The following is a 57,671-nucleotide window of genomic DNA, read 5'->3' as shown; positions in this document are numbered from 1 at the left end:
GACCACGCCGACCGAAGCCTCAGGCGTAGGCGCGCTGGGTGCCACACTGCTGGCGCTTGGCTATCGCAAACTGACGCTGGCGAAACTGGTGAATGTACTGAAGGCCACGTTTAACACCACCGCCTACATCTTTGCGATCTTCCTTGGCGCAACCGTTTTCTCATACGTCCTGCGCGAACTGGGCGGCGATGCGCTGATCGAGGACATGATCCATGGTACTGGGCTTGGTCCCAACGGCACCGTCTTCATGATCCTCTTCATCGTCTTCTTGTTGGGCTTCGTGCTGGACTGGATCGAAATCACACTCATCGTGCTGCCCTTGATGCGCCCCATCGTAAATGGACTAGGTCTGGATATCGACGGCTTTGGCGTCATTGATGAGCCCGCGCTGGTGTGGTTCGTGATCCTCGTCGCGGTGACCCTGCAAACCTCATTCCTGACACCGCCTGTTGGTTTTGCGCTATTCTACCTAAAAGGGGTCTGCCCGCCCGAGATCAAGCTGACCGATATCTACAAAGGCATCATCCCGTTCGTGATCCTGCAGTTGACCGGTCTGTTCTTCGTCTTCCTTTGGCCTCAACTGGCCACGTGGCTGCCCTCGGTCGCGTATTAAGGAGGGCTGTGGGATGACCGAAGCCGATCTGATCAAGCGTCTTCAGGCCATTTGCGGGCGGCGGCATGTGTTGACCTCGGCCCGCAGCACCCGTCGCTTTCGCCGAGGGTTCAGGTCGGGTGAAGGTGATGCGCTGGCGGTGGCTCAGCCCGCTACGCTGCTGGAGCAATGGCAGGTGCTGCAGGCCTGTGTCGCAGCCGACAAGATCGTCATCATGCAAGCGGCCAATACTGGCTTGACCGAAGGCTCTACCCCCAAAGGCAGCTATGATCGCGATGTGGTTTTGATCAACACGCGGCGGATTGACGACCTGCATCTGATCAATGATGGCAAGCAGGTTATCAGCTTTCCGGGCAGCACCTTGTTTGCACTGGAGAAGCTGCTGGACCCGATCGGGCGGCAGCCGCATTCAGTGATCGGATCGTCTTGCATCGGTGCTTCGGTCGTGGGCGGGGTGTGTAACAACTCGGGTGGTTCGCTGGTCGAACGCGGCCCCTCCTATACCGAGCTGTCTCTGCACGCCCGCATCACGCGGGATGGTGAGCTGGAGTTGGTCAACCACCTGGGTATGAACTTAGGTGACACGCCCGAAGAAATCCTGACCCGACTGCAAAACGGCTATTTCAGCACAACAGATATCGAGACTGACAATCGCAAGGCTTCCGACACCGACTATGCCCGCCGGGTGCGTAACGTGGATGCAGACACGCCGGCCCGGTTCAATGCTGACAAATCCCGTCTGTATGAGGCTGCTGGATGTGCCGGAAAACTGGCTGTTTTTGCTGTCCGGCTGGACACCTATCCAAAGAATGACAGCGAGCGCACCTTCTATATCGGCGCCGAGGACACCAGCGCTCTGACCGAATTGCGCCGCCGCATCTTGTCAGGCTTCAAGACCCTGCCGGTCAGCGCCGAGTATATGCATGAAGAGGTTTTTGACATCTCGGATCGCTACGGCAAGGACACCATGGTGATGATCGACAAACTGGGTACCGACCGTTTGCCCACTTTCTTTGCGCTGAAAGGTGCGGTGGATGCCCGGTTAGAGGGTATTCCGGGCCTGTCGAACTTCACCGACCGTTTCATGCAGTTCACGATGCGGTTCTGGCCGGATATCCTGCCCAAGCGAATGCGCGCGTACCGCGAACGCTATCCCCATCATTTGATCCTGAAAATGCGCGACGGCGGCATTGATGAAGCCCGCGCATTGCTGCGCGATATGGTGGGCGACAACCAACTGGATTTCTTCGAATGCGACCCGCGCGAGGCTAAGATTGCCGGCCTGCACCGCTTTGCCGCTGCCGGGGCCGCGATCCGTTACATGAACGTGCACGCGCATGAGGTCGAGGACATTATCGCGCTGGACATCGCCCTGCGCCGCAATGATGTGAACTGGTTCGAGGAATTGCCCCCCGAGCTGGCGGATCAACTGGTCAGCAAGCTCTATTACGGGCATTTCATGTGCCACGTTCTGCATCAGGATTACATCGTGAAGAAGGGGGCCGATCCGAAGGCGCTGAAATCTGCGATGCTGGAGATTCTGGATCAGCGCGGGGCCGAGTACCCGGCCGAACACAATGTGGGACACCTATATGCGGCCAAGCCGGATCTGGCGGCGTTCTACAAATCGGTCGACCCGACCAACAGCATGAACCCCGGCATCGGGAAAATGTCGCGCAACAAGCACTATAGCTGACGGGCTTTTTGGCCACGAAAGACTCGACTCTGCATCCAAGGAAACCTAAAAAGAACAAATACAGAACATTTGGTTTCCGACATGCTCGATGGCACCCGACGGCGTATCGTTTCACTGTGGTTTCCCCGGCTGGCAAGCGACCGGGCTCTACGCCTGCGTCCGGTCGAGGGGCCATTTGTTCTGACGCTGAAACAGAACAATGCAAACCGGGTATATTGCCTGAATGTGCAGGCCCAACGGCAGGGGCTGGATCGCGGCATGCCCTATTCCGATGCCCGCGCCTTTTGCCCCGATCTGCAAAGCCAACCCGCTGACCCACAGGGGGATCAGCGGTTTCTGCACACCCTGCGCCGCTGGGCCACGCGCTATTGCCCCTGGGTCGGGTTGGAAGGCGAAGACGGGCTGGTTCTGGACATTACCGGATCCGCGCATCTTGCGGGCGGGGAAGAGATGATGCTGACCGATATGCGCAGGCGTCTAGCCCGGGCCGGGCTGGCGGTGCAGATCGGTCTGGCCCCGACACGCGGCGCGGCCTGGGCCCTGGCCCATTATGGCGAGGGGGTGGCGGGCGAGGATACGCTGAAAGCCCTCCGCGCCCTGCCAGTGGCAGCGCTGCGGCTGGATGAGAATACCTCGGTCGCGCTGCAACGGCTGGGCCTGCGCCGGATTGGCGAGCTGGCGCAAACCCCGCGCGCGCCGCTGACACGCCGCTTTGGCCCCGAGGTTCTGATGCGGCTGGATCAGGCTCTGGGGCATCAGCCCGAACAGATCACCCCGCTGGCTGATTCACCCCATTACGGCGTGCGCATGACCCTGCCCGAGCCCGTTGGGCTGCTGTCTGACATGATGGCCGGGGCGGAACGGCTGCTGGACCGGCTCTGCGACAAGCTGAAAGCGCAGGAGATGGGCGCGCGCAAGCTGTGCATGACCTTGCGCCGGGTGGATCAGGATCACCAGCAGGTCGAACTGCGCCTGGCCCGCCCCCTGCGCGATCCCCATCGCATCCTGCCCCTGTTCGAACGTGGATTGGCCGAGGTGGATGCGGGTTTCGGGGTCGATCAGTTCCGGCTGGAGGCCACGCAGGTGGAGCCCCTGCCCGTGCGCCAGATCAGCCGCGCTGCAAGCCGGAACAAAGACCAACTGGACGACCTGATCACCCGCATCGGCACCCGGATCGGGCTAGAGCAGATCCACCGCCTGCTGCCCGCGCAAAGCCACATCCCCGAACGCAGCTTCACCATCTCGCCTGCCGCCTATTCCGATCCCGCAGGCGGGTGGTGCGCCCTGCGCCCCCGGCCCCTACAGCTGTTTCCACCGGAACCCATCGCCGGATCGGGCCCGCACCCGCCACGCCGCTTTCGCTGGCGACGCATGTCGCTGACCACAAGCCGCTCAACCGGGCCCGAACGCATCTGCCCTGAATGGTGGCTGGAGGATGAGAACTGGCGCACGGGCTTGCGCGATTATTGGCAGGTTGAAACCCGGCAGGGGCGGCGATTGTGGCTGTATCACACACCGCAAAATCCGGGATGGTTCGTGCATGGGGAATTCGCATGACCAAACCGAACCCGCCCAGCTCACACGCGCAGGACCCCGGCTATGCCGAACTGGGCGTGACCACCAATTTCACCTTCCTGACCGGAGCCTCACACCCAGAAGAGCTGGTGACCCGCGCGGCAGAGCTGGGCTTGAAAGCCATCGCGATCACTGACCGGAACTCACTGGCCGGGGTGGTCCGGGGCTGGAGCGCGTTGAAAGAGCTGCGGCGCGAGGCAGAAGGCGCGGTTCAAATCCGCTCGCAACACCGGCTCGATTCCTCATCCCGGCAAGAGGTCGGGCATGTGCAGCCGATCGACAAACCGGATGTGCCCGCCCTGCCCAAGCTGATCGTTGGCTGCCGTCTGGTTCTGCGCGACAGCGCGGTGCACTGGCTGGCCCTGCCCCGCGACCGCGCCGCCTATCAGCGGCTGACCCGGCTGCTGACGCTGGGCAAGCGACGGGCCGAGAAAGGCGACTGTCATCTGGATTTGAAAGACATGCTGGCGGCCTGTCAGGGGATGATCCTGATCGCGCTGCCTCAGGCAGGGTTGAAACAGGCCATCCCCGACATTCAGACCGTCCGGCGGCAGTTCCCCAACGCGGTCTTTCTGGGGGCCGTACCGCGTTATGACGGCAGCGACCGGGCCTATCTGGCGGCCTGTGCGCAGGCGGCGCTGCGGGCCTCGGCCCCCATGGTGGCGGTAGGCGATGTGCTGATGCACCGTGGCAACCGCCGCCAACTGGCCGATGTGCTGACCTGCATGCGCGAACACATCACGATTGACCAGATCGGCACCCGCGCCCTGCCCAATGCCGAGCGGCGGCTGAAAGGCTACGCGGATATGGCCCGGCTGTTTCAGGATCACCCCGGCGCACTGCGCCGCACGCTGGAAATCGCCGACCGCTGCAGCTTTGACTTAAGTGAGCTGTCTTACGAATACCCCGACGAGATCGCCAGCACCGAGACCCCGCAGGCGCGGCTGGAACGTCTGGCGCGTGAGGGGCTGAAACGGCGCTATCCGGGTGGCCCACCCGAGCGTGCGCTGCAATTGATGCAGAAAGAGCTGGCGCTCGTTGCCGATCTGGATTTCCCGGCCTACTTCCTGACCGTGCATGACATTGTGCAATTCGCCCGTTCGCAAGGCATTCTGTGTCAGGGGCGCGGCTCAGCCGCCAATTCGATCCTATGTTACCTGCTGGGCATCACCGATGTCAGCCCCGACATGATCGCCATGGTGTTCGAGCGTTTTGTCTCGAAATACCGGGGCGAGCCGCCGGATATCGACGTGGATTTCGAACACGAGCGGCGCGAAGAGGTGATCCAGTGGATTTACGAGAAATATGGCCGCCACCGCGCGGGCCTCTGTGCCACGGTCATCCATTTCCGATCCCGCGCGGCGATCCGCGAGGTGGGCAAGGTAATGGGTCTGTCTCAGGACGTCACCGCAGGCCTGTCCGGCCAGATCTGGGGGATGAGCAATGGCGGCGTTGATGCCGAGAGGCTGCAGGAACTGGGCCTCGACCTCAAGGACCGGCGCCTGATGCAAACCGTCCGCCTGATTGGCGAGATCATCGGTTTCCCGCGCCACCTGTCGCAGCATGTGGGCGGGTTCGTCATCACCAAAGGGCGGCTGGATGAGCTCTGCCCGATCGAAAACGCCGCGATGGAAGACCGCACCGTGATCGAGTGGGATAAGGACGACATCGATGCGCTTGGCATTCTGAAGGTGGATATATTGGGGCTGGGGATGCTCAGTTGCATCCGCAAGGCGTTTGACCTGATGCAGCAACACAACAGCGAAACCCTCAGCATCGCCACCGTCCCGCAAGAGGATACGGCGACCTATGACATGCTGTGCGCCGCCGATGCGGTGGGCGTGTTTCAGGTCGAAAGCCGGGCACAGATGAATTTCCTGCCCCGGATGAGGCCGCGCGAGTTCTACGATCTGGTGATCGAGGTCGCCATCGTCCGCCCCGGCCCCATTCAGGGCGATATGGTGCAGCCCTATATCCGGCGGCGCAACGGGCTGGAAAAACCCGAACCTTTCGGCCCCGCTTTGGAAGAGGTTACACGACGCACGCTGGGCGTGCCGCTGTTTCAGGAACAGGCCCTGCAAATCGCCGTGGTAGGCGCTGGGTTTTCGGCGGAAGAGGCCGACCACCTGCGCCGCTCGCTGGCCTCGTTCCGGCGTATGGGGACCATTGGCACTTATCGTGACAAGTTCATCGCGGGGATGCTGAACAATGGCTATACGCCCGAGGTCGCCGACCGCTGCTTTGGCCAGATCGAAGGCTTTGCCGATTACGGCTTTCCCGAAAGCCATGCGGCGGCTTTTGCCATGCTGGCCTATGTCTCGGCCTGGATGAAATGCCACCACCCGGCGATCTTTGCCTGCGCGCTGCTGAACTCGCAGCCCATGGGGTTTTATGCGCCTGCCCAGATCGTGCGGGACGCGCGCGAGCATGGGGTCGAGATCCGCCCGGTCTGCGTCAATGCCTCGACCTGGGATAACCTACTGGAACGCCGCGCCGATGGGGCGCTGGCCCTGCGGCTGGGCTTTCGCCAGATCAAGGGGTTCAAGCAGGAGGACGCGGATTGGATCGTGGCCGCGCGCGGCAATGGATACCCGGACCCCGAAACGCTGTGGCTGCGCGCAGGGCTGCGCCCGGATGTTCTGACCCGTCTGGCCGAGGCGGATGCGTTCTCCGGCATGGACCTGACCCGGCGCGACGCCCTGTGGCATGTCAAAGCCATCCGCAGCCGAACCGCCCTGCCGCTGTTCAATGACCCAATTGATGGTGAGAACATCAATGAGCCACAGGTCAACCTGCCGGTGATGCATCTGGGCGAGGAAGTGGTCGAAGACTACGTCTCGACCCGCCTAACCCTGCGCTCGCACCCGATGGAGCTGTTGCGCCCGTCCCTGCCCGGCCTTGTGCCGCATGCCACGCTGCAGGACATCCCGCTGGGCCGTTACAGCGTCTGCGGGCTGGTGATCACGCGCCAGCGGCCGGGAACCGCCTCGGGCGTGATCTTTCTGACGCTTGAAGATGAAACCGGCGTCAGCAATGTGGTTGTCTGGCCCAAGGTCTATGAACGCTTTCGCCGCATCGTGATGGGAGGGCGCCTGTTGCAGGTCCGCGGGTATCTGCAGCGCGAGGGGATCGTCGTGCATCTGATCGCGCAAGAGATCACCGATATGTCGCACAAACTGTCCGAGCTTGGGCATCCTCTGGACGAGGCTATCGGAATCACCCAACCGCAAGCGGATGACACCCCGCGCCCCCGGCAGAACGGCCCAAGCGCCCGCCATCCCCGTGAACAGGCCAAACGGCTGTTCCCGAGCCGGGATTTTCACTAAGGCGCTTAGCCCTCGATCACCTTACGGGCCACGCGGAAGCATTCCAGTGCCTGTGGCACGCCGCAATAGATGCCGATGACATGGATGATGGCGCGGATTTCCTCGGTCGTGACGCCGTTGTTGATCGCGCCCCGGCAATGGATTTCCCATTCATGCATTTTGCCCAGCGCGCCGATCATCGACAGGTTCATCATGGACCGCGTCTTAGCATCGATCACATCGTCACCCCAGCCAAAGCCCCAGCACCAGGCAGTCATCGCCTCCTGAAACGGGCGGGTGAAATCGTCGGCCGCGGCCAGATTCTTCTCGACATATTCCGCGCCCAGCGTCGCCTTGCGCTGTTCCAGACCTTTCAGAAACAGGTCTTCGTCAAATGTGCTCATCACTTGGTCCTTTTACTGAGGCTGCCCGTCAACGGCTTCGCGCATCCACTTCTGCAGATGCATAACCGGGTGTTCCGAATTTACACCCCCTTTGGGATCGACGACCAGAGGGCCTGGACGATATCCGCGCGAATGCAGACCGCGCTGCACGGATTCGACCAGCCGGATATCTTCTTCCACCGTGGTGGCCCGATCCTGCGCGGCCAGTTGCCGTATCTTGGGATCATCCACGCCGCCCACCGAATACCAGCCACGCCAGACCACCACGTGATCGGCATCCACGGCGCGCCAGTGATAGGTGTTCAGCACATTCCCCGGATAGACCTGAAACGAGAACATCGGCCAGAGGAACCAGCTGGAATATTCATCGAAATGCGCAAAGCCCGACTGAATATCATAGGTCATGTTCTCAAGGCTTTGGCATTCGGTCGTATGGCGTAGGCACATGCCCTGAGGCTGAATGTCATATGTTTCCGGCCGGACCACTCCGTTCGCAAAGGTCGGATGGTTGAGCGAACAGTGGTAGCATTCCGAGTAATTCTCGACCGAGACTTTCCAGTTGCACAGCTCCGGAATCTCGACCCATTCCAGAGGCTTCAGATCGGCCCAGTTGGGTACCCATTCCTCAAGCTCGGCGCGGGCCTCGGGGAACCATTCATCCATAGATGCTGCGTTGGGGTCGAGGTTTACGAAAACAAAGCCCAGAAACTCTTCGGCGCGTACCTCATTCAGGCACACGGTCGATTTGTCGAACCCTTCAACCGCCTTGAGGTTCGGCCCGGCCCGCAACTCTCCGGTCAACTCATAGGTCCAGGCGTGATAGGGGCAGACCACAACGCGCGTGGTGCCTGTGCCCTCGACCAGCTGATGCGCGCGGTGCTGACAGACATTGTAGAACACGCGGACCTTCGAGTCGCGCCCGCGAATGGCAAACAGGTCCTGCCCGGCAACCTCGAAGGCCACGTAAGCGCCCGGCTCGGCCAGTTCGGATGCATGGCAACCAAACTGCCAGGTACGCGCGAGCAACCCTTCCGTTTCCAACCGAAATATGGCGGGATCAGTATAATACCGGGCTGCAAGAGATTGGATGGGTGCTGTCACGTGTCCTCCGAGTGATAAAGGCCAAGCTGATGGCGACGTTTATGAAAGGTTTCGACCCGCTCGACGATCTCGTCGCTGGCAACGGCGATCACGAAAGACAGCAGCGTTTCCAGCAAGGCAACCGTACTGACCGAGGACGGGAAGAACTGTGGCGTATCCGCCGAGATGACAAAGCCATGGTCGGCGCTGCGTAGAATTGGGCTGGCGGGACTGTCGGACAGGCCCACGACCTTCAGGCCCTGTTCCTTTGCGACATGAACCGCCTCGACCACCTCGTTGCGATAAGGCTTGCAGGTCATGGCGATCAGAACGTCGCGTTCATCGGCCCACGCCAGATCGTCGATCGGATTCGATCCGGGGCGCGGGATTGCGTGGAACTGCACCATCCCGGTCGACGCCAGATAGACAAAGTTCCGCGCATTCGAGTTGTTTACGCCCACGCCCAGCACGAACACATTGCGCGAATTCCAGATGTCTTCGGCGGCGGCTTTCAACTGTTCGGACGAGATATTGGCAAAGGTCTCCTCGACATTGCGCAGGGCGTCCTGAACCATATCCGCATATAACCCGCCCATATTGCCGGACTTGCGAATATCCTGCAGCCAGCGGGCGCGATCCGGGAAATCAGCCTGCCCGCGCCGGATCGCCTCGCGGAAGGGCACGCGGAAATCCTCGTAGCCATCGAACCCGACCTGCCGCGCCATGCGGACGATGGTGTTGGGCTTCACATTCGCGGCCTCGGCGATTTCCCGCACCGTCGAAACCCCCACATCGCGCGGGTTTTCCAGCACATAAGTGGCGGCCTTGCGCGCTTCTGGTGTCAGCTCGGACAGTTCGTCCGCCAACCGCTCAAGAATCGTATTTGATACATTTGTCCCATTCATGATTGACGATGGTACTTTTGTTTGCTTACGATGTCGAGACAAAATCGACTCAGAGGATTGATCCGATGGCATCTGATTTCCCGACCCACGCACGCGTGGTTATCGTGGGTGGCGGAGTGATGGGGGTGGGCCTTGCCTACCATCTTGGGCACGAGGGCTGGGGCACAGACACTGTGCTGCTGGAAAAGGCCGAACTGACCAGCGGCAGCACCTGGCATGCGGCGGGGCAGATCACCCATTCGACCTCTAGCTTCGGCTTAGGCAAATGCGTCGATTACAATATCGGGCTGTACTCCGGGGCCTTGGAGGCCGAGACCGGTCAGGCCGTGACATGGCATGGATGTGGCTCGTTCCGGCTGGCCTATACCGAAGACGAGATGGACTGGCTGCGCCATACTCTGTCTGTGGGTCGTTCCCTGGGTTTCAACATCGAACTGGTTGGCCCGGATCGGATTGCCGAGCTGCATCCGTTCTACAATTTGGATGGTGTGTTGGGCGCGCTGCACACGCCCGATGACGGCCATGTGGACCCGACCAACGTGACCATGGCGATGGCCGCAGGTGCGCGTCAGAAGGGCGTTCGGATCATCCGGCACTGTCAGGCGACCAACATCACGCAGGCCGAGAACGGTGAATGGGTGGTCGAGACGCCCAAGGGCACGATCACCTGCGAACACGTGGTCAACGCGGGCGGCACTTATGCGCGGCAGATGGGCGAATGGTCGGGGCTGCAGCTGCCGATGACGTCGATGACGCACCATTACTTCGTGACCGAACCAGTGCCCGAGTTTGAAGCTCTGGACAAAGAACTGCCAGTGATCCGCGATGACAAGAAGGTCTCGGGCTATATCCGGATGGAGCAAAAGCGCGGGCTGATCGGGATCTACGAGAAAGAGAACCCAAACTCGGTCTGGCATGATCACTGCCCGTGGGACTACGAGAACTGGCTGTTCGATGCCGATTACGACCGGGTAATGCAATGGCTTGAGGAAAGCCTGAACCGGATGCCGATCTTTGCCGAACTGGGCATTCAGCGCGAGGTGCATGGTGCGATCAGCCATCCGCCCGATGGCAACCCGCTGATCGGGCCTGCGCCGGGCGTGCGGAATTACTGGTGCTGCTGCGGCACTCAGATCGGGATCGGCTGGGGGCCGGGCCTAACGCGCGAGCTGGCACGCTGGATGGTGCACGGAGCCGCCGACATCTCGATGCGCGAGTATGATCCCCGCCGCTTTGGCAGCTACGCCACGAAAGACTGGCAGGTGATCAAGGCTGAGGAAGACTATTGCCTGCGCCACGAAATCCCCTTCCCGCATTTCAATCGCCTGGCAGGCCGTCCGATCAAACCGTCACCCCTTCATGAGCTGCTGAAATCAAAGGGTGCGGTGCATGAAGAGGTCTATGGCTTTGAGCGCCCGCGCTGGTTTGCACGGGATGGGGTCGCGCAACAGGATCACTATTCCTTCCGCCGGACTGCTGCGGACGACATGGTCGCGCAAGAAGTCAAAGCCGTGCGCGAACGGGTCGGCATCATGGACGTCACCGCCTTCACCAAGGTCGAGGTTTCAGGCCCTGATGCCTACGCCCTGCTGGATCGGCTGACCGCGAACCGGATGCCGCAGAAAGATGGCTCGATCACCCTGACCCACATGCTGAACCACCGGGGACGGATCGAATTGGAGACGACCATCGTGCGCATGGCGCAGGATCGCTATTACCTCGTATGTGCCGCGTTTTTCGAACAACGCCTGCTGGATCATCTGGCACAGCAGCGCGATGCAGAAGACGTCGTGATCGCCGCACTGTCAGTAGATTGGTCGGCTCTGTCTTTGAACGGGCCAAAGTCGCGTGACGTCCTGAGCGCCTGCACTGATGCCGACCTCAGCAATGCCGGGTTCCGCTGGCTATCTGCCCAGCAAATCAGGATCGCGGGTCATGATGTCTGGGCTTTCCGGATGTCCTATGCAGGTGAACTTGGCTGGGAACTGCACATGCCCAACACCGCCTGTCTGGACGTCTACAACGCGCTCTGGGCCGCTGGCGAAGCGCATGGAATCGCCGACTACGGCAGCTTTGCGATGAATGTGATGCGGATGGAGAAAGGCTTCAAAGGGGCCGGAGAACTGACCAACGAAGTCACTTTGGCCGAAGCCGATGTGCTGCGCTTTGCGAAAACCGACAAAGACTATCTCGGCAAGGATAAGACCCTGAACACAGATTTGCCGTGGATCTGTACCTATCTTGAGATCGAACCGGATGGTGAGATCGACGGACATGGTGGTGAGGCCGTGTTGCTGGACGGGCGTGTTGTTGGCTCGACCGCGTCCGTAGCGTATGGCCACACAGTCGGCAAAATCCTGGCCTTCGCTTATATCAAGCCCGAAGCCGCCGCTGCAGGCACCCAGCTTGAGGTCATCATCCATGGCACACCCCGCGCCGCGCTGGTTTTGTCTGAGCCCGCTTATGACCCGCAAAGCCTGCTCCCCCGCACGGACGCCGCGCTCGAGGCCGCCCAATGACGCATCCCACCACAATGCAGGCCATGGTCACCATGGGCCACGGCGATCTGGATCAGATGGCCTGGCACGAAGACTGGCCGTGCCCGATCCCTGCCTCGGGCGAAGTATTGATCCGGGTCGGAGCCTGCGGGCTGAACAATACCGACGTGAATACGCGCTCTGGCTGGTATTCGAAAACCGTGAGCGACGCCACGACTGGCGGCGCATTTGAAGAAGTCGGCGAGGAGGACCCGACCTGGGGCGGCGCGCCTCTGGTTTTTCCGCGCATTCAAGGCGCAGATGTGTGCGGCCAGATCGTCGCCGTTGGCGAAGGTGCGGACCCACTCAGGATCGGCGAGCGAGTGATCACCGATTGCTGGCTGCGCGATCCGGCAGAGCCAACGAACAAGGACAAGACCGGCTATTTTGGTTCCGAACGGGATGGCGGGTTTGCGCAATACACGACAATCCCCACACAGAATGCCATTGCGATCCAATCCCCTCTGTCAGATGCGGAACTGGCGACATTCTCGTGCTCATATTCCACCGCCGAAGGGATGCTGACCCGCGCAAATGTCTCGGAGAACGACACAGTTCTGGTGCCTGGCGCATCGGGCGGCGTCGGAGGCGCATTGGTCCAGTTGGCAAAGCGACGCGGCGCGCGGGTGATCGCCCTGGCGTCAGAAGCCAAGCATGCCGAAGTCGCGCAGCTTGGACCTGATCGCATCTTGCCGCGCGCCCCGGAAAACCTGCGTGCCGCGCTTGGGCAGGAAAAGATCACCGTCGTTGCCGATGTGGTCGGTGGGCCGTACTGGCCAAAGCTGATCGACGTTTTGGAGCGCGGCGGGCGCTATACCTGCTCGGGCGCGATCGCTGGCCCGATGGTCGAGTTCGATCTGCGTACTTTCTATTTGCGCGATCTGACCTTTACCGGCTCGACCGTGATTGACCCGGAGGTAATGCAAAACCTCGTTCGATACATTGAGGCTGGCGAAGTGAAACCTGCGCTCGCCGCGACTTATCCGCTGAGCGAATTGCACGCGGCTCAGGCTGCCTTTATCGCCAAGAAACACACCGGAAATATCGTGGTGATCCCATGACGATGCATGATGTTCTGGAAGCAGCCCGGCTGTTACATCAATCGCACCCTGATCTGGCAGGGTTTGCCGATTGGCCCACAGATCTGGCATCAACGGAAACGACACCCTCGCCGATTCCGGCAACTCAGCTTGTTCGTAGCTTCGACCTTGCTGGGTCCGAGGCAACACACTGTATGGTCGAAGCCATTGCAGCGACAGCTGAACTGGCAAACTGGAAAGTGACCTATACCGAGGAGGAGGTCGGTGCGGACTTCCTCGCGCGCTATGGGTATTATGAGTTGTTCGGGCCGACCGGGCATTTCCACTCGACCCAATTGCGGGGCTATGTCGCATATTGGGGCGCAGGCCTGAACTATGACTGGCACAGCCATCAGGCCGAGGAACTATACGTGACCCTCGCCGGCGGCGCGCAATTCCGGGTCGAAGGTGACGAGGCTTTTGTCGGCCCCGGCCAGACTCGCCTGCACCAAAGCTGGCAAAGCCATGCGATGACCACCGGCGATCAGCCCATCCTGACCTTCGTGCTGTGGCGCGGCGCGGGTCTGAATGCCCTGCCGCAAATGGATGCATCATGAAGATCACGCGCATCCGCATCTATCAGACCGGGCTGCCTTATGTAGGCGGCGCGTACGTTTGGGGCGCGGGAAATGCGATTGAAACGGCCATAGCCTCGGTCGTGGTCATCGACACCGATGCGGGACTGCAAGGCTGTGGTGAGTTCACGCCTTGCGGTGAGAACTATATGATTGCCCACTCCGAAGGTGTGCCGGCGCTGGCCAAGCTGGTCGCGCCCAAGCTGCTGGGCGAGGATCCACGACAGGTCGGACGGATCGAGCAATTGATGGATCATCTTATCCAAGGTCACGGCTATGCCAAGGCCCCGTTCGATGCGGCCTGCTGGGATATCCTCGGACAGGCTTGCGATCAGCCGATCTGGATGCTGTTGGGCGGCAAGCTAACGGACGGTGCACCGATGTATCGGGTCGCACCACAGAAAGCGGCGGATGAAACCATCGCCGAGATGAACGCCTATCGCGATCAGGGTTATCGCCAGTTCCAGATCAAGGTCGGCGGCGATTGGGCAACTGATATCGACCGGATACGCGCGACAGTGCCGTTGTTAAACGCCGGAGAAAAGGCGATGGCGGATGCCAATCAAGGGTGGCGGGTCGACAATGCGATCCGCGTGGCGCGGGCGACCAGTGATCTGGATTTCATCCTTGAACAGCCTTGCCGGACCTACGAGGAATGCCAGCAGGTGCGCCGCGTCGCCGAACAGCCGATGAAGCTGGATGAATGTCTGACGGGTATGCATATGGCCCAGCGGGTCGTTGCGGATCGCGGGGCTGAAATCTGCTGCCTGAAAATCTCGAATCTCGGCGGGCTCAGCAAGGCGCGGCGCGTGCGCGATTACCTGATCGAAAACCGCATCCCCGTGGTCAGCGAAGACACGTGGGGCGGTGAGATCGCAACCGCCGCCGTGGCGCATTTCGCGGCTTCGACTCCGCCTGAGTATCTGCAGAACACCACGGATCTGATGAACTATAACACGCGCTCGACCGGGATCGGTGGCGCGGTGGCACGGAATGGGAAACTGTTTGCGCCCGATACGCCCGGCATGGGTGTCGTTCCTGACTTAGAAAGCCTCGGCGCGCCAGTAGCAGAGTACGGCTTATGAAGATTACATCCATTTCCGTGTATCAGGTCGATCTTCCGTTGGAGCATCCCTATTGGTTGTCCGCTGGGCGGCTGAAGTTCGAAACACTCGATGCAACGCTGGTGAAAATCGAAACCGATGCCGGGCTGATCGGATGGGGTGAAGGCACACCCTGGGGGCACACTTATGTTCCGGCCCACGGCCCTGGCATTCGTGCCGGTATCGAAACTATGTCTCGGTTCATTCTGGGCCTTGATCCGCGCCGGGTACTGGATGTCGAACGCGCGATGGATCTGGCGCTACCCGGGCATCTCTATGCCAAAAGCCCGATTGATATGGCATGCTGGGACATTGCTGGTCAGGCTTCTGGTTTGCCGATTGCCGATCTGCTGGGCGGAGGCCCTCGCACCCCTCGCCCCATCGCCTCGTCGGTGGGGGCCAAAACGATTGAAGAAACCCGCGCCGTGATCGATCGCTATCGCCAACGCGGTTATATCGCCCATTCGGTCAAGATCGGCGGCGATGTGGCCCGTGACATCGCCCGTATCCGCGACGTCGAAAACCTGCGCAATCCCGAGGACATCATCCTGTATGACGTCAACCGCGGCTGGACCCGGCAGCAAGCCTTGCGGGTGATGAGCGCGGTCGAAGACCTCAACGTGATGATCGAACAGCCCTGCGAAACGCTGGACGATATCGCGGCGATTTCCGGCAAACACGCCTCGCCGGTTTCAGTGGATGAAAGCCTTGTCACCCTGCAGGACGCAACCCGCATCGCGCGCGATGGCATCGCAGAGATCTTCGGCATCAAGCTCAACCGCGTCGGGGGGCTGACCAAAGCCACCCGGATGCGAGACGTCGCGCTGGCACACGGGATCGATATGTTCGTCATGGCTACAGGCGGCACAGTATTGGCCGATGCCGAAGCCCTGCATCTGGCCGCGACCATACCTGACGCGAACTGCCACGCAGTCTGGGCCTGTCAGGACATGATTACCGTCGACATCGCAGGCGGTCGCGGGCCGCGCAATATCAACGGCCACCTTCACTTGCCCGAGGTCCCCGGTCTCGGCGTACACCCGGACGAAGACGCCCTCGGCCCTCCAATCGCAACCTACGAGGCCCCGCGATGATCCGCCCCTTCATCTGGCGCAAAATATCCCGGGGTGTGAATTGGCCACAGGCCAAGAGAGGGGCTGGCCCCTCTGACCACGCCACACTCAAGCCCAAAGGATGGGTTGAATGAAGATCACCAAGATATCCCTCTGGTCCATCGACCTGACCAGCCACGAAACCTACTACATGGCCGACGGCAAAACCTGCGCTACCGTCGAAACCCATGTACTGTGTCTTGAAACAGATACCGGCCTGAAAGGCTGGGGCGAGGTCTGTCCGATACCGCATTACCTGCCTGCCTTTGCCAAAGGTGTGCCCAGTGCAGTGGCCGAGATGGGGCCTGAAATCCTCGGCATGTCTCCCTTTGGCCCGGATGCCCCTATGCGGAAACTGGATGGCTTCCTGCTGGGTCATGCCCACGCCAAATCGATCGTCGACATCGCCTTGTGGGATTTGTTTGGGAAAGCCACGGGGCAACCTGTCTATGCGCTTCTGGGCGGGCGGACGCGCAAGGACATGCCCCTGTATCATTCAATCACCTGCGTCGCGTCGGATGAGATGGTCCGGATCGCCCAAACTGCTTATCAGACCGGAATTCGACAGTTTCAGGTCAAGCTGGGAGTCGAGGGCGACTGGCAGGCCGACGCCGAACGGCTAATCAAGGTACGAGAGGCCGTGGGTCCCGGCCCGCTGGTCTATGGCGACTGGAACTGCGGAGCCTCGCGCCTGCAAGCCACCCGTACCGGGCGCGCCGTGGCGCATCTGGACATCATGCTGGAACAGCCCTGCAAAACGCTTGAGGACTGCGCCGCCGTCCGTCAGGCCACCGGCCTGCCGATGAAAATCGACGAAAACGCGTACGATCTAGCCTCACTGCTGCGGGCGTCGGAACTGGGCTGCATGGACGCAGTTGCGCTTAAACTGTCGAAATTCGGCGGCCTGTCGTCGATGCGCCGCGCGCGTGACCTAACCGTTCATCTGGGGGCCGAGATCTGTGCCGAATGCACGTGGGGTTCCGATATCGTGACCGCCGCTTCGTTGCATTTTGCTGCCTCCACACCACATGGTTCGTTGATGAATACCTGCGATCTATCCTCTTATGTTTCGCCGCGCCTCTGCCCTGATGCGCCAGAACGGGCGGATGGTCGGATCGCGCCGCCTGACGGCCCGGGGCTGGGTGTGACGCCTGACCCGGAACTCCTTGGAACTCCGATTTTGGAAATGGCCTGACACATGTTGAAAACGCATACACAATCCGAATGGATCGCCCGCGCCGAACAGGTTCTGCCTGCCGCAGGGTTTGGCAATTTCGACCCCGGCATCATCATCGCACGCGGCGAAGGCAGCCGGGTCTGGGATGAGGACGGCAGGGAATATGTCGACTATCTGATCGGCTCCGGCCCGATGCTGCTGGGGCACGGCCATCCCGAGGTGATGGAGGCCGTACTGGAACAGCTACCCAAGGGCATGACCTTCTTTGCCAACAACAGCAAAGGCGTAGAGCTGGCCGAGGCCATCGTGAACGCGGTGCCGTGTTGTGAACAGGTCCGCTTTGTCGCTTCGGGGGGTGAGGCGGATATGTACGCGATCCGGCTCGCGCGCGCCTATACAGGCAAGGACAAGATCCTGAAATTCGAAGGCGGATATCACGGCATGAGCGCCGAAGCGCAGATGAGCCTCGCGCCAGCGAAACGGGTCAACTTCCCCCAAGCCGTGCCAGATAGCGCCGGTATCCCGCAAGGCGTTGCTGACCAGATGCTGATTGCGCCTTACAATGACCTCGAGGCCGTGGCCGCTCTGCTGGCGGAACACGGTGACGTGGCCGCGATCATGGTCGAGCCATTGCAGCGGATCATCCCGCCCGAGCCGGGCTATCTGCAGGGGCTGCGCGATCTGTGCGACACGCACGGTGTCTTGCTGATCTTTGACGAGATCGTCACCGGATTCCGCCTCGCCTATGGCGGCGCACAGGAGCATTATGGCGTGACGCCTGATATCTGCACGCTGGGCAAGATCATCGGCGGCGGCTTCCCACTGGCCGCCCTGGGGGCCAGCGCCGAGATCATGCAGCATTTCGACAAGGACAAGGTCGGCGCCGATAAATGGCTGATGCAGCTGGGCACGCTTTCAGGCAACCCGGTCGCCGCAGCAGCGGGGCTGAAAACGATGGAAATTCTAGCGCGTGAGGGTGCTTATGACCGCTTGCGCGACATCGGACGCAAGCTGCAGGCGATGCAATCCGACGCTTTGACCAAAGCCGGAATCCCGCATCGGATTTGTGGCGACGAGACGCTGTTTGACATCTACTTCACCGAACAAACCTGTCGCGATTACCGCAGCGCTGCCCATGACGATCCCGGGCGGAATGCGCGTTACAATGCGGTCCTGCGCGAGAAAGGTGTGTTTAAGTCACCGGGGAAACTATACCCCTCGCTCGCTGTGACGCAGGCTGATCTGGACCTGACAGAAGCAGCCGTGCAGGCGGCGGTCGCGGCGATCCAATCAGACTAGGCTCTGGTTGACCTCGCGCCTTCGCCGTGGGAACGATGCGCCAAGGCTCAGTCAGGCAGGATAGTACGATGAAGATCGAACCCTTTGGCGTCGAAATCTGGATGGACGAATGGGAAACCAGATGCGCCTATAATCTTGCGGAGACCTGTGTCGAAAGCCTGAGCATCGCAGAGCTGTTGCAGCTTGCCGGCCGAAACTCGGATGATCTGTCCGAGCTGCTGGGGATGAAGATGACCTATGGCGCGATACGGGGTTCGGATCGGCTGCGCGATGCGATTTGTGGCCTGTATGAGCGACAGGCGCGCGAGAATATCATCGTCACCCATGGTACGATTGGGGCCAACATGCTGGTCCACAAAGCTCTGGTCGAGCGTGGCGACAAGGTGGTGGCCGTTGTGCCCACCTACCAGCAGCATTACTCGATCCCGGCCAGCATCGGTGCGGAGGTGACGCAAGTCCATCTGCGGGCCGAGAACGCCTATCTGCCCGATCTGGAAGAGCTGCGCGCCACAGTGACCCAAGACACCAAGCTGATCGCCATCAACAACCCCAACAATCCGACCGGCGCGGTGATGGATCGCGCTTTCCTGCTTGAGATTGTCGAGATCGCGCGCGCTGCCGGGGCCTGGCTGCTGTGTGACGAGGTTTATCGCGGCACCGGGCAAGAAGGCTCTGGCATGACCGACGCAGTTGCGGATCTCTACGAGAAAGGAATTTCGACTGCGGGCATGTCCAAGGCATTCTCACTGGCGGGGCTGCGGCTGGGCTGGATCGCCGCCGCACCAGAATTGATCGAGGCGGTATCGATCCATCGGGATTACGATACGATCTCGGTCGGTATGATCGACGACCATTTCGCGACACTCGCGCTGGAACACCACGACAAGGTTCTGGCGCGCAGTCACGCCATCACGCGCGGCAACCTTGCCATGCTGGCGGAATGGGTTGCGAAAGAGCCCCGGATCAGCTGGGTCAAACCCAAAGCCGGGACGACCGCGCTGTTGCACTATGATTTCGACATACCCTCACGCGAATTCTGCGTGAAACTACTGCAGGACACCGGTGTGATGTTCACGCCGGGCTCTGCGCTGGGATTAGAAGGCTGCGTTCGGATCGGTTACGCCAATACGCCCTCGATCCTTCGCGACGGGTTGGAGAAGGTCTCCGATTTCCTAGCAAAACTGGGTTAGCGCCGCATCGACTGACCATTGTGGAACAGATGCACTTTCTCGGGCGCAGCGGTGACCGAGACGCTTTGCCCACGCAGATTGCGCTGAATGCCAGGAAGCTTGGCAATCACCGCATCCCGATCTTCGGGTGCTGCGAAATAGAGCAACGTGACCTCGCCCAGCGCTTCGGTAAAGTCCACCACGCCGGAATAGATCGCGTCTTCCTCGGTCATCACCAAATCCTCAGGCCGGACGCCGATATTGACGGTTTTGCCCTCATCAGCGGCATCAGTCGGGATCGAAGAGACCGCCACGCCACCATCATCCAGTGCCACAGTCGTCGTCTCTCCGGTCACGGTGATGGTGCCCGGAAGCAGATTCATGGCGGGTGAGCCGATGAATTGCGCGACGAACTCGTTGTCAGGCGTCTCATACAATTCGAGCGGTGTGCCAACCTGAGCGATTCCCTTGTTGGCCAAAACCACGATGCGGCTGGCCAGGGTCATCGCCTCGACCTGATCATGGGTGACGTAGATCATCGTGCTATCGGGCATCGCCTCTTTTAGGCGCGCGATCTCGATCCGCGTGGCCACGCGCAAGGCAGCGTCCAGGTTCGAGAGCGGCTCGTCAAACAAATACACCTTTGGGTCGCGCACGATGGCCCGTCCTATTGCAACACGCTGGCGCTGCCCGCCGGACAGTGCCTTGGGCAGACGATCCAGCAGCGGTTCAAGCTGCAGAATCTGCGCGGCGCGATCCACGGCAGCATCAACTTCGGCAGCGGGCATCTTGGCGATCTTGAGCGCGAAGGCCATGTTTTCCCGCACCGTCATATGCGGATAAAGCGCATAAGACTGGAACACCATCGCGATGCCCCGCTGCGCGGGCGGCACATCGTTCACCACCTGCCCTTCGATCTCAAGCGTGCCACCCGTGATCTTTTCAAGGCCCGCGATCATCCTCAGCAACGTGGATTTACCACAGCCCGAAGGGCCGACAAAAACGACCAGCTCACCCTGTTCGATATCGAGATCGATATGTTTCAAAACATCGACCGGGCCATAGGACTTGGCCACATCCGTAAGTTTGAGTTCCGACATGGTTTACCTCTTTTCCCGAGCCAGCAGACAGAATTGAGCGGCGTTCAGCACCACAGTGCCTTCCCCGTGAACACCGCCCAACTCCTCCCCGATCACATGCCATTCGCCGCTTGGCAGAGACACCTCAGTGGGTTCTGCTCCCATGTTAAAAGCGCAAAACACCTGCTGGGCGTCATCCTCGCGAATGAAGGTCAGAAGCGATCCGGTCTGCGCCATTCCTGTTTGCGCTCCGAACATCAACGCTGAATGCGCATGACGCAAAGCAATCGTATGGCGGTAGTGGTACAGCATCGAAGTTGGGTCCTGCTCCAACCGGTCCACTGCTCGCTCGGCTTGTGCACGGCTGACCGGTAACCACGGTCGGCCTGTGCTGAACCCGGATTGTTCATCCTGCGAAGCCCAAACCATCGGCGTCCGACAACCGTCACGGCCTTTGAATTCTGGCCAAAATTCAATGCCATAGGGGTCCTGCAAATCCTCGAATGCTACATCTGCCTCGGGCAGACCCAGTTCTTCGCCTTGGTACAGGCAGGCGGAACCCTTCAGGCACATCATCAGGACCGCATGCTGTCGGATGGCCGCATCATCCAGACCCCAGCGCGAGGCATGGCGCTGCACATCGTGGTTCGAGAAGGCCCAGCAGGGCCACGCATCGCCCGCCTTATCCTCAAGCTGATCAAAAACCTGCTTGGTGTAAGCTGCCGTCAGCGCACGCTTTTCAAGGAACTCGAAAGCATAACACATATGCATCCGTTTATCGCCGCTGGTGTACTCGCCCATAATCTCAAGCCCGCGTTGCGCATCGCCGACCTCACCCAGACAGGCACGGCCTTCATATTCGTCGGTCAGAGCACGCAACCGTTCGAGGAAGGCGATGTTCTCGGGCTGGCTTTTAGAGTAGAGGTGATCCTGATGGTTGTAGGGGTTTACCATCGGCGCAATTGACGAGTTGCGCTGATCCGTCGGCAGGCCAGGATTGTCACGCAGCTGGGCGTCGTGGAAATAGAAATTAATGGTGTCCAGACGGAATCCGTCGACGCCCATATCCAGCCAGAAACGCGCCACATCCAGCAGGGCATCCTGAACGTCCTTGCAATGAAAGTTCAAATCCGGCTGCGAGGTCAGGAAGTTGTGCAGGTAATACTGCAGACGCCGCGCATCCCACTGCCACGCCGAGCCGCCAAAGATCGACAGCCAATTATTCGGAGGTGTCCCGTCAGACTTGGGATCGGCCCACACATACCAATCGGATTTCGGGTTCTCGCGGTTGGTGCGGCTTTCACTAAACCAAGGGTGCTGATCAGAGGTATGGGACAGCACGAGGTCGATCATCACCTTCAGCCCGTGTGCATGGGCCTGATCCAGCAGCTCTTTGAAATCTGCCATGGTGCCGAACATTGGATCGACGTCGCGATAGTCGCTGACATCATAGCCAAAATCCTTCATCGGAGATTTGAAGAACGGCGAAATCCAGATCGCATCAACCCCAAGCCAAGCAATATATTCCAGTCGCTGAGTTATCCCTTTCAGGTCGCCGATTCCGTCGCCATTGCTGTCCTGAAAGCTGCGTGGATAGATCTGATAGATCACACCGCCCCGCCACCACTCCGACGCCGCTTTGGTTGTTTCGAATGCTGTCGCGTTGTTTTGCACGTTCATCACACGCCCTTATTTTACAGACCCGGCCAGCAAACCGCGGACCAGATATTTTTGCATTGCGAAGAAGACCACCAGCGGTACCGCGATTGAGACGAACGCCGCTGTGGCTAGGATTTCCCAGTTGCCGCCTCGTGTACCCAAAAGCTCAACGATGCGGTTGGTCATCACCGTGGTCTGGCCGGTGGCATCGATCAGAAACACCTTGGCGACTAGCAGATCGTTCCATGTCCATAAGAACTGAAAGATCGCAAATGAGGCCAAGGCCGGGAAGCTGAGCGGCAAGATCAGTTTTGTGAAGATCTGAAACTCGGTCGCGCCATCGACCCGCGCATTTTCAATTAGATCGCGAGGCAGCCCGGCCATGTAATTCCGCAGCAGGTAAATCGCCAACGGCATCCCGAAACCGGTATGCGCGAGCCAGACGCCAAGATACCCTTTGGGAATCCCAATGCTCAGGTGAAGTTTCAGCAGCGGGATCAGTGCCAATTGCAAAGGTACGACCAGCAATCCGACCACAGCTGCGATCAGCAGGGCACGACCCGGGAAATCCATCCAAGCGAGCGCATAGGCCGCAAAGGCGGCGACTAGGATCGGAATGATCGTTGCCGGGATCGTTACCGTGAGTGTGTTGAAAAAGGCCTTGCCCATGCTGTCGGTGCTGTCTTCAGCCAACAGCACCTTATGATAGTTCTCTAGCGTGAATTCAGGCGGCAACTCGGCCGTTACAAAGACGCGCGCGCCGCGGCTGCCCGAGAACTCTTCGGTGTTCTTCATCCGGTAGTTGCCATCAGCGTCAACCGTAATATCTCCACCTCGACGAAGCTCAGCCGTTTCGCCCGGTTTGAACGCATCGATTGCGCGAGAGCTGACGCCCCACTGCGAAATCTTGGCCGTCACGCCTGCGTCAAACAGATTGCCTTCGATGACGTAAACCCCATTTTCAAGGGCCTGCGTATCGGGCGCTGCGCTGCGCAGTGTCAGGTTCTGCTCGGACGGAAACAGCGAGCGCCACCAGCCGCTGGTCGCAATCTGATCCGCCGTCCGAAAGGACGAGATCAGAAGACCCAGCGTCGGAAAGACCCATAGCACCACAAGTAATACGACTGAGGCATGGACCACCCATCTGAGGGCCGGTTTGGTTCCTGCAATATCGTTCATGCCAGCCCCCTACTTCATCTCTTGGCGCGCATTGCGCACGTTCCAGATCAGGATCGGTGTCACCAGCAGCATGATCACCATGGCCGAAGCCGATCCCACGCCCCAATCATTGGCGCGGAACAGCTTGTCGAACATGTAATTGGCCAGCACTTGAGTTTCCCACTGCCCGTTGGTCATGGCGAAAACGATGTCAAAGACCTTTAGAACGGTGATCGTGATCGTCGTCCACACCACGAGGATTGTGGTCTTGATCTGCGGTACCTTAATCTTGAAAAAGATCTGGAACGGGTTCGCACCGTCCAGAATGGCAGCCTCGATGGTCTCTTCTGGAATGCCCCGCAGTGCGGCAGATAGGATAACCATGGCAAACCCGGTCTGAATCCAGACCAGCACGATCATCAGGAAGAAACTGTTCCAAAATGGGATCGTCAGCCAAGTCTGCGGCTCGGTTCCGCCAAAGAAGATATAAAGCGCGTTCAGGATGCCGATCTGATCCTGTTCCGCTGGCCTTGTGTCATAGACCAGCTTCCAGATCACCGAGGCTCCGACAAACGAAATCGCCATCGGCATGAAGATCAGTGCCTTGGCCACATTGCCCCAGCGGATCCGGTCGGTCAGTTGTGCCACCAGCAGCCCAAACGCTGTCGACATCGCCGGAACCACAATCAGCCAGAGCATATTATTGCGCATGGCCTCCCAGAATTTCGGCTCGGCGGCCATCTGGCGATAATTTTCAAGGCCAACCCATTCGTAGCCGCCCCCGGGGATGCGATCTGTCAGCGACAGGCGCAGCGTCTCAACCACCGGGTAGGCCAGATACAGGCCCAGAGCGAGCAGCGCAGGAAACAGAAATAGCCAGGGCCGGATCATATTGGCACGGTTGATATTGCGACCCGCATTCGGTCCGCGCGCCGGGAACAGAACCTTGTCCAGAAACTGGTTCGACAGATAGAAATAGCCCACACAGCCCGACACGCCGATGGCGATGGTCAGCAGGCCCTGAAGTGCCGGATGCATGACGCTCTCCGTTGCAGAAGGGGATTGGGGCGGCCTGCTGAGTAGGCCACCCGGTCTCAGACGCGCTTAGTCCAGCGCATCCCAGGAGGATTGGATTTCATCGGCTACCTCTTGTGCAGGCTTGCCTCCGGTATAATCGACCATACCGGTCCAGAAGGTGCCCGCACCCACGCCGCCCGGCATCAGGTCGGAGCCGTCAAATCGGAACGTGGTCGCGCCCAGAAGGATGTCGTTCATTTTCGCCAGCGTTGGGTCCGAGAACAATGAGGTATCAACGCCTTTGTGGGGGGTTAGAAAACCGGTCAACTGCATCCAGATCTCATGTGCTTCGGGCGTTTGCAGGTAAGCGATCAGATCGTGTGCAGCAGGGCTGTCATTGGTTATTGCCCAAAGCGTACCAGCCCCCAGAACTGGACTGCCCAGATCCTTGCTTTCATATGCGGGGAAGTAGAAGAAATCCGCATCTTCACCGACGACGGTGCCTTCTGGGAAGAAAGCAGGGATGAATGACGCCTGACGATGCAGGTAACACTGTGGAGGAGAACTGAACATGCCCTTCGGACTATCACGGAAGTCTGTTGTTGCGACCGCACCGGCACCACCTGCTACATAGTCGTCATTGCGGGCGAAGGCTCCAAATTCTTCGATCGCTGCGATGACTTTAGGGTCGTTAAACTTCATCTCGTTCGCGACCCAGGCGTCGTAGTCTTCGGGCGACTGCGTACGCAGCATCATGTCTTCGACCCAATCCGTCGCCGGCCATCCGGTTGCGCCACCGGACCCCAGCCCGATACACCACGGCGTCTCTCCGTCAGCTACAATCTGGTCGGTCAGCGCCTTTAGTTCTTCCATCGTGGTTGGGACTTCATAGCCCGCATCCTCGAAATTCTCTGGCACGTACCAGACCAGCGACTTCACATCGACCTTATAGAAGAAGCCGTACAGATGCTCCTGTCCGTCCGCGCCCGGGTAAGTTCCCAGATCAACCCAGGACTGACCTGCGGCATAGTTGTCCCGTATCCAATCCGCTGTTCCATCACCCAGCGGGGCCAGAAATCCCGACTTGGCCATGTCCGCCGCAAGCCCAGGCTGAGGGAAGACAGCAACATTCGGCGCCGACCCGGCCTCGGCATCAATTCTGATCTGCTGCTCGAAACTGTCCGAACCAACATAGGCATACTCATGACCCGTCGCGGCGGCGAAGCCATCCAGAACCTTTTCGACATTCTCCTGATCCGGCCCCAGCCATGGCCCGAACACAGTCACCTTGTCAGCCTGCGCCGCGCCCGCCATCAGGGCGAACGTGGCCGCACCTGCATAAAGCGAGTGTTTCATGAATTCTCCTCCCAGTATGTTCCGCGCATCGAGATTCGTTTTTCAAAGCGCTTTGAATGTTTGAGTTTATCCGCTAACATTTGAGCTCTGTCAACATTTCGTTACTCCATCGCCATAAGATCGAATACTTTTGCTTATCTAGCGAAACAGGTTGACGGAAACTGGATTTCGAATCACAACAATGTAAATCAACTTTTGAAGGCGCTTTGAAAGCCATGAACTTAAAGCAGCTCTCGGAAATACTCGGCCTTTCACAGACAACGGTCAGCCGAGCGTTGAACGGGTACCCCGAAGTGAAAGAGGATACGCGCATCCGAGTTCAGGCCGCTGCCGACAGGCACGGCTACCGCCCAAATAGTCGTGCCAAAGGGCTGGCTACAGGGCGCTCGATGGTGATCGGCCATGTGATTCCCACCTCATCACAGCATGAGATGGTAAATCCGATTTTTGGGGATTTTGTTGCCGGCGCGGCGCAGAAATACGCCGATAACAACTATGACATGATGTTCACCCATGCGCCTGATACATCGATCGAGGCCTCCTATCGCAGCCTTTTTAATCGCGGCGTAGTGGATGGCATTGTGCTGCAAGGCCCAAAGGTGAACGAACCGCGGATTTCGGTTCTGTCCCGGATGGGAGTGCCGTTTATCGTCCACGGTCGCTCGACCGGCGCAGAAGTTCCTTATGACTGGATCGACGTGAACAACCAGCGATCCTTCGAGCGTGCGACGCGTTTTCTGATCGACCTCGGGCATCGTCGAATTGCACTCATCAACGGCTTGGAAGAGATGGATTTTGCCCAGCGCCGCCGAAACGGCTATATGGCAGCCTTGGCCGAAGCCGGGATCACCCCTGATCCGGAATTGCTGCGCAGCGCCGAAATGACCGAGATTTACGGGCACCAAACTGCTTGCGACATGCTGAAACTCGCGAACCCGCCCACGGCAATTCTGGCCTCGTCCATTATCTCTGCGGTGGGGGTACGGCGCGCACTGGAAGAGAACGGGTTGAAGATGGGCCGTGATATCTCAGTCATCGCCCATGATGATGAGTTGTCATACATGCGTAACGGGCAGGACGTACCGATTTTCACCGCAACGCGTTCATCCGTCCGACATGCCGGAGAGCTGGCAGCAGAAATGTTGATCGAACGGATCAACGCACCCAATGACCCACCAAAAACGCGACTTCTAGAGGCTGAGCTGGTTGTTGGTAGCTCAACCGGGCCTGCGCTGCGAAGGGATTGATATGAAACATAAACGCATAGATTTTCCTCAAGATTTCCTATTTGGCGTGGCAACCTCGGCCTATCAGATCGAGGGGCATGTCCAAGGCGGTGCAGGCACAACTCACTGGGATAGTTTTGCCGCCACCCCAGGCAACGTTGCGCATGCGGAAAACGGGGACGTGGCCTGTGATCACTATAACCGGTTCGAAGAAGATTTCGACCTGATCCGGGACGCAGGTTTCGACTGCTATCGGTTCTCGACCAGCTGGGCGCGGGTCCTGCCCGAGGGGCGCGGCCAGGTGAATCAAGAAGGGTTGGATTTCTATGACAGGTTGGCAGATGCACTGCTGGAACGCGGCATCAAGCCATGCGCCACGCTTTATCATTGGGAGCTGCCTTCGCCGCTGGCCGATCTGGGCGGCTGGCGCAATCGCGATATTGCGGGCTGGTTTGCCGACTTTACGCAGGTCATCATGGGGCGCATCGGTGACCGGATGCACAGCGTCGCCCCGATCAATGAGCCATGGTGTGTGAGTTGGCTGAGCCATTTTGAAGGTCACCACGCCCCCGGCCTGCGCGATATCCGTGCCACCGCACGCGCGATGCATCACGTCCTATTGGCGCATGGTCATGCCATTCAAACCATGCGCGCCCTGGGCATGTCCAATCTGGGAGCGGTGTTCAATCTGGAATGGGCTGAACCCGCCGACGACAGCGCCGGGGCGCAAACGGCTGCCGCACTCTATGACGGCATCTACAATCGCTTCTTTCTGGGCGGTGTATTCAACAAAGCCTATCCCGAAAACGTTCTGGAGGGTCTCTCCCCTCATCTGCCCCAAGGCTGGCAGGACGATTTTGACACCATCGGCACGCCAGTCGACTGGTGCGGATTGAACTATTATACACGCAAACTGATTGCGCCTGCTGACACGCCATGGCCCTCTCTGCAAGAGGTGCCCGGCCCTCTACCCAAGACCCAGATGGGATGGGAGATCGATCCCGCCGCCCTCTCGCGCTTCCTGATCCGCACTGCAAAGGACCACACAGGCGACCTGCCGATCTATGTCACCGAAAACGGGATGGCGAGCCAGGATCGTCAGCAGGATCAGAACCGGATCGACTATCTGGATCGACACCTAGCCGAGGTTCGTAGGGCGCAGGAGCAAGGTGTCCCAGTCAAAGGGTATTTCGTATGGTCGCTGCTCGACAATTACGAATGGGCCCTGGGATATGAAAAGCGTTTCGGACTGGTCGATGTGGATTTCGAGACGCTGGAGCGGAGGCCCAAAGCCTCCTACCGCGCGCTGCAAAGCGCTCTATCCCGCAGTTAGGATAGCCGCCGACGCAGATGTCGGCGGCTATCAAATCACTCGATGAAAGTCCGTGCCAGACGGTCCCTGAGCGGTTGGGCCAGATAGCTGAGCGCCGTACGTTCACCAGTATTCACGAACAGATCCGCAGGCATCCCCGGCACCAGCTCCAGCGAGGCCACCTGTTCTGGTTGCGCCTCGTCCAGCTTGATCTGCGCCAGATAATAGGGCTGTCCTGTGCGGTCGTCCTCAAGACTGTCTGCCGAGATATCGGTGATCCTGCCGGTCGCTTCGGGCACCTCGCCCTGATCAAAGGCCGACAGACGCACGCGGGTCGACTGACCGACAAACAGCTTCTCGATATCAGCCGTATTCACACGGGCCTCAACGATCAGAGGCTGGTCGGCCGGGACAATGTCCAGAATGGACTCACCCGGACGCACAACACCCCCTGATGTAAACACCGTTAGGCCCACGACACGCCCGCTGACCGGGGCGGTGACCGCGACGCGTTTGCGACGCTCGGCAGCACCCACATATTGCGGCTCCAGCGTGGCCAACAACGCCTCAACTTGCGCCAGTTCGGTCGAGATTGCCTCGGCGCGCTGATTCTGCTGACCGATACTGCCCAATTGCAATTCGCTGATCCGGTTGCGTGCCTGAGCTTCTTGCGTGGTCAAGGAGGCCTCGACACCGATCAGGCGCTCGACCTCGACCCGACGGCTGTTGACGCGGTTCGCGGCGACCAACCCTTTGTCCTGTAATGTCTCGAGATTGCCAAGCTCTTCACGCGTGATGTCCATCTGGCGCGCATTGGCCTGACGCTGGGCCTGAAGCCCTGCGATCTGGTCCCGCAGGTTGGCGATCTGCTGATCCAGCAGATTCTTCTCGGCTGTCCGCGTACGAATTTCGGCATCGAACAGCAATTTCTGCGTCAGGAACGCATCTTGCCAGTCGCGACTGTTCATCTCGACCCGCATCATCTGATCGACATCTGCCCGTTCGAATCGGCCTTCGTCGCGGATTTGCGCAACCAAACGGGCGCGGCGCACCGTCAACTCGCCCAACTGGCTTTTGATAACGTCCAGGTTGACGTCCAGATCGGTGCTATCGAGTTCAACCAATGTCTGCCCGGCCTCAACCAGATCCCCATCGGCGACCAAAATCGTGCGCACGATACCGCCGTCCAGATGCTCGACCGTCTTGCGGTTACCTTCGACCACGAAAGACGCCGGAGCCACAACCGCTCCATCCAGTTTTGAGGCGGCGGCCCAGTAAACCGAACCTCCGACAAACCCGGCCACGATCAGCAGTCCCAGGATCACAAATCCCTTTATACCTGCACCGGGAAGCTTTTGCTCGGCCCGATTATAATCTTCCAGACGTAGAAGGCCCTGTTCGGGTGCGTTGTAAACTGTAGGGGTCATTGGATTGGTCCTTTCCGTACAGACGACTGCGTGTCACGAGTCGTAATCTGAGGACGTTCTTGTCGCGGCAGGTCGGTTTGCTGACGCGGGCGCAGAATCTCATCCTTGTCGCCAAAGCCGGTCTGAGTGCCCTTGCTGAGCGTAAGGACCTTGTTCACGGCTTCCAGCGTGCTGGGACGGTGGGTCATCACGAAGGTGATGGCTCCGCGTGCACTGGCGCCGCGAATGGCGTTACGCAGGGCAAGCTCACCTTGCGCGTCGAGGTCCGAGTTCGGCTCGTCCAGCACCAGAATGAATGGGTCACCATACAGCGCACGCGCCAGCGCGATACGCTGTCTCTGACCGCCCGACAGGTGGAAACCGTCACCCAGCAGCGTGTCATAGCCATCGGGCAGATTGCTGATCAGGCCATGAACATCGGCAGCGACGGCGGCTTCAAACACCTTGGCGTCATCGACCGAGGTTGAAAAGCGCGCGATATTCTCGCGGATCGTACCATCGAACAATTGCACGTCTTGCGGCAGATACCCGATCAAGTGGCCCAGATCCTGCGGATCCCATTTCGCCATGGGCGTCCCATCCAACCGGATCGCCCCGCGCTGAGGGGTCCATATCCCCGCCAGCATCCGCGCCAATGTGCTCTTGCCCGAGCCGCTATGACCGATCACGGCCATCACGTCCCCCGCAGACAATGCAAACTCGATATCGCCGATGGTGGCATTGCGCGCCAGCGGTGGTCCGGCCTGAGAAATCACCGTGTTGATCGAGAACTGCGGATGCGGCAGAGCCAAACGCTTGGGCTGCGCGGGAAATGCCTCATCCAGAGCGCGCAGATTCTTGTAGGACCCGCGTGCCGCCAGAAAGCCGCGCCACTGGCCGATCAGCTGATCGATCGGGGCCAGCGCGCGGGCCAGAACGATGGTTGCAGCGATCATCACCCCAGCCGTGGCCTGCCCGGTGATGGCCAGCGCTGCGCCCAGTCCCAGCATGCCCGACTGAAGCGCCATGCGGATCGTCTTGGACAGAACCGAGAAACTGGCGATGCGGTCGGCCACGCGGGTTTTCAGCGCATGGGCATCCTGTTGCAGAGCTGTCCAGCGCCGGGCGAGATCACCGTTCATCCCCATTGCTTGGACAAGCTCTGCATTTTGCTCACTTGCGGTGAACAAAGCGTCGGACCTGCTGCGCGCGCGGGATGCGTCCTGCATGACGCCGGCGGCGCGCGAATTGTTGATCAGGGCCAGAATTGTAAGGGTCAGCGCTCCAGAAAGGCCAAGCGCGCCCAGATAGGGGTGCAGCATATAAAGCACCGCCAGATAGATCGGGATCCACGGCGCATCGAAAAACGTGATCAATGTGGGGCCCGAGATGAAATCACGTAGACCGGTGATATCTGCGGACGGATTGTCCGTGGCAGTGGATTTGCCCTGCAGACGGCGGCGGATCGAAGCCTGCAGCAGTGGTGCGCCGATCTTCAGCTCGAACCGCGCGCCCAGCCGGCTCAGGATGCGGACTCGCATCAGGTCCAGCAGGCCGGTGACGATGAACACGCCGCCTAACAGCAGGGTCAGGGCGATCAGGGTGTCCATGTTCTGGCTGGTCAGTACGCGGTCATAGACCTGCAGCATGTAAAGCGGACCGGCGAGCATAAGAAGGTTAAGGACAAGGCTGAAAAAGCCGATTGCGAAAAAGCCGCCTCGCAACGAGGCCCAGGCTGTTTTGACGGATGATTTTTTCTGAAACATGACGGTGATCTCTTTTCAGGGTGAAAGGGTGGCGACCTACGCCGCCACCCCGTTGGGTCAGTGATCAGACGACAAAGTCATCGTCAGTCAGATCCGAGGCGTTGACGCCAACCAGACGCACCGAGTTGTCGGACGAGAAGGACAGAACCGCATCTTCTCCGTCTTGTTCGATGTTCAGATTGTCGCGGAAATCCGGACCGAAATCGGTGAAGTCCAGACGGTCGATGCCGGTCTCGTATTCTTCGACCACATCGTGGCCGAACTCACCTTCGAAGATCAGGATGTCTTCTCCGGCGCCACCGATCAGGACGTCATTGCCACCTTCACCGTTCAGGATGTCGTCACCGGCCTGACCGCGCAGGACGTTGTCGCCCGAGTTGCCAGACAAGATGTCGTCGCCACCGTTCGGGCTGTTCACGTTGTTCGAGCCGCTGATGTTTTCGAACCCGAAGACCTGATCCAGCGTGACCCCATCGGGCGCGTTGACGCTGGCGACACCGTTGCCGTCTTCGTCAAGGTCCAGAACAACGCCCGGCCCAGCGGTGAACAGCGCGGTGTCAATGCCTTCGCCGCCGATGATGATATCGGCCCCACCGAACGAGTGGATGGCATCGTTGCCCCCAGCACCGTCGAGCACGTTGAACTCGTTGTTGCCAAGGATCAGGTCATCGCCTTCCGACCCGATCACGTTTTCGAAGTCGTCAACCTCGGCCACGATCTCGCCGAACTGGATGATGGCCCCGTCCTGCGGACCTACGTCGCCGTCTACCAGAGGGCTGGGTACCGGGCCACTGAGGTCCAGATCGATTGCCACACCGTCGAAGCCCGACAGGTCGATCGTGTCGCTGTCACCCGAGCCGACAACCCGTTCGATCGAGCTGAGGATGTCCGTTTCGATCTGGTTGTCGATGACGTCCAGCCCGACAACACCCGAGCCACCTGTGGCGTCCACGTCGAGGGTTGCACCGGCATCCACCAGCGTATCCTGAACCACCGGACCGTTTTGGCCAGCAGGTGCATTGTGCAGGTGGATCGCCGAAACAACACCCGGGATCGGGGTTTGCAGATCGGCTTCGTTCAGGCCAGTGACGCTCAACTCACTGGAATAGCTCACCTCGCCGGTGTGCAGGTTCTGCACAACAACTGCCGTGGCAAAACCGGTGGCTTCGCTATCCGACAGCGGCCCGGGCTCCTGCGCGGCGTCCAGCGGACCGCTCAGCTTGATGGTACGGATACCGTCCACGGTTTCGTCGCTATCAACCAGCAACTGGCCACGGATTTCACCAGCCGGGAAATCGGAGGTGTGGATGTTGTAGTACAGGTTGTTTGCCGCAGCCTGTTCCACAAACGCGGCACCGTCCGCAATGGCCGACCCGAACTGACCGGGCGCGGTCACGGCCTGATTGACAACACTCACGTTGAAGCCGGTGTCGCGCACGGCGGTTCCGTTGCCGTTGGCATCAAGGCTGACTTTGACGGACACATCCAGATCCGAGAAATCGGCTGTGTCAAAGCCTTCACCACCTTCGATGAAGTCGTTTCCAAGGCCGCCGACGATCACGTTGTTACCCTGACCGGCGATCAGAACGTCATCCCCTGCTCCTCCGTCGACGACACCGTTGATCCGACCGAAGTCTACAACGATGTCGTCTCCGGCACCCAGTAACACGTTACCATTTACTACACCTTCGTCATCGTTAACGAATGTCACTGAGCCTGCCTCGGTCGCGTCAATCGCGTTGACCTGACCCGAGATTTCACCTTCGTTGATGATGGCACCCAGAATGTTCAGACCACCATCGATGCGGATACCTGCAGCTGCGTCGCTGTCTTCCGATCCTGCGATCAGGCCTTCGTTCTGAACCAGACCGGCAAAGCTTGCATCTTCGACATTGCTGAACAGACGCAAACCATCGCCGACCTGATTGCCTTCGGTTGCGTCGCCGCGACCTTTGAAAGTGCCTTCGTTGAAGATCGCCGCCGAAACCACGTCTCCGTCCACGTCACCGGTTTGCAGCGCCACGGCTGAGCCGTTATTGCCAAAACCCGCATCCACCAGACCGGTGTTGGTGAAGGTATAGTTGTCAGCGGTGGCATCGGCGTAGACAGTACCGTTGCGCTGATCGCCCGTACCGAGGATGTCGTTTTCGTTGCGAACTTCCAGACCATTGCCATCGATATTCAGCGCTCGGCTGTCCGAAGTCACAATGCCTGTGTTCAGGAACAGGCCACCGGTGTGATCGCTGGTCCCAAAATAAACACCATTCTGCACACCTGCGATCAGGCCCGAGTTGGTCAGCGTACCCTTGAAGTTCACGTTATTGACGACACGCACGCCAGCAACGGTTCCATTGTCCCCTTCCGACAGGATCGTGCCCGTGTTGGTGATGGTGGCATCGGTTGTTCCGGTATTGCCGACATTGCCGATCCGCACACCGTCACCGGCCAGACCGACATTGGCAGCTGCGTTGCCACGACCGATGATGATTCCATCGTTTTCCAGCGTGAATGTGTTGACGCCATCTTCGGCCCCGCCGATCTCAGCCCCAAAGCCCGAGCCCTGGTTGTGCTCACCGGCGTCAATCACGCCATTGGCCAGGTTGCGAACCGAGAAATCATCCGCGGTGCCATCGGCATAGACCGTGCCGTTCCGTTGATCGTCAGTGCCCAGAATGACGCCGCCGTTCACCAGATCCACGCCTGTGCCGTCGATGTTGACCGCGCGGCTGCCGGACTGGATGGTGCCGAAGTTCAGAACGTCCAGATCATGCTCGGCATTGCCGATATAAAGACCATTCCGCGCACCTTCGATCACACCGGTAGAGGTGTTCACGATACGGCCTTCGGCCGCTGCGCCGTCGGCGATGCGGATACCACCTGCAGTGCCCTGATTGCTTTCAGAGGAGATCAGGCCGCTATTGACGATATCGGTTTCCGAGATCGTACCCTCGGCACCGTTGTTGATGCGGATACCGTCCCCTGCGCCCGGGGTGTTCGACGCCTCTTGGCCACGGCCCTGAATGGTCGCGCCAAAGCCGTTGAACAGGGTGTTCGATACCCGGTCGCCAACTTCGTCACCCACCTGCAGCGAGATACCGGCACCAAAGTTGCCTTCGCCCGCGTCGATCGTACCACCGGTAAAGTTGCTGATGCTGACATCTTCGGCGGTCGAATTGGTGTAGATCGTGCCGTTGCGCTGATCACCTGTGCCGATAATGTCGCCAAAGTTGCGAACGCTGACGCCTTCGCCCTGAATATCAACCGCGCGGCTGTCGGATGAGATCACACCGCCCCGGAAGTTGTCCAGAAGGCCCGAGCTGCCCGCACCCGCGAACTGCACACCGTTAAATTCGCCCGCGATCTCACCAAAGTTGCGGATATCAGCGCTGCCCGAAACCTGAATACCCGTGGCCAGCACCTCGGGCCCCGAGTTTGCCTCGATGCTACCGGTGCGGAAGTTGAACACCTGCGCGTTCTCACCTTCAACAACCACGGCTGCGGCTGCATTGTTGGTGGTGATCTGGCCGAAATTCAGAAGACGCGCAAAATCGTTGTCCAGCAGAAACGCCGGAGTGTTGTCAACGACAGTAGATTGAAAGAACCCGTTGGTCAGTGTTTGGCCGTCGCGGACGGTTTCCTGGGCCAGTGACGAGGTCGTCAGCAATCTGGCGCGCAGGCTTGCGAGAAAGTCGGAAAGCATTGGGAATCTCCATGCATGAGTACAAATCGGACGGACATCGAACCAAGGCCGTCAGCCCGCTGTCTCATCAGTTGCGAGTCACCCTGAGCTTTTGAAATTCTTCCTTTGAATGAGGTGCATAACCTGCGCGAATAGTCACATAAGTCGCGAGGTCTGCAGCAATTTACTTGTTATATTTCTGATGGTTGCATGATTGTCGCCGATCATTCGACATTATTCAGTGCCATGATTTCACGAATATGTAGGGCCATGTGATGGCAGTTTGTGATGATTGGCTGATGCGATCAGGGGTGGCTGGCAGCGCTAGGAACCAAGACTCGTGCCTCAGTTGTCAGTTGGAACCGGCTTTTTAACCAGATTCGCATTCCGCGATGCTACAGTTCCCTGAGGCGGGTCCAGATGGATCCGTTTGCCCATCATCTCGACGATCTCTGGGTTGGGGTATTGTGGCCGGGTCAATGCACCCAGTTCACGCATATTGCCCTTGTCGTCGAAAGGCAGAAAAGTCAGGCCAAACCCATCGCGTTTGAACTGCTCGGCGGCGATGGCGTTGACCATCGTGCAGGCGTCGCTTTGCGCCACATAGCGGCACACGGTTTCGAACCGGGCGGTCGTGACGTCGATGCCGGTTTCCTCCGCGACTGTTTCCGAGGGTTCGGGCAGATCCTGTTCAAGATCATAGCCGAACGAAATCGGAAACCGGATCAGTTGATCAGCGGGCACTTCATGCGCCCAGATACTGGACTTGCGACCAAGCGGATGGCCTTTGCGCAAACCGAGATAGAGCGGCTCAAGCCAGAGCGAGGTAAAATCCATCGGGCGGGTCGAGCCACGATAGATCTGATCAAAGCTCTTGCGTGCAATAAAGGCCATATCGACCGATCGATCCTCGACCATCTTGGCCAGGGCGACGGGATATTCCTCGACAATGATGATCTTGCGATCCGGGACGGCTTGGGCGAACAGCTGGCGGAAGTAACGCGACAGGTAGGCGGCCAGGGTCGGTGTCATTCCCAAACGGATTGCGGGCAATTCAGTTGTCTGGTGCCGTCGCGCCAGATCGCCGATGCCATCCACGATCTCAATGACCTGCTTGGCATGAGTAAGCAATTCCTGACCGAACCCGGTCAGAAGGACACCATCCTTACCACGTTCGAAGATCGCGACGCCCAGTTCTGCCTCAAGCTTTTTGATCTGGTTTGACAGCGCCGGCTGGCTGACCGCCACCGCCTGTGAGGCGCGCGTAAAGTTCCGATGCTCGGCCACGGCAATGACATATTGAAGATCGCGCAGGTTCATAACTCATGTCTCAAATCAATTCAGCGCCAGCGTACCTAGGATCAAGGATACATACTCGCGGGATGGCGCACTCAACCTGCCTTACGCCAGGCGCGTGAGGCAACCATCTTTCCCTCAGGTCTCGGCTTCGTGAGAGATTGTGTATTGCTATGAACTGACGCGGAGATGCCTACGGCAAGGTCAGCAGAGGTGTCTCGCGTTGCACCAGGATATCCTGCGTGCCTTTGGATGAGGAAAGTTTGACCGTCAGCTGCCGGGCCTCTGAGAACCGCTCAAAATAGGCAAACCGGATAGTTGTAATCGCCGTCATCTCCTCGCATTGCAGCAAATAGTCGGCATGGAATTCATTGTGCTGCGCTGCACCATTCTCCGATGCCTCCTCTTGACCGAACGCATCACCCACCAGCGCCACATTTGCCGAGGCCGTCATGCAGCCCGCCTCAGGCGAAAGCTCGAACAGGTTAAGGGGTTGTGACAGGTCCGAAATCGCATCTGCGACACGCGCCCGATCTTCTTCACTCTCGGCGGGGCGTTCAAACCCAACGATATCATTGCCGGGAACCTGCAATGTCAAAGCAATCTCAGTTTCCGATATCGTCATTTCCAAGCGCCCGACGCCATGCGCGTGCGCATTTGACGATTGAGCTTCCTGGGCCATCAACGCGACGGGAAGGAGAAACAGAAAAACAACCACGCACTTCATAACAATCACCATCTAAAATATTTAGCACATTTTAGTCGATTTGTACTGCCACGCAATAATGACGCCAGTTCCCTGCCCTCCCCATTTATGGCGGGGCAGTTATGGCGAAATATCCGACAATAAAACTCAGGTTGACATTGTTGACTAATTCTATCAAGAAATAACTCACCCACCCGCCAGGGCGCGGGACTACCAACCGATTTTTCAGAGAGACCAAGCCCCATGACCAAACCATTCGCCGCGACCAGCGCCCTGACCTTGTGCATCGCAAGCGCTGCCTTGGCCGAAGCGCCATCCAAAGCAGATGTTCTGAGCACCTATGCCAACATCGCCGAAGCAAAATACGAAGACAGCGTGATCGCGGCAAAGACATTGCAAACAGCAGTGAACGCACTGATCGCCGACCCGTCTGACGCCACCCTGAACGCTGCCCGTGCCGCCTGGATCGCGGCACGCGTGCCGTATCAGCAGACCGAGGTTTATCGCTTTGGCAATGCCATCGTCGATGACTGGGAAGGCAAGGTGAATGCATGGCCACTAGACGAAGGTCTGATCGACTACGTCGACGCCTCTTACGGTGGTCCCAGCGATGAGAACGAATTCTCGGTGCTGAACGTCATCGCCAACCCCAGCTTCGATCTGTCAGGCGAAACCATTGATGCCAGCCAGATTACGCCCGAGTTGCTGTCCGACACGCTGCACGAAGCCGACGGGATCGAGGCAAATGTCGCCACCGGCTATCACGCCATCGAATTCCTGCTATGGGGCCAGGACCTGAACGGCCACGACGCTGGCGCGGGCAATCGTCCTTACTCAGATTATGTTCAGGGTGATAACTGCACCAACGGCAATTGCGACCGCCGCGCTCAGTACCTGAGCGCTGCCACAGACCTGCTAATCAGCGATCTGGAATGGATGACCGCCCAGTGGGCCGAAGGCGGTGAAGCTCGTGCTGCCTTGACCACGGATGAAACCGCAGGCGTCAGTGCGATCCTGACAGGTATGGGTTCGCTATCATACGGAGAACAGGCAGGCGAACGGATGCGTCTCGGTCTGATGCTGAACGACCCTGAAGAAGAGCATGATTGTTTTGCCGACAACACCCATAACAGCCACTACTACGATGGTCTGGGCATCCAGAACGTCTATCTTGGCAGCTATACCCGTATCGACGGAACTCCGGTCTCAGGCGCGTCGTTGTCGGATCTGGTGACAGCAGCCGATCCGGCGCTGGACATGGAGATGAAAACCAAGCTGGCAAATACCATGCAGGCTCTGGGCCGCATCAAAACGGCCGCCGAAGCTGGCTTTGCCTATGACCAAATGCTCGAACGCGGCAACGCAGGTGGAGAAGCGCTGATCATGGGTGGTGTCGACGGGCTGGTAGATCAGACCAAGACCATCGAACGTATCGTGACCACGCTGGAACTGAACCAGATCGAGTTCGAAGGCTCCGACAGTCTGGATAACCCGAACGCGGTCTTTCACTAGGCCCCCTGACCGGGCGCGTTTCATACGCGCCCGGTTCTGCCAATCACGAAGATTTGGGCCTTATCGCTGGACGCTAACCAAATAACCAACTATTTAACTAAGATATCTATGAGCAGGCTGAGTCGCCATGATTGTATGTCACTGCACTAATATCACAGACCACGATATCCGCGCCGCGATCGACTGGATGCGGGCAGCAGACCCGCAGACCATCATTACCCCGGGCAAGATCTATCATGCCCTTGGAAAATCAGCGGATTGTGGCGGGTGCATGCCTCTTTTCCTCGACACAATGCGCGCAGACGATAATCTGAAAGTCCCCATGCAGCTCCGTACATTGCGGTCCGGAGCATCACAGGAGAAAGCACATGAAAGGCGATCCCAAGGTCATCGAATATCTCAACAAATCTCTGCGGCATGAACTAACTGCGGTCAGCCAGTACTGGTTGCACTACCGCCTGCAGGAGGATTGGGGTCTTGGTCACATGGCCAAGAAAAGTCGTGAGGAATCCATCGAAGAGATGGGTCACGCCGACAAGCTGATTGAACGCATCATCTTTCTGGAAGGTCATCCCAACCTGCAGAAACTGGACCCTCTGCGTATCGGGCAGACCCCGAAAGAAACGCTGGAGTGCGATCTGGCCGCCGAACATGACGCACGGGCGCTTTATGTCGAAGCCCGCGAATATTGCCGCGAGGCCGGGGATTACGTGTCCATGGGCCTGTTTGAAGAACTGATCAGCGACGAGGAAGGGCATATCGACTTCCTCGAAACGCAACTCGACCTGTATGAAAGGATTGGCGAAGCCAATTATGCGCAACTCAACGCATCCAAGATGGACGAAGGCGAGTAAGCTTGCCCTGATATCGGTGGCCATGTTCGTGGCCACCCCCTCCCTTTCCGCTGACACCACGACGTCTCAGCTGAAGGATCACCACCTGAACACCCTGCCCAGAACCGCAGAAGAAACTGCGCGGATCAAAGCCGCGACCGCAGCGCCCGAGGATTTCAGCGTGCCTCAGCGGTTCGAAGAGCTGTCCGCAGGGGCCGCCACAGTTCGCGTGCGCACAGATGCGGATGCGTTCTCTCAACCTTCGGCCAATATCAGTTTTGAGCAAGAGCTGAACTTCAAAGTTGGCAACGGTCTGTTCAAGAAAGTCTGGGTCTCCGCGCCTTCCTCGACCCTCGCCTCGGATGGTTTGGGTCCCTTGTATAACGCACGGTCCTGTCAGCGTTGCCATATCAAGGACGGGCGTGGGCATACGCCGAACGGGTCCGACGACAACGCCGTGTCGATGTTCCTACGGGTTTCGATCCCGGGTCCGCCAGAAGACGCCCCCGCCGAGATCGCCGATTATATCGCCACCCTGCCCGAACCGAACTATGGCGGGCAGATGCAGGATTTCGCACTGGCCGGGCATCCGGCGGAGTATCGGCTGGACATCACTTACGAAGAAATCGAGGTGGCGTTGTCGGATGGTGAGACTGCCTCGCTTCGCAAACCGACTTACGCTGCCGCTGATCTGGGTTATGGCCCCTTGCACCCCGAGGCGATGCTCAGCCCTCGGGTCGCCCCGCAGATGATCGGATTGGGGCTGCTCGAAGCGATCCCGGTCGAGGACCTGCTGGCCAATGCCGATCCCGAGGATGCAAACGGCGATGGTATCTCGGGACGCCCCAACATCATCTGGTCGGCCGAATTTGACGCCCCCATGATGGGCCGTTTTGGCCATAAGGCCGGGATGCCCACGGTTATGGAGCAATCGGCGGCTGCATTTGCCGGGGATATCGGCATCTCAAGCCCTCTGTTCCCCGCGCCTCATGGCGATTGCACAACTGCGCAGATTAATTGCGTCGATGCTCCGCATGGGGATGGCGACGCACGTGCGTATGAGATCGATCAAGTTGGTATGGATCTCGTCGCCTTCTACAGCCGCAATCTGGGTGTCCCTGGTCGGCGCGATATCGATGATCCTCAGGTTCTGCGCGGGAAAGAAGTCTTTCATATCTCAGGCTGTGCGTCATGCCATACGCCCGCGTATGTCACACATCGGATGCCCGACCGACCCGAGCACAGCTTTCAACTGATCTGGCCCTATACCGACCTGCTGCTGCACGACATGGGCGAAGGTCTGGCCGACAATCGCCCCGAGGCACGCGCCACGGGTCAGGAATGGCGCACACCGCCTTTGTGGGGCATAGGCCTGACTGAGCGTGTTTCAGGCCATACCCAATTTCTGCATGACGGGCGCGCAAGGTCATTGATCGAAGCGATCCTGTGGCACGGGGGCGAGGCGCAGGCTGCCCGCGATACCGTGGTTTCAATGCCCAAGCCCGACCGCGACGCCTTGATCCGTTTTCTGGAAAGTCTCTGATATGCGCACCCTCGCTCTTATCAGTGTCCTGCTGCCATTCGCGGTTTACGCGCAAGACCGCGCCCCAATCCTTATCGACGTGACTGAAAATCACATCCTGCCGCGCTTCGCCGATTTGTCCGAAGCGACCGGGGGGCTGTCACACGCGGCACAGGCAGATTGCACTCCCGGTTCTGCCGAACTACGCACCGCCTTTAACGCCGCTTTCGACGCCTGGGTTTCCGCAAGTCACCTGCGCTTTGGTCCAACCGAGGTCGACGACCGCGCCTTTGCTTTAGCCTTCTGGCCGGACACCAAGGGGTTCACCCCAAAGGCCCTTTCCGGATTGATCGCTGCCGAGGACGCAACCATCAACGACCCCGAAGCCTTTGCCGAGACCTCGATCGCCGGGCGGGGATTCTTCGCGCTGGAACGGATGCTTTATGACCCGGCTATGGGGGAACAGGGCAGTGCTGCGTATCGCTGTGCGTTGATCCGGGCCATCGCCACCGATATCGACCGCAATGCTGGTGCGATCAACACTGATTGGCAGGGCTACGCCCCGCATCTGACACAACCGGGCGGAAACAGCCCCTATCGCTCGGGCGATGAAGCCATGCAGGAGCTGTTCAAAGCTCTGAGCGTCGGGCTGCAGTTCACCTCGGATACGCGCCTTGGTCGCCCGATTGGCACCTTTGACCGCCCCCGCCCCAACCGGGCCGAGGCACGCCGGTCCGAACGCTCGTTGCGTCATGTGGAGCTCTCTCTGGTCGCCCTGCGTGATCTGGCTGCGCGACTGTCCTTTGACCACCCCGAAATCGCCAGCGATCTGGACGCTGCGTTTTCCAGGGCCATTGACCGGGCACAAGCGCTGGACGACCCGGCATTTGCCGGAGTCGCCGATCCGCAGGGCCGACTCCGCGTCGAGGCGCTCAAACAGTCGATTGACGATATCCGCGCCATCACCGCGACCGAACTTGGCCCAACGCTTGGCATCAACGCCGGTTTCAACTCATTGGACGGAGACTGAGCCATGGCCACGCGCCGCACCTTTCTGGCCGGGCTTGCCGCCTCCAGCCTAGCGCCCATGCGTAGCTGGGCCGCTGTCGGCGCCCCTGAGTTTCTTGCCGCGGGGCTATTTCCGAATGGATCATATCGGCTGGCTGGTTTGGATGGTCAGGGGGCAATCCTGTTTTCCGTGCCTCTGCCCGCACGCGGACATGCCGCCGCTGCCCATCCGTTCAAAGCTCAAGCCGTCGCGTTTGCCCGTCGCCCCGGCACCTTCGCCCTTGTGATCGATTGCACGACTGGAGCGCTGATCAAAAAACTTGAAGCTCCGACAGGGCGCCATTTCTACGGTCACGGCACATTCTCAGCAGATGGTAGCCGGTTCTATACCACCGAGAATAACTATGACGCGGCAGAAGGCGTGATCGGCGTCTGGGATGCCAACAGCTTTGCCCGGCTGGGTGAGTTCCCTTCTGGCGGCACAGGCCCCCATGACATGCGCCTGATGCCGGATGGAGAGGTTTTGGCAATTGCCAATGGCGGGATCGAGACCCACCCGGATACAGGCCGCAGCAAGCTGAACCTGCCCATGATGCGACCCAACCTCACCTATACCGATCTGTCGGGTGCGATACTGGAGCAGGTGGCGTTGCCGCAGACCCTGTATAAGAACTCGATCCGCCACTTGGCGGTACGTGCCGACGGGCTTGTCGGGTTCGCAATGCAATGGCAAGGCAGCCTGACACGGCACCCTCCGCTGTTGGGGCTCCACCGCCGTGGCGAGACACCGCGTCTGATCTCCGCACCCGGGGCCCTGCAAAGAGCATTGCAAGGCTACGCTGGCAGCATCGCCTTTTCTGCGGATGGGCAGACGGTTGCCATCACTTGCCCGCGTGGCAACACGTTGCATCGCTTCGACGTCAGCAGCGGCGCGCTGACGGGTACACATATGCTGGAAGATGTCTGCGGCCTCAGCACCGGCACCGAAGGGTTGGTCTTCTCAACCGGCACAGGATCGTTCGGGCGTCTGCACGAAACCGTCTCGATCACGGCAAACCCGGATTGCCAATGGGACAATCACTTGGTCCGTATCAGCTCATTCAGGTGAGTAGTGCATTAACGCGATAAACCCGCAGACGTCAGGCCGTTGCAGGATCAGGCGTACCGCCACGGTTGGCTCGTCTGAACAGAGGACGCCCCGCGACAGATAGAAACAGGATAGATAAAACGACGCCGATCAGCGCAGGCACATAGAGTAGAAACCAGAGCTGAGGATTGCCGATCACGACTGGCGCAACAAAACCTCGCACCCCTTCAAGCAGCACGAGGATTGTGAAGGCTCCGAAAATCTGCGGCCAGAGACCAAAGCGCGAGAAGCTGCCCAGCATCAGCGCCGAATACCCCACCAGCGCAACGGCTATGCATATGGCCACCCAAGAAAACCGCTGATGCAGTTCTTCGACCAGCTGGCCCACGGAATGTTCGTCTGATTTGGCGACGGCTTCAATATCCTGCAGCAATTCGATTGTTGGAATCGCCTCGCGGCTGCGCAGACTGCTATCGGTATTTCTGGTCAGCTCGGAGATGTCATAAGTAGCATCCTGAAACAGGGTCGATGACAGCGTGTTGCGCTGTTGGTCATATCTGAGCGCCACGCCATCGAGCATCACCAGATGGATGCCCGTGCTTTGATTTACCAGATAGGCCGTGGTGCTGGAATAACTCACCGGATTGGCCTCGTCCCGACGATCCGAGACGAAGACCTCGTGCAGGGTGCCGTCCAGTTCGATATCCCCGATATAGACGGTCACACCTTTCGCAGGGTGCAGAAACTCACCTTCGTTCAGCAGTTGCGCGGTCACGTCGCCCGCGACTTCAGCCTGCCGCTGTTCCAACTGCTCGACCGAGGCCGGCCGCAGAAACACGCTGATCACAGCCATCATGAGCCCCGCGCAGAGGCCAAACATCAAAACCGCCCGCGCCAACCGCCATGGGCTGGAGCCGGTGGCCAGCATGACCGTCATCTCGCTCTCGCGGCTCAGTCGGTTGGTTGCGTAGACAGCCGCAGCAAACACGGCCATCGGCATCACCGTCCGGATCAGTGTCGGCAGAGTCAGGGCCGTGAATTCCAGAAACACCAGCGCCGATTGGCCGCCGCTGATCACACGATCAAACAGGCTGACCGAGCGGGTGATCCAGAAGACTCCTACAAGCACCAATGTGAAAAAGCCAAACAGCACCAGCAATTGCCGCAGGAAATACCCATCAAAACGCGACATGCGACCTCTTGTATCTTGGCGGTTGGCGTTGCGGCGAACCTTATGCCATTCGGAGCGCAGAGGAAACCGTGATTACATCCGATCAGCGGCAGGGATCAGAATGCGATGATACCAAAGCCAGCGCAGAAGGCGCAGCGCATGCTGGGCATCGAGGACGCCCGACCAACAGGCGGTGATATCAATTGCGGTCGCCGAGCCATCCAGACGCTGTAGCAGAGGGCCGAGGGATACGCCTTCCAGATTTGCAACCGGCCGTGGCAGGTTCGGGTGAGTGACGACAACACCGGGCTCGATACGAGAGGCGGTCTGTACGCCGGACGTGATCAGCTTTGCCTCCGGGGATAGGATCAAGGCCTGATCGTCGTGTAACATCTCGGGGTTCGGGTCCGACTGGAGCGGCTTTAGCCAGTCCAACGGTTGCGCGCGCTCAGCCCAGAAAGGCGCGGGATCGATAGTGTTCTGTCGGGCATAGAAATCAGCGGATAGCGCGGCGTGGGTCTGCACCCGTTCGATCTGGCGGTCAGCATAGAAGGACAAGGCCAGTTCGCCGTGCTGAGGCGTCTCCAGAACCGTGTTAACCACTGCCGCGGCTTGCACCGCCTGCCCCATCGCAAGTTGCACCCCCTGCGACGACAGAGCGTCGACCGAAAAGCTGGCCTCTCCAACCCTTAGCAGGTCGCACGCCGGAGGCGTTGTCTCAACCCGGCTGGTTGCGTCGGCCCGCCGCACCGGTCCGATCCGGCGCTGTTCCAGACAGGGCGATAGCAGGGTCGATTGTGCCAGCAGATTCAGATACAGGTCGCGCCGACCTGCAGGCGACAGCCCGTTGCAGGTATCGGGATCAACAAAGACCATCGCATTAACCAGCCCGCCGGGCAAAAGAGCCCCCCAATACCAGTGTGAAGACCCAGCCTCGATCCGCGCTTGTGGACCAAAGCCCGGCGACACCTGCCAATAGGCATAGAGCGCCAATAATGGCCGCGAAGCATTGCGAAATCGGCGACTCAACCCGGCTTGCCGTCCTGCGGCGTCCAGAAGTATCTGCGCCCGGATCTGAAAGGTACCCGCGTCGGTGCGGACCGGCACTTCCCAACCAGAGCGCCCTCGCACCGGGCGGTATGCACGGGCAGGCTGAACGATCTGAACACCCGCCGCCTGCGCAGCACGTAACAGCACAGCGTCGAACTGGCCCCGATCTACAAGAAGGCCGGGGTAATCACCATCGACGCCCCGACGCTCGAACGTCCCGGCCCAATGCAAGACTGAACCGCTGGCGCGCAGAAACCCGGCCTGCGTAACGGCTTCTCCAACCTCCAGCAGGTTCAGGATCGGCCAGATCGAGGGGGGCAGAGACTCACCAACATGCTGGCGCGGGAAAGGTTGTCGCTCGATCAGGCAAACGCGGCGACCCAGCTGAGCCAGCCTCAGCGCAGCCGCGCTGCCTGCCGGGCCGCCTCCGATCATGCAGATTTCGGTCTCTATCACCATCTGATTAGGCAGAGGCCGCCTGCGCGGGCGTTCCGAAGTAGTCCAGACGTGCTTCGGACAGACGGACATAGGCCTGCAAGCAATAGTGCAACCAACCGCGGATGTAATCGCAGGCGGGGCGCCCGCGATGGATGACCTCGTGATGACAGCCGCCGCCGCACAGATAGCGCGCCCAGCAGGTGTTGCAGGGGGACTGGGTGTGTACGTGTCGATCTGCCAGCCAGTTTTCCCGCCTCAAGTCGGGGCCGTCGTAGACGTCGCCCATCGCCCCGGCCTCGTCTTCGACAAAGCGGTGGCAGGCGAACAGGCCGCCATCGGCAGACACGCCAAAATACCCACCACCTGCGCCACAGGCATAGGGGCGGTGCGTACCGCGATGGATTTCCTGCATCGCCGCAGCCATGTTCGAGAATGGATAGCGACGCCCTTCGATCACCGCTGCCTCAAACACCTCACCACAGCGGATCATCTGGGTCAGCATTTCGTCCAGATCGTTCCGGTCCAGCTCATGCTGGCCATTGGGCGACGCCAGCATTGGCGAGAAGCCGATCGAATGGAAGCCCATACCAATGAAGCGTTCAAGTGTTTCGGGCAGGTTCATATTCTGCGGTGTGACCGTGACCCGCGCACCGACCTGCATGCGATGTTGCGCGGCCAGCAGCGGCTCAACCCGCTTCAAAATCGTATCGAAGCTGCCCCGTCCACCGCGATTGGGGCGCAGCTTGTCATGAACCTCGCCCACGCCATCCAGACTGATGGTGACAGCAAAGCCATGCGCTTCGAAAAAAGCGGCATCCTCGGGGCGTAGCAAGGTGCCGTTGGTGGTGATCGAAAACCCGACACTCAACCCGTTTGTCTGTGCCTGTTCCACGGCATAATCCGTAGTGCGCTGCACCAGATCGCGGTTGATCAGGGGTTCCCCGCCCAGAAAGGCTAGATTGACCCGCACGCCTGGCTCAGCCTCGGCCACCAGCCGGTCAACCGAAGCTTTGGCCACCTCCCACTCCATACTCCGCGCGGGGCCGCCAAACTCTCCGCCCGCCGCATAGCAATAGGTACACGCCAGATTGCATTTCTGTGCCACGGCCAGCGACAGCGACCGCACGGGCATGTTCTGAGGTGGCGTGTCGTCGATGAACGGGGTGCCATCCAATCCCATCGCACTGAGAAACGCGCTTTGCCCGGGTACGTCCATGGCGGCAAACCGGTCCACCGTCCCCGCCGGTACGTCAAACACGCGTGAGCCATCGACGGCCAGCATGTGGTCCCCACGCCTGGTTTCGAAGAAATGCACCTGCGCGGCGGGTGGGATCACGCCTTGCCCTCCGTCCAGAACGGAATGCCGATCCCTTGGGCAGCCAGCGCTTCGCCTTCGACCCGGAACAGCTTCATGTCATCGCGTACTTGCTGGATATAGGTCTGAGACTCTTCCAGCTTCCCTTCGGCTTCAAGCGTATATGCCTTGGCAAGCCCGTCCTTGACCTTGGCGTACAGATCCAGTGCCGTTTTGGCCTCTGCTTCGGTTCCGACCTCGATCTGGCGCAGATAGGCCGGTGTGCCCTCGCCTGTGTCATACTTGGCCAGAACGTCCTTCATCTGGCTAAAGCGCAGGAAATGCTCATCCCCGTCCGTATCGATCCGCACCGCCAGCGCATAAAGACGACGTTCAGGGAACAAGTCCTCTTGCTCCAACGTTGCCACACATTGCGCATAAGCGCGGTCGATAAAGCCGCCGGGACGCTCAATCTCGATGAAATCCGCAAGCGCCTCGGCAGTCAAAGGCCGCAGCGCGCGGGGCTGCGTCTTACCTTTACCCGCTGGCAGGGTTTCAGACGGGGTCAGGATCGGTTCATAGCCCTCAGGCTCAAGCTCCCACAGCAGTTGGTTCGCCCAGCGCATGTGGGTCATCTCGCCAATCGCGACCTCCAGAACCGAACGGCGGGCAAAGATCAGATCATCCTTCAGCGTCGGCCATTTCTTGGTATCCGCCGTCTCAGGATCAGCCAGCGAGAAATAGGCATAGAGATACTGAAGGCTCAGCGTCATCTCCATCGCGGCCAGTCGGGTCTTGAGGTCTTTGATCATCTCCTCAGGTGAGTCATAGGGCTCAACACCCGGTAACTCAGGATCAACCTCATAGACTTCGCCCGTTTCGCGGCCTTCGACCACGATGGGTAACTCGCTCCACATCTGGTTCACCTGATAATGGTCGATCTGATAGGGGCGATTCTGTTCCACTGTGTTCAGCGCGGCGACATTGCCGGACGGAGACTTATCAGAGCGTAACCAGTCCAGATAAGTCTCGGCCTCGATCGGGTTCTTCGATTGACCCGAGGGCAGCTGATCATCATGGGCCACCTCGGCCATCACCACATCGGGGTGGTTTGAGGGCCAGTAGTGGCAGCCGCAATCGCGGAAATCATGGGACCACGGGTTGCACAGGCTCTGCGTCAGTTCACCGGGATCATAGGCTTCGCTGAACGCGCCCGCCTCGGTTCGGTATTGGCGGCGAAAACCGTGCAGGACAACCTGCTCCGCATCCACCTCACCTTCGTGATCACGACGCTCCAACGCGATGCTGACCGGTTTGTCATCACCGTGTTCCAGACTGCGGATGAATCGCCAGATCATCAGCCCATCATAGGGCTTACCGTCTTCGTCCTTGAAGGTGATGCGCTTGCCGCTTTGTTCGACCCAAGACAGGAACCAGCGCCCCTGGCTAAGCTTTGCGCCGATGTCGCCGCTATAAGCTTCGAGCAAGGTCTGCACCCAGTCTTCGGGACTGTTGTCGGGCAGCATAGGGTCATAGAAGTAATCGACGAAGACCAGATGGAAGCCCTGCGAGTTCTTCGGTGCCTCGGCCACGGGGTTTAGCGGCACGCGCACCGCGTTGAACACCAGACCGGGAAAGAAGCGGCGGTCGAGGTTGCGCACGTCCATTTCCAGACCGGGAAAGCAATTGCCCACCGATCCGTCCAGTCGCGTGTTGTCGGGGTTGCCCGGCACCCTATAGGCTACACGGGCGGTCAAATTGCGGGGTTTGACGCGGATTTGGCCGGGTTGATCAGACATTCTGAGCCTCCGATTCCTGTGCAATCAGATAGTCGATGAACGAGATCACCAGATGATATTGTCTGCGCGACAGAGACAGCGGGTAGTAATTGGAATCGCGCATATAGGGCGGCATCCGAGCGTCGTGCATCGAATCGCGGATGATACGCGGATCGCGAAAATCCGGGTTCGGGGCCTGATCCGGGTTCGGGTCGGTCTCAAGCTCGGTCAGGATGCCATAAGGCGGGCGCAGCAGCGTTTTCACGAAATCCGGGCGGCGGCGCAGGAAATCCAGCAGGTTTGCCTCGTCAATCAACTGTTCATGCACGAATTTTGTAGCCACCGTATAGGGCAGCCGGTCGTTGGGCACCGAATTCGAGAAGACCGAAATCGGCTGCGGCCGGATCAGCTCATCGATCTTGTCGGGCGGCCTCGCGTCCTCTTCTGTCATGGATTTCGCATCGGTTGACGGCAGACCTGGCGTCATGGGTATCCCGGTCTTGGCCTGCAGCTTGGCATTATCCTTCAGACCCTGCGCCCGGATATCGTCGAGATTGATCAGGCTGTTGGTCTCAAACGCGCGGCGGAAGATGTCGACCACTTCGGTCTTGGCCTGCCGGTAATTGTCTTTGGTCACCGAGATCAGCGACAGATCGCGGTCGGCCAGATCATCCTCAAGGCTGTAGAAAGGTCGCGCATCAGGCGCAAAATCGGGCGGACCGGTCATGATCTGCGCCCGCGCGGTCAGGCGTTCGCCGCGCACGGCCAAAGTCGCCTCAATCACGCCATCGCTGGTGTCATCGGCCACGCCCCAGGATTGGTCATTGCCGACGCGCGCGCCATCATAGCTGTCATGCGGTTCGGGATCGTCCGAGGTGCCGGACATCATGATCCATTTCGACCAAGGAGTGTCAGGGTTCAGGATGCGATTCTGTTCCGGCACGATTTCGTGGATGCGGCCATATTCCGATTTAGGCGGGTCGTTCTGGTACCCTGGCACCGCCAGCGTCGCCGGGCCATAGGCCGCATCCGGCGGGCCATAGACCTCACCTTTGGGGGGCATAAAACGCAGGCGCAGGATGCTGCGGTCGATGAACTCTCCTTCAACCGGTTCATCCTGACCGTGAACCGGATGCATCACACGGATCGAGCCCAGAGGGATCGGGTTGTGTTCATACACCATCGGTTGCTGCTCAGAGGTATACGGGCTGAACGCCAGCAGAGGTTTCGGGGTGAAGTCCTGCCCCGCGATCTCGACACGTGCGCGAAACCCACAGGCCGCGTCGCCGGTCCGGCGCTCGGCTTTGGTGTTCCCGACGGTGACCGAATAGCGCACGTTCTGCAGCGACAGGCCCTGATCCTCGAGCAGATCGAGCGTCACCGGTGTCTCATATTCCTCTCCCCTTTCGGCGTCATGCATCTTCGCCCATAGTTCGAAGAACGGAGCGACCGGACGCAGCGCACCGCCTTCGTCGCGAAAGCGGATCGTGTCAGGATCGGGAAGGTAGGCCGTAACGCTCCCATCTTCGACTTCGCGCAGGGTTATGTTCGACCGGATGACCGTCTTGTTGTTGCCATGGGCATCCATGTCCTGCTGCCATTCGTAGCTTTCCAGCGGTGTCTCACCCGGCCCCAAACGGGCAACCGCAATGGGTGGCAGAAAGAAAATCTCCTGAATCGTATCCATGCTGGGCCCTCCCCCGTTTGGCCATGGCAGCCCCTGCTTTCAGGGGTTCGAATATGTCTCATAAGTTATCGTCCGGTCATCGAAGATCGACTTGGACGTGTCCCGGATGATATCCGGCGGCGCATCGTCGGGCACCGGAGAAATGCTCTGCTGGTAGTGGAAGAAATTCTTCGGATCGAACTTCTGCTTCACGAATAGAAGCGAATTGAAATACTCCCCCCAATATTGCCAGCGATAGTTCAACTGTGTTCGGCGCGGATAGTTCTGATAGACCCGGTCGATGAAATAGCCTTCTTCGGTCATCAGCTTCATGAATCCGTCGAGCCAGGGCACGACGATCTCTTTTTCCTCTTCTGATACCCAGAACACATCGACGTAAAAGTTCAGCGACACATCACGGTGGATGAAGGCATTGCCCTCTTTGCCCAGCGGCATCCGGTTGATCGCACCGCCATAGGGTTCGATCGCAACCGCGCCATAGGCATTCGGCGTGCTGTCGAGGTAATCCACAACGCGCTGCCATTCAGCCGCGTTGAGCTGGCGTTTGATGTATCCGGCCTGTTTGTCCTCACGGGCCTGATCGGGTACCACGGGAATGTCGTACTTGTCGTCGTAAAGCCACGAGTTGATTTCCTGATAGGTGCCATAATTCTGGTCACCCTCACCCATCTCGCCGCCGATCTCATCGCTGAGCAAGGGCTGAACGAATGCGTTTCCCTCTTCGGTCGTCCCATCATAAAGCGCAGACAGCAGCAGCACCTTCTTATCCCCCTGATAGGCCAGAAAGATATAGGCGCCGAACCTGTCATCCTCGCAAGTGCTCATATAGTTGGCTTGCAGGAACTCCAGCGCCTTGGCGGCTTTGTCCAGCGGCCAGGTGATATGACAACCCCAGACCTTGTAGAGCGGGTGAAGCTGATACCGTATCTCCAGCAGGATGCCGAAGTTGTTGCCCGTCCCGCCCCGGATTGCCCAGAACAGATCGGGGTTCGTATCCTGGTCGGCAACCACGATGCTGCCGTCCCACAGCATCACGGTGACGCCCAAGACGTTGTCACAAGCCATCCCGAACCGGCGCGAGGTAAAACCATAGCCGCCGCCCATCATGAAACCCGCCACGCAGACGTCCTGACACGCGCCGCCGGGCACATGCAGATGATAGGAATTCAGAACCGAGTTCAGCATCTTGAACGGCGTGCCAGGCCCCACATAGGCCATCGGAAAATCCGGATCGACGGTCACATAGCGGATCCTGCTGGTGTCCAGCACCATCTGATTGTTAACCGAATACCCCGCCGTACTGTGCCGCCCGGAGCGCGCCACCACCCACAGATCATGCTCACGTGCGAAAGCAAGACTGGTGCGCACGTCCTGAATGGTTTCGCAATAAACGATGATCTCGGGATAGTCCTGAAAAGCCGGATTCCAGACCTGTCGGTCATTGTTGTAATCAGCGTCGGTGGGCAGGGTGACCGTTCCGATCAGCTTCTTCTCAAAGTCGCGCATCTGCTCGGGCGTGATCGAGTGATATTGCTGCAGCGCCAGATCGGTACGGCTTTGCGCCACGATATCCTTAGCCAGAAGGGTTTTGCTGATCTTTTTCATCGGGTCTCCTCACACCAAATGAACCGGCGGCGTGGAAACGGATATCCCCACGCAACTATGATAAAATTTCGGTATCATCCCATATCTGCCGAGGCCCAAGCTGGCAGCAATGGACCCCTTCGGTCAAGTGGTTGTGTCCATCAAAGCCCGCGCGTCCTGCAAGTCTGATTGATCCGCCGCGCTTTGCTCGAAATGCGACAGCGCCGCATCGAGCGCCCCACCCACAGGCTCGCCTCTGCGTTGCCGCCACTGCGTTAAAGCAACAGCTGCACGCAATTCGTACAGGCGAGCGCCTTGTCGCTGGGCCGTTTCGATTGCACGTAGCAGCAAGGGTTCAGGGTCACCTCCGGTTTTCGCAACCAGTTCGGCCTTGATCCGCAATTGCTCGGCCTCGGCCCACTTCTCTTCGGTCTTGTGCAAAGCCTGTGTGGCTTGCGCCATGGTTTGTTGTGCGGCGGCCAGATCACCGGCACTGATTTCGATCTCTGCAATCAACGAGGGGAAGAAACTTTTGTAGTTGCCAGCCCCGACCGACCACCAGTCTTCCGAAGCCTGACGCAGGTCATCGATATGCTCGGGGTCAAAGCTTGTCACCGCCCGAGCCCAACTTCCCCACAGACGCGCAATGGTTCCCAGAAACTGCAGCGAATGCTCCTCGGCCAAGGTCGACAGGGCCTCGACGTCTTGTAGCAATGCGGGAATATCACGTACCAGCAGATGGACCTTGCACATGTAAACCAGAATCTGTGCCACGCTATGCGCATGCTTAAGCTCTTTGGCCCAATCCAACGCCGTCTGCTGCACCTGCAACGCCTCCTGATGGCGCCCCATCAGGCAATAGCACGTTCCCAGAAACGCCGAGGTGATCGCCGCATGATCAGTGCCATAAACATAGGCCAGTTGGCTATGCTGATCAAAATCATACAGCGCCCAGGCCTGTTCCAGATGTGTTTGCGCCTCGGTCAGGTTTCCCAGATGCAACTGTACCGCCCCCATGGCGCGGTGCCCGACCATGCGGTGTTCGGTCTTGCCGCTCTCCGCCGCCAGATCAAGGATTTGCGCCGCCACCTCCTGCGCCAGCCGGTATTCGGCGCGCACCAGATGAAAGGCGTATAGACCGTTGAGAACAGGGAACAGCCGCTCAGTCTGCTCGGCACGGTGGCAGAGCTCGCGCAGGCGGCCATAGGCCTCGCCCGTAGCATCACCGGAAATACCGCTGGTCGATCGCAGAACACCTGCGCGCAGGATCTGAATATCGATCTCCTGCACGTCTCGTTCGCGACTTTTGGGCACTTTCGACAACTGATCCAGCGCCGTCGACAAATGTGTCAAGGCTTCGGCCAAAGCCGAGCGTTCGATGGCGCGACGCCCTGCGCTTTGCCAATGCAACACAGCTTCGTCTGTGCGCTGGGCCAGAGAATAGTGCTGTGCCAGAACTTCGGGTTGGGTCTGCGCCAGCTGCGGCTGGTTTTCCAGTAAAGCACCCGCCGCGCGGTCATGCAGCACCTGCCGTTCCGTGCGCAGCAGGCTGTCATAGGCCATATCCCGGATCAGCGCGTGGCGAAAAATGAACTCGTCCTCGGTCGCGTCCGGCGCTTGCAGGATAATTCCCGCCGAAGACAACTGGTCCAGACCCGCTTGCAGAACCGTAGGTGACAGGATTGACACCGATGCCAGCAGTGCGATCGAGAACTGCCGTCCGAACACCGCCCCGGTCTGCGCCACTTCTTTCGCCATGCCTAGCCGGTCCAGACGTTCCATCAGCGAATCCTTCAGCGTGCTGGGCACCGAAAGCGATGGCAGCGGCCCGCGCAAGGCATATCCTTGATCCGTCAGCCGTAGCTGACCGGATTCCAGCAAGCCACGCGTAACCTCTTGCACATAAAGCGGAATACCATCAGTCTTGGCCGCGATCAGATCGCAGACCTCGGCAGGCACCACGTTGCCACCCGCAACTTCTGTCACGATCTCGGCCACATCCCGGTTGGTCAGGCGCTTGAGAGGCACATGGAGGGTATTGTGATGCAGCCCCCATCCGGGATCAAAACCGGGCCGTGCCGTGACGACGATCAACACCGGCAGCTCTCTGATCTGCTCGATCACACGGTCGGTCAGGGTCAATGTCGTCGGATCCACCCAATGCGCATCCTCAAACAGCAGCAATACCGGTTTTTCACGCGCCAATGCGGCCAGCTGCTCGGTCACGGCCTCAAGCGTGCGCTCCAGCTTGATCTGTGGCGGCAGATCAAGCGGCCCCAACATCTCGTCCGCATCGACGCTCAACAGATCCGCGATCAGACGCTGATGCTCGGGCGAGTGATGACGCAGAATGTGGGCAAGCTTTGCAAGCTTTTCCTCATTACTGTCCGTTGTCGCAAATCCTGCCGCACGTTCAAGATGCTGAATAATCGGGTAAAGCGCCGAGTTGGCGTGGAAGGGCGAACACTGAAAGTTCAGACGCAGCGTCTCCTGCGCTTGCGCCTGCTGGCTAAGCCCTTCGATCAGGCGGGATTTTCCAATGCCCGCCTCGCCGGTAATCAGTACCGTCTGGCCGGCCCCCTGACGAGCCTCATTCCATTTGTCATTGAGCTTGCGGAACTCGGCCTGACGGCCCACCAACCGGCTGGCACCGGCATCGGGCATGATGTCGAAACGCCGCTCAATCCGGGCCTGTCCCGTAACAATCCATGCCTGAATCTTCTCTGAAAAACCCTTGAGGGCAAATGAGCCCTGATCCTGCAGGTCAAAAGCGTTGCCGATCAGTCGACGCGTCGATGGGCTGATGATCAGCGTATTCGGCTCGGCCAGCCCCTGCAAACGCGCTGCCAGGTTGGGTGTACGCCCCATGACCACGTCATGTTCCTTGAGCCCTTCACCATGAATCTCGCCCACAACCACCAGTCCGGTCGACACACCGATCCGCGCCTTGAGCTGCTCCTGACCTTCAATCCGCCCCAGTTCGCCCAGAATATCAAGGCCCGCATGAACCGAGCGCGCCGCAGCATCTTCAAGCGCGTGGGGGTAGCCGAAGTAAATCATCGCCCCGTCACCCATGAAGCTGGCTATATGCCCACCAAATCGAGCAACTGACGTAGAACAGATCTCTTTGAAACGGCGCAGCAATTCGCCCAGATCTTCCGGATCCAGACGTTCGGACAGAGCAGTCGAGCCCACAAGGTCGACAAACATAACAGTCAGCTGCCGTCTCTCGGCTACAATTTTACCGGTGCCCTGAACTGGCGCAGGGTTGTTGTCGCGCGCGCGCCCCAACGCTGCCATCAAGCGGCGCCGTGGGCCAAGCGGCAAGCCCAGATCAATCAGATCATGTTCCGACAAATGCGCCAGATCAGCACGCGTGACTTCGTTCGACGCGAAAACGGGCGCGTATTTCGACAGCCCTATTTCCTCAAGGTATACGTCGAGATCAGTCATTTTTCCCCGTGTCCCCGCTCGCCTCCGGGTTCCCCTACCCGGTCAGGTTCCCCACCTTCGACAAAAGCCCAGCGACTCTAATACGTTAGGTGGATTCTTCTGATGGCGTGTCCCGCAGCCTTGTTCAAGCTTTTTCTTTCTGTCCCGATACGTCAAGTAAATTGCATATACTGGCAACTTGGATATGGCGCAGCCATGCGGCGGTTTTTGTCATTGATGTGGGAAATGGCAGGGGCAGCAGGGTTCGAACCCGCGACCTACGGTTTTGGAGACCGTCGCTCTACCAACTGAGCTATACCCCTAGGCTGCGCCATCAGATATGCCAGTGAAGCAGAGGACTCAAGAGGCTTTTTTACTTTTACGCCCAGTTTACCCGCTGACAAAAAAGTTGCGCCCGGCGTGCAGTTCTTTAAGACAAAGCTCGGCCAGTCAGGAGGACCACAGCCTTGAGCATCCGCAAGAAAATTGCCGACAGCGAAGCCGTACTGAACTGGGTCGCGCGACGGATCGCAAGCTATATCCGTCTGGTCCATCGCACCACGCGCTGGCAGCGCATCGGTTACGAAGAGCTGGACCAACTGGCCGAGCAAGGCGAACCGGTCATCGTGGTGCTCTGGCACCAGCGCCTAGCGCAATCACCTTACTTCTTCCCTCTGGATAAGGGGCGTATCTGCTCGATCACCTCAGCAGCGCGTGCGGGCAGCATGGTGGGGCGTGTGCAGAAACTGTTTGGTATGGACACCATCGCCATGTCCAGCCGCAAGCGCCATGTCGCCCTGTCGCGCGAGGTGTTGGGCAAAATGAAACAGGGCATCTCAATCGGTATCGCTGCCGACGGCCCCCGCGGCCCCGAACGGGTATCGTCCACTGTCCCACTGGTCTGGGCCCGCACGTCAGGCAAGCGGGTTTTCGGCATCACCTATTCCGCACGATATGGGCGCGAAGCCGGAACCTGGGATCGCCTTCTGATGCCGCGCCCTTGGTGCAACGAGGGCGTGTTCCTGTGCCGCGAATGGACCGACCCGGTTCCGCGAAAAGCGAGCGAAGAGCAGATCGAAGCGCTGCGCGTGAGTCTTGAGCAGCATATGAATGACATCACGGCCGAGGCAGATCGCATGGTCGACCGCGAGCCGTGGGTGCCGCAGGCCTGAATTTATCCGGCCTGGAGTTAACCAGTCAGTCGCTGAGGGCAGTCAACCCGCGCACGTCCAAAGCGCTTACGTTCGCGGCAAAAGTCGCTCACCTTACAATCTACTTCTTGTTCATCATCGCTCAGAATAGCGGCGCGCATATCGTCGAGATCCTTGCTGTGAAGGATTTGTGCTCCGTAGTTCAGAAATTCAAAACCAAACATGAACATCTCCCCGTGGTATTTGCGGTTCGCTAAACGCGCGCTCCGCGTTCCTTGTTTCGGAACACAGGTGGGTGTTCAGGTTTTGGAAGATGTGGGCAACAGATTAAGATTGCACAATCAGCGATCAATAAACAAAACGCGAACGCTCCGATATTGAAAGGGCCGCCCCTATGGGGATGGCTTTCTTCAGTTCCCTGGTTGGGCCCGAGATTATTCGACGAATAATCTCACGCCACGCCGAAAGGATTATCAAATGAAAAAGGCCGCCCCTTTTGGAGCGGCCTTCTTTAGTTCAACCGAGTTGCTCCTGGCAGATTTTCCCATGGAAAATCGCCTGCCGCAACCAGGCGCGACGAGCGCGCCTTACTCGATGATTTTCGACACAACGCCGGCGCCGACGGTGCGGCCGCCTTCACGGATGGCGAAGCGCAGGCCGTCTTCCATCGCGATCGGGGCGATCAGCTCGACGGTGAAGCCGACGTTGTCGCCAGGCATAACCATCTCGGTGCCAGCCGCCAGCGTCACGGTGCCGGTCACGTCAGTGGTCCGGAAGTAGAACTGCGGACGGTAGTTCGCGAAGAACGGAGTGTGACGACCGCCTTCTTCCTTGG

Annotated in this window: 43 protein-coding genes and 1 tRNA gene (1 of these 44 running past the window's edge); 21 read left to right on the top strand and 23 right to left on the bottom strand. The window is 59.3% G+C overall.

Annotated elements, in window-relative coordinates:
- The 4 genes from ACR0IV_RS19835 to ACR0IV_RS19820 form a co-directional block, all read left to right on the top strand.
- On the top strand, positions 1 to 613 hold the final stretch of the coding sequence (locus tag ACR0IV_RS19835) for a TRAP transporter large permease subunit (protein ID WP_480660546.1). Its footprint begins 1,454 nt before the window's first position; the window shows 613 of its 2,067 coding nt (coding positions 1,455-2,067); the start codon falls outside the window, past its left edge; the stop codon is at positions 611 to 613.
- A 13-nt stretch (positions 614 to 626) separates the two neighbouring features.
- Positions 627 to 2,309, top strand: a complete 1,683-nt coding sequence (gene dld, locus ACR0IV_RS19830) for a D-lactate dehydrogenase (RefSeq protein ID WP_480660544.1) — start codon at positions 627 to 629, stop codon at positions 2,307 to 2,309.
- A gap of 81 nt (positions 2,310 to 2,390) precedes the next feature.
- The gene (locus ACR0IV_RS19825; protein ID WP_480660542.1) at positions 2,391 to 3,866 is read left to right on the top strand and encodes a Y-family DNA polymerase; all 1,476 of its coding nucleotides are present in this window, start codon (positions 2,391 to 2,393) and stop codon (positions 3,864 to 3,866) included.
- On the top strand, positions 3,863 to 7,210 hold the full coding sequence (locus tag ACR0IV_RS19820; RefSeq protein ID WP_480660540.1) for an error-prone DNA polymerase: 3,348 nt from the start codon (positions 3,863 to 3,865) through the stop codon (positions 7,208 to 7,210). The genes ACR0IV_RS19825 and ACR0IV_RS19820 overlap by 4 nt, the downstream gene beginning before the upstream one ends.
- A gap of 5 nt (positions 7,211 to 7,215) precedes the next feature.
- Here the strand turns inward: ACR0IV_RS19820 and ACR0IV_RS19815 are convergent, their stop codons facing one another.
- The 3 genes from ACR0IV_RS19815 to ACR0IV_RS19805 are packed head-to-tail and all read right to left on the bottom strand — an operon-like array spanning position 7,216 to position 9,578.
- Positions 7,216 to 7,593, bottom strand: a complete 378-nt coding sequence (locus tag ACR0IV_RS19815) for a carboxymuconolactone decarboxylase family protein (protein ID WP_480470619.1) — start codon at positions 7,591 to 7,593, stop codon at positions 7,216 to 7,218.
- A gap of 12 nt (positions 7,594 to 7,605) precedes the next feature.
- The gene (locus ACR0IV_RS19810) at positions 7,606 to 8,694 is read right to left on the bottom strand and encodes an aromatic ring-hydroxylating oxygenase subunit alpha (RefSeq protein WP_480660538.1); all 1,089 of its coding nucleotides are present in this window, start codon (positions 8,692 to 8,694) and stop codon (positions 7,606 to 7,608) included.
- On the bottom strand, positions 8,691 to 9,578 hold the full coding sequence (locus tag ACR0IV_RS19805; protein WP_480660536.1) for a MurR/RpiR family transcriptional regulator: 888 nt from the start codon (positions 9,576 to 9,578) through the stop codon (positions 8,691 to 8,693). The genes ACR0IV_RS19810 and ACR0IV_RS19805 overlap by 4 nt, the downstream gene beginning before the upstream one ends.
- Positions 9,579 to 9,643: 65 nt before the next feature.
- Here ACR0IV_RS19805 and ACR0IV_RS19800 point away from each other — a divergent pair, with 65 nt between their 5' ends.
- The 8 genes from ACR0IV_RS19800 (at position 9,644) to ACR0IV_RS19765 (ending at position 19,650) form a co-directional block, all read left to right on the top strand.
- A complete protein-coding gene (locus ACR0IV_RS19800; protein WP_480660534.1) occupies positions 9,644 to 12,097 on the top strand; it encodes an FAD-dependent oxidoreductase in 2,454 nt (817 codons plus the stop codon).
- Positions 12,094 to 13,176 carry an alcohol dehydrogenase family protein gene (locus ACR0IV_RS19795; protein WP_480660532.1) on the top strand — a complete coding sequence of 361 codons (1,083 nt, stop codon included), beginning with the start codon at positions 12,094 to 12,096 and terminating at the stop codon, positions 13,174 to 13,176. The genes ACR0IV_RS19800 and ACR0IV_RS19795 overlap by 4 nt, the downstream gene beginning before the upstream one ends.
- Positions 13,173 to 13,751 carry a dimethylsulfonioproprionate lyase family protein gene (locus ACR0IV_RS19790; protein ID WP_480660530.1) on the top strand — a complete coding sequence of 193 codons (579 nt, stop codon included), beginning with the start codon at positions 13,173 to 13,175 and terminating at the stop codon, positions 13,749 to 13,751. The genes ACR0IV_RS19795 and ACR0IV_RS19790 overlap by 4 nt, the downstream gene beginning before the upstream one ends.
- Positions 13,748 to 14,854: a mandelate racemase/muconate lactonizing enzyme family protein gene (locus tag ACR0IV_RS19785; protein ID WP_480660528.1), complete on the top strand. Its 1,107-nt coding sequence runs from the start codon at positions 13,748 to 13,750 to the stop codon at positions 14,852 to 14,854. The genes ACR0IV_RS19790 and ACR0IV_RS19785 overlap by 4 nt, the downstream gene beginning before the upstream one ends.
- A complete protein-coding gene (locus ACR0IV_RS19780; protein ID WP_480660526.1) occupies positions 14,851 to 15,966 on the top strand; it encodes a mandelate racemase/muconate lactonizing enzyme family protein in 1,116 nt (371 codons plus the stop codon). Before ACR0IV_RS19785 ends, ACR0IV_RS19780 begins: the two co-directional genes overlap by 4 nt.
- Positions 15,967 to 16,075: 109 nt before the next feature.
- Positions 16,076 to 17,179: a mandelate racemase/muconate lactonizing enzyme family protein gene (locus ACR0IV_RS19775; protein WP_480660524.1), complete on the top strand. Its 1,104-nt coding sequence runs from the start codon at positions 16,076 to 16,078 to the stop codon at positions 17,177 to 17,179.
- Positions 17,180 to 17,182: 3 nt separating this feature from the next.
- Positions 17,183 to 18,460, top strand: a complete 1,278-nt coding sequence (locus ACR0IV_RS19770; protein ID WP_480660522.1) for an aspartate aminotransferase family protein — start codon at positions 17,183 to 17,185, stop codon at positions 18,458 to 18,460.
- A gap of 68 nt (positions 18,461 to 18,528) precedes the next feature.
- Positions 18,529 to 19,650, top strand: a complete 1,122-nt coding sequence (locus ACR0IV_RS19765; protein WP_480660520.1) for an aminotransferase — start codon at positions 18,529 to 18,531, stop codon at positions 19,648 to 19,650.
- On the opposite strand, the gene ACR0IV_RS19760 is transcribed toward ACR0IV_RS19765, so the two are convergent.
- The 5 genes from ACR0IV_RS19760 to ACR0IV_RS19740 all read right to left on the bottom strand — a co-directional run bounded on the left by ACR0IV_RS19760 (position 19,647) and on the right by ACR0IV_RS19740 (position 25,898).
- Positions 19,647 to 20,729, bottom strand: coding sequence for an ABC transporter ATP-binding protein (locus ACR0IV_RS19760; protein ID WP_480660518.1), 1,083 nt, complete (start codon positions 20,727 to 20,729; stop codon positions 19,647 to 19,649). The genes ACR0IV_RS19765 and ACR0IV_RS19760 overlap by 4 nt on opposite strands.
- Before the next feature lie 3 nt (positions 20,730 to 20,732).
- Positions 20,733 to 22,388: an alpha-glucosidase gene (locus ACR0IV_RS19755; RefSeq protein WP_480660516.1), complete on the bottom strand. Its 1,656-nt coding sequence runs from the start codon at positions 22,386 to 22,388 to the stop codon at positions 20,733 to 20,735.
- Positions 22,389 to 22,397: 9 nt separating this feature from the next.
- Positions 22,398 to 23,546: a carbohydrate ABC transporter permease gene (locus tag ACR0IV_RS19750; RefSeq protein ID WP_480470631.1), complete on the bottom strand. Its 1,149-nt coding sequence runs from the start codon at positions 23,544 to 23,546 to the stop codon at positions 22,398 to 22,400.
- A gap of 9 nt (positions 23,547 to 23,555) precedes the next feature.
- Entirely contained in the window at positions 23,556 to 24,563 is a 1,008-nt protein-coding gene (locus ACR0IV_RS19745) for a carbohydrate ABC transporter permease (protein WP_480470632.1), read from the bottom strand.
- 66 nt (positions 24,564 to 24,629) lie between these two features.
- The gene (locus ACR0IV_RS19740) at positions 24,630 to 25,898 is read right to left on the bottom strand and encodes an ABC transporter substrate-binding protein (protein WP_480660513.1); all 1,269 of its coding nucleotides are present in this window, start codon (positions 25,896 to 25,898) and stop codon (positions 24,630 to 24,632) included.
- A 215-nt stretch (positions 25,899 to 26,113) separates the two neighbouring features.
- Here ACR0IV_RS19740 and ACR0IV_RS19735 point away from each other — a divergent pair, with 215 nt between their 5' ends.
- Both ACR0IV_RS19735 and ACR0IV_RS19730 read left to right on the top strand, forming a co-directional pair.
- Positions 26,114 to 27,145, top strand: coding sequence for a LacI family DNA-binding transcriptional regulator (locus ACR0IV_RS19735; protein WP_480660511.1), 1,032 nt, complete (start codon positions 26,114 to 26,116; stop codon positions 27,143 to 27,145).
- Between the two features lies 1 nt (position 27,146).
- A complete protein-coding gene (locus ACR0IV_RS19730; protein WP_480660509.1) occupies positions 27,147 to 28,457 on the top strand; it encodes a GH1 family beta-glucosidase in 1,311 nt (436 codons plus the stop codon).
- A 35-nt stretch (positions 28,458 to 28,492) separates the two neighbouring features.
- On the opposite strand, the gene ACR0IV_RS19725 is transcribed toward ACR0IV_RS19730, so the two are convergent.
- The 5 genes from ACR0IV_RS19725 to ACR0IV_RS19705 all read right to left on the bottom strand — a co-directional run bounded on the left by ACR0IV_RS19725 (position 28,493) and on the right by ACR0IV_RS19705 (position 37,265).
- Positions 28,493 to 29,863: an HlyD family type I secretion periplasmic adaptor subunit gene (locus ACR0IV_RS19725; RefSeq protein ID WP_480660507.1), complete on the bottom strand. Its 1,371-nt coding sequence runs from the start codon at positions 29,861 to 29,863 to the stop codon at positions 28,493 to 28,495.
- Positions 29,860 to 31,608 carry a type I secretion system permease/ATPase gene (locus ACR0IV_RS19720; RefSeq protein ID WP_480660505.1) on the bottom strand — a complete coding sequence of 583 codons (1,749 nt, stop codon included), beginning with the start codon at positions 31,606 to 31,608 and terminating at the stop codon, positions 29,860 to 29,862. The genes ACR0IV_RS19725 and ACR0IV_RS19720 overlap by 4 nt, the downstream gene beginning before the upstream one ends.
- 64 nt (positions 31,609 to 31,672) lie before the next feature.
- Positions 31,673 to 35,308, bottom strand: coding sequence for a CHRD domain-containing protein (locus ACR0IV_RS19715; RefSeq protein ID WP_480660503.1), 3,636 nt, complete (start codon positions 35,306 to 35,308; stop codon positions 31,673 to 31,675).
- A 324-nt stretch (positions 35,309 to 35,632) separates the two neighbouring features.
- Positions 35,633 to 36,607 (bottom strand): LysR family transcriptional regulator, encoded by a 975-nt coding sequence (locus tag ACR0IV_RS19710; RefSeq protein ID WP_480660501.1) that lies wholly within the window; start codon positions 36,605 to 36,607, stop codon positions 35,633 to 35,635.
- Between the two features lie 169 nt (positions 36,608 to 36,776).
- Positions 36,777 to 37,265, bottom strand: a complete 489-nt coding sequence (locus ACR0IV_RS19705) for a ZrgA family zinc uptake protein (RefSeq protein WP_480660499.1) — start codon at positions 37,263 to 37,265, stop codon at positions 36,777 to 36,779.
- Between the two features lie 267 nt (positions 37,266 to 37,532).
- Here ACR0IV_RS19705 and ACR0IV_RS19700 point away from each other — a divergent pair, with 267 nt between their 5' ends.
- From ACR0IV_RS19700 to ACR0IV_RS19675, 6 genes are all read left to right on the top strand, one after another.
- The gene (locus tag ACR0IV_RS19700) at positions 37,533 to 38,801 is read left to right on the top strand and encodes an imelysin family protein (protein ID WP_480660497.1); all 1,269 of its coding nucleotides are present in this window, start codon (positions 37,533 to 37,535) and stop codon (positions 38,799 to 38,801) included.
- Positions 38,802 to 38,928: 127 nt separating this feature from the next.
- Positions 38,929 to 39,222 (top strand): (2Fe-2S)-binding protein, encoded by a 294-nt coding sequence (locus ACR0IV_RS19695; RefSeq protein WP_480660495.1) that lies wholly within the window; start codon positions 38,929 to 38,931, stop codon positions 39,220 to 39,222.
- Positions 39,170 to 39,655 carry a bacterioferritin gene (gene bfr / locus ACR0IV_RS19690; RefSeq protein ID WP_480660493.1) on the top strand — a complete coding sequence of 162 codons (486 nt, stop codon included), beginning with the start codon at positions 39,170 to 39,172 and terminating at the stop codon, positions 39,653 to 39,655. Before ACR0IV_RS19695 ends, bfr begins: the two co-directional genes overlap by 53 nt.
- A gap of 22 nt (positions 39,656 to 39,677) precedes the next feature.
- On the top strand, positions 39,678 to 41,177 hold the full coding sequence (locus ACR0IV_RS19685) for a di-heme oxidoreductase family protein (protein WP_480660491.1): 1,500 nt from the start codon (positions 39,678 to 39,680) through the stop codon (positions 41,175 to 41,177).
- Between the two features lies 1 nt (position 41,178).
- Entirely contained in the window at positions 41,179 to 42,186 is a 1,008-nt protein-coding gene (locus ACR0IV_RS19680) for an imelysin family protein (protein ID WP_480660489.1), read from the top strand.
- A gap of 3 nt (positions 42,187 to 42,189) precedes the next feature.
- Positions 42,190 to 43,272, top strand: a complete 1,083-nt coding sequence (locus ACR0IV_RS19675; RefSeq protein WP_480660487.1) for a DUF1513 domain-containing protein — start codon at positions 42,190 to 42,192, stop codon at positions 43,270 to 43,272.
- Between the two features lie 31 nt (positions 43,273 to 43,303).
- On the opposite strand, the gene lptF is transcribed toward ACR0IV_RS19675, so the two are convergent.
- From lptF to ACR0IV_RS19635, 8 genes are all read right to left on the bottom strand, one after another.
- Positions 43,304 to 44,443, bottom strand: coding sequence for an LPS export ABC transporter permease LptF (gene lptF / locus ACR0IV_RS19670; protein WP_480660485.1), 1,140 nt, complete (start codon positions 44,441 to 44,443; stop codon positions 43,304 to 43,306).
- Between the two features lie 72 nt (positions 44,444 to 44,515).
- Positions 44,516 to 45,931: a flavin-dependent monooxygenase QhpG gene (qhpG, locus tag ACR0IV_RS19665; protein ID WP_480660483.1), complete on the bottom strand. Its 1,416-nt coding sequence runs from the start codon at positions 45,929 to 45,931 to the stop codon at positions 44,516 to 44,518.
- Between the two features lie 4 nt (positions 45,932 to 45,935).
- Complete coding sequence (locus tag ACR0IV_RS19660) at positions 45,936 to 47,246, bottom strand: radical SAM protein (RefSeq protein ID WP_480660481.1); 1,311 nt, start codon at positions 47,244 to 47,246, stop codon at positions 45,936 to 45,938.
- The gene (locus tag ACR0IV_RS19655) at positions 47,243 to 49,003 is read right to left on the bottom strand and encodes a ferritin-like domain-containing protein (protein ID WP_480660479.1); all 1,761 of its coding nucleotides are present in this window, start codon (positions 49,001 to 49,003) and stop codon (positions 47,243 to 47,245) included. The genes ACR0IV_RS19660 and ACR0IV_RS19655 overlap by 4 nt, the downstream gene beginning before the upstream one ends.
- The gene (locus ACR0IV_RS19650) at positions 48,996 to 50,669 is read right to left on the bottom strand and encodes a hypothetical protein (protein WP_480660477.1); all 1,674 of its coding nucleotides are present in this window, start codon (positions 50,667 to 50,669) and stop codon (positions 48,996 to 48,998) included. Before ACR0IV_RS19650 ends, ACR0IV_RS19655 begins: the two co-directional genes overlap by 8 nt.
- Before the next feature lie 39 nt (positions 50,670 to 50,708).
- Complete coding sequence (locus ACR0IV_RS19645; protein WP_480660475.1) at positions 50,709 to 52,274, bottom strand: FAD-binding oxidoreductase; 1,566 nt, start codon at positions 52,272 to 52,274, stop codon at positions 50,709 to 50,711.
- 123 nt (positions 52,275 to 52,397) lie between these two features.
- Positions 52,398 to 55,706 carry an adenylate/guanylate cyclase domain-containing protein gene (locus tag ACR0IV_RS19640; RefSeq protein ID WP_480660473.1) on the bottom strand — a complete coding sequence of 1,103 codons (3,309 nt, stop codon included), beginning with the start codon at positions 55,704 to 55,706 and terminating at the stop codon, positions 52,398 to 52,400.
- Positions 55,707 to 55,932: 226 nt separating this feature from the next.
- Positions 55,933 to 56,008, bottom strand: a tRNA-Trp gene (locus ACR0IV_RS19635).
- A gap of 144 nt (positions 56,009 to 56,152) precedes the next feature.
- Here ACR0IV_RS19635 and ACR0IV_RS19630 point away from each other — a divergent pair.
- Complete coding sequence (locus ACR0IV_RS19630; protein ID WP_480660471.1) at positions 56,153 to 56,857, top strand: lysophospholipid acyltransferase family protein; 705 nt, start codon at positions 56,153 to 56,155, stop codon at positions 56,855 to 56,857.
- Positions 56,858 to 56,874: 17 nt separating this feature from the next.
- Here the strand turns inward: ACR0IV_RS19630 and ACR0IV_RS19625 are convergent, their stop codons facing one another.
- Complete coding sequence (locus tag ACR0IV_RS19625) at positions 56,875 to 57,060, bottom strand: hypothetical protein (RefSeq protein ID WP_480660469.1); 186 nt, start codon at positions 57,058 to 57,060, stop codon at positions 56,875 to 56,877.
- A 363-nt stretch (positions 57,061 to 57,423) separates the two neighbouring features.
- Positions 57,424 to 57,671: EF-Tu C-terminal domain-related protein (locus ACR0IV_RS19620; protein ID WP_480532872.1), on the bottom strand; the 248-nt coding region annotated here is incomplete at its 5' end.

The sequence above is a fragment of the Ruegeria sp. C2 genome (genome assembly GCF_056537765.1).
The sequence above is the reverse complement of the archived record's forward strand: the minus strand, read 5'-3'. Positions and strand labels throughout refer to the sequence as shown.

What these genes read in the sequence shown, in the direction of transcription:
- ACR0IV_RS19785 (WP_480660528.1), top strand. Translation starts at nt 13,748, where the DNA reads ATGAAGATCACGCGCATCCGCATCTATCAGACCGGGCTGCCTTATGTA.
- ACR0IV_RS19770 (WP_480660522.1), top strand. Translation starts at nt 17,183, where the DNA reads ATGTTGAAAACGCATACACAATCCGAATGGATCGCCCGCGCCGAACAG.
- ACR0IV_RS19800 (WP_480660534.1), top strand. Translation starts at nt 9,644, where the DNA reads ATGGCATCTGATTTCCCGACCCACGCACGCGTGGTTATCGTGGGTGGC.
- ACR0IV_RS19715 (WP_480660503.1), bottom strand. Translation starts at nt 35,308, where the DNA reads ATGCTTTCCGACTTTCTCGCAAGCCTGCGCGCCAGATTGCTGACGACC.
- ACR0IV_RS19735 (WP_480660511.1), top strand. Translation starts at nt 26,114, where the DNA reads ATGAACTTAAAGCAGCTCTCGGAAATACTCGGCCTTTCACAGACAACG.
- ACR0IV_RS19700 (WP_480660497.1), top strand. Translation starts at nt 37,533, where the DNA reads ATGACCAAACCATTCGCCGCGACCAGCGCCCTGACCTTGTGCATCGCA.
- qhpG (WP_480660483.1), bottom strand. Translation starts at nt 45,931, where the DNA reads ATGGTGATAGAGACCGAAATCTGCATGATCGGAGGCGGCCCGGCAGGC.
- ACR0IV_RS19650 (WP_480660477.1), bottom strand. Translation starts at nt 50,669, where the DNA reads ATGGATACGATTCAGGAGATTTTCTTTCTGCCACCCATTGCGGTTGCC.
- ACR0IV_RS19760 (WP_480660518.1), bottom strand. Translation starts at nt 20,729, where the DNA reads ATGTCGGAACTCAAACTTACGGATGTGGCCAAGTCCTATGGCCCGGTC.
- ACR0IV_RS19675 (WP_480660487.1), top strand. Translation starts at nt 42,190, where the DNA reads ATGGCCACGCGCCGCACCTTTCTGGCCGGGCTTGCCGCCTCCAGCCTA.
- lptF (WP_480660485.1), bottom strand. Translation starts at nt 44,443, where the DNA reads ATGTCGCGTTTTGATGGGTATTTCCTGCGGCAATTGCTGGTGCTGTTT.
- ACR0IV_RS19710 (WP_480660501.1), bottom strand. Translation starts at nt 36,607, where the DNA reads ATGAACCTGCGCGATCTTCAATATGTCATTGCCGTGGCCGAGCATCGG.
- ACR0IV_RS19645 (WP_480660475.1), bottom strand. Translation starts at nt 52,274, where the DNA reads ATGAAAAAGATCAGCAAAACCCTTCTGGCTAAGGATATCGTGGCGCAA.
- ACR0IV_RS19705 (WP_480660499.1), bottom strand. Translation starts at nt 37,265, where the DNA reads ATGGCCCAGGAAGCTCAATCGTCAAATGCGCACGCGCATGGCGTCGGG.
- ACR0IV_RS19795 (WP_480660532.1), top strand. Translation starts at nt 12,094, where the DNA reads ATGACGCATCCCACCACAATGCAGGCCATGGTCACCATGGGCCACGGC.
- dld (WP_480660544.1), top strand. Translation starts at nt 627, where the DNA reads ATGACCGAAGCCGATCTGATCAAGCGTCTTCAGGCCATTTGCGGGCGG.
- ACR0IV_RS19825 (WP_480660542.1), top strand. Translation starts at nt 2,391, where the DNA reads ATGCTCGATGGCACCCGACGGCGTATCGTTTCACTGTGGTTTCCCCGG.
- ACR0IV_RS19685 (WP_480660491.1), top strand. Translation starts at nt 39,678, where the DNA reads ATGTTCGTGGCCACCCCCTCCCTTTCCGCTGACACCACGACGTCTCAG.
- ACR0IV_RS19755 (WP_480660516.1), bottom strand. Translation starts at nt 22,388, where the DNA reads ATGAACGTGCAAAACAACGCGACAGCATTCGAAACAACCAAAGCGGCG.
- ACR0IV_RS19655 (WP_480660479.1), bottom strand. Translation starts at nt 49,003, where the DNA reads ATGTCTGATCAACCCGGCCAAATCCGCGTCAAACCCCGCAATTTGACC.
- ACR0IV_RS19745 (WP_480470632.1), bottom strand. Translation starts at nt 24,563, where the DNA reads ATGCATCCGGCACTTCAGGGCCTGCTGACCATCGCCATCGGCGTGTCG.
- ACR0IV_RS19815 (WP_480470619.1), bottom strand. Translation starts at nt 7,593, where the DNA reads ATGAGCACATTTGACGAAGACCTGTTTCTGAAAGGTCTGGAACAGCGC.
- ACR0IV_RS19765 (WP_480660520.1), top strand. Translation starts at nt 18,529, where the DNA reads ATGAAGATCGAACCCTTTGGCGTCGAAATCTGGATGGACGAATGGGAA.
- ACR0IV_RS19625 (WP_480660469.1), bottom strand. Translation starts at nt 57,060, where the DNA reads ATGTTTGGTTTTGAATTTCTGAACTACGGAGCACAAATCCTTCACAGC.
- ACR0IV_RS19725 (WP_480660507.1), bottom strand. Translation starts at nt 29,863, where the DNA reads ATGACCCCTACAGTTTACAACGCACCCGAACAGGGCCTTCTACGTCTG.
- ACR0IV_RS19780 (WP_480660526.1), top strand. Translation starts at nt 14,851, where the DNA reads ATGAAGATTACATCCATTTCCGTGTATCAGGTCGATCTTCCGTTGGAG.
- ACR0IV_RS19730 (WP_480660509.1), top strand. Translation starts at nt 27,147, where the DNA reads ATGAAACATAAACGCATAGATTTTCCTCAAGATTTCCTATTTGGCGTG.
- ACR0IV_RS19740 (WP_480660513.1), bottom strand. Translation starts at nt 25,898, where the DNA reads ATGAAACACTCGCTTTATGCAGGTGCGGCCACGTTCGCCCTGATGGCG.
- ACR0IV_RS19775 (WP_480660524.1), top strand. Translation starts at nt 16,076, where the DNA reads ATGAAGATCACCAAGATATCCCTCTGGTCCATCGACCTGACCAGCCAC.
- ACR0IV_RS19805 (WP_480660536.1), bottom strand. Translation starts at nt 9,578, where the DNA reads ATGAATGGGACAAATGTATCAAATACGATTCTTGAGCGGTTGGCGGAC.
- ACR0IV_RS19820 (WP_480660540.1), top strand. Translation starts at nt 3,863, where the DNA reads ATGACCAAACCGAACCCGCCCAGCTCACACGCGCAGGACCCCGGCTAT.
- ACR0IV_RS19640 (WP_480660473.1), bottom strand. Translation starts at nt 55,706, where the DNA reads ATGACTGATCTCGACGTATACCTTGAGGAAATAGGGCTGTCGAAATAC.
- ACR0IV_RS19695 (WP_480660495.1), top strand. Translation starts at nt 38,929, where the DNA reads ATGATTGTATGTCACTGCACTAATATCACAGACCACGATATCCGCGCC.
- bfr (WP_480660493.1), top strand. Translation starts at nt 39,170, where the DNA reads ATGAAAGGCGATCCCAAGGTCATCGAATATCTCAACAAATCTCTGCGG.
- ACR0IV_RS19720 (WP_480660505.1), bottom strand. Translation starts at nt 31,608, where the DNA reads ATGTTTCAGAAAAAATCATCCGTCAAAACAGCCTGGGCCTCGTTGCGA.
- ACR0IV_RS19790 (WP_480660530.1), top strand. Translation starts at nt 13,173, where the DNA reads ATGACGATGCATGATGTTCTGGAAGCAGCCCGGCTGTTACATCAATCG.
- ACR0IV_RS19750 (WP_480470631.1), bottom strand. Translation starts at nt 23,546, where the DNA reads ATGAACGATATTGCAGGAACCAAACCGGCCCTCAGATGGGTGGTCCAT.
- ACR0IV_RS19680 (WP_480660489.1), top strand. Translation starts at nt 41,179, where the DNA reads ATGCGCACCCTCGCTCTTATCAGTGTCCTGCTGCCATTCGCGGTTTAC.